Below are 55,586 nucleotides of genomic sequence, written 5' to 3' on the forward strand. Positions count from 1 at the left end.
AACGAGGCGTATGTTGTCGAAGATTACGACGGCGTTTGCCTTGTTGAGAACATCGAACTGTTGCACGTGCAGGCAGGTGGCAATGCCAGCCCGGCGCTGACAACTGAAACCATCCAGGAAATCGTCACGGCAGCGGTGAAAGGCGCGCTTGATGCGCAGGCAGCTGGCGGTGCTGGCGCCGGAGCGTGATAAATGAATCCGTTCCGTGCTCACACTCAGTATGTACAGGCACAGGATGCCGCCCGGCAGGGCGGCAGTAATGCCAGCCTGACGGGCTACAACCAGATGCTCTTACAGCTGACAGAACACCGCAGGCGCCTTAAAACCGTCCAGTCAAATGAGCGCAAGGCTCAGCTCAAACGTGAGTTTCTTCCCGCGTATGCCTCATGGATTGCAGGTTTACTGGATGCTGACGCGCCAGGCCAGGACGACGTGGCGATGTACGTCATGATCTGGCGCATTGATGCCGGAGACTATACCGGCGCGCTGGACATTGCCCGTCATGCCATTAAACACGGCTGGGTCCTGCCGCAGCGCTTCAACCGGACCTGCGGGACCGCTGTTGCGGAAGAGTTTGCCGACGCGGCAATGCGCGCTTTTTCTGCCGGTGAATCATTCAGTGCCGCCATTCTTACCCAGGTGCTCGATATCGTTGAAGGTCAGGATATGCCGGATCAGTCCCGCGCCCGACTTCATAAGGCGATGGGCTACGCGCTGCGGGATAACGATCAGGCAGTGGCGGCACTTAACCATCTGAAGCGTGCCCTACAGCTGGATAACAGTTCTGGCGTCAAAACCGAAATCAACAAGCTTGAAAGCCGATTGCGACAGGCAATGTCGGCTTAACGAATCGTGCCAACGCGCGGGGCGGCACGGGGTGGCGACAGGCTTTATGCCGCGTCAAAACCCCGTCCACCGCCCAACTATTTGGGAGTGCCAGAAATATGCAATTCGTTTCGCCGGAACAGGCCGGGGAAAGTACCCAGGACGTTATTAAAAACACCAGTTTCTGGCCTGATGTCAGGGTTTCAGAGTTCCGCCGTGATATGCGCATGGATGGGAGTGTCACCGATCCACGCCTGCGTCTGGCGTTGCTGACAGCGATTGCTGAAGTTAACGCCGATCTTTATGAGTTCCGCGAGAAACAACGGGCGCAGGGGTATGAGAGCCTGGCCGACGTCCCTGCTGATGTGATCGACGGCGAAAGCCAGCGGCTCATGCTGTATCGCCGTGCGGTGTTTTGCTGGGCAAAAGCAAACCTGGTTGAGCGCTATCGCGATTTTGACGCAACCGGCGACGGAAGCAAGAAAGCCGAAGATATCGAAACAACCTTAGGCGAGCTGTGGCGCGATGTGCGCTGGGCAGAGTCCCGCCTGCGCGATATGCCGCATATGACGGTGGAGCTGATTTGATGAAAGTGCGTGCGCATCAGTATGACACGGTGGACGCACTCTGCTGGCGCCATTACGGACGCACGCAGGGAGTCACTGAACAGGTGCTGCAGGCGAATCCGGGGCTGGCTGAATATGGCCCCTTTTTACCGCACGGGCTGCAGGTGGAGCTGCCGGATATCACGGCGTCAACCACTGCGCAGACTGTCCAGTTATGGGACTGAACTATGACGCTTGAACGAATCAGCGCCTTTATCACTTACTGCGTTGCCCTGCTTCTGGCATGGCTCGGCGATTTGTCTCTTAAAGATGTATCGACCATTACCGGTCTTGCGCTGGGGATTATTACTGCAGCGGTGACCTGTTATTTACGCTGGAAAGCCTACCAGCTGCTGCGGGACGGCAGAATATCCAGGGGGGAATATGAGTCCTTCAATCGTTAAGCGTTGCCTGGTCGGCGCGGTGCTGGCGATTGCCGCCACGCTGCCGGGCTTTCAGTCGCTTCATACCTCCGTCGAGGGGCTGAAACTGATTGCTGATTTTGAAGGGTGCCGCCTGCAGCCATACCAGTGCAGTGCCGGGGTCTGGACTGACGGGATCGGCAATACGTCCGGGGTAGTGCCGGGCAAAACCATAACGGAGCGACAGGCCGCGCAGGGGCTGATTAATAACGTGTTGCTGACGGAAAAAAGGATTGAAGCCTGCCTGCAGGTTAAGCCACCTCAGCATGTTTACGATGCCCTGATCAGTCTCGGCTTTAATGTCGGAACGGGGGCAATCTGCCGGTCAACAATGGTTTCTTACATCAATCGCCAGCAATGGTGGCAGGCGTGCAACCAGCTCCCCCGCTGGATTTATGTAAATGGTCAACGGAATAAAGGGCTGGAAAACAGGCGCGCCCGTGAGCTTGCCTGGTGTCTTAAAGGGGCAGGGGTATGACGCGCGCGCTGGCGGTGATCCTGGCTCTGGTGCTGGCATTGCTGGGCTGGCAGTCATGGCGGCTTAACAATGCCGGTCACACCATCGGGACGCAGGCTAAGGCGCTTAAAAATAACAAGCAGGAGCTGGCGAAGAAAAGCAGCCAGCTCATCAGCCTGTCCATTCTTACTGAAACCAACAGCCGGGCGCAGATGCAACTTTATGCTGCAGCGGAGGAGACTTCCGCGCTGTTGCGGAGCCGCCAGCGCCGGATCGAGGAGCTAAAACGTGAAAACGAGGATTTACGCCGCTGGGCTGACACTCCTTTGCCTGCTGACATTATCCGGCTGCGGGAGCGCCCGGCCCTCGCCGGAGGTGCAGCTTACCGTGAGTGGTTGTCCAAAAGTGACGCAATGCCGCCTGGACAGGTCAGCGCCGCGCAGTAATGGGGATTTGAACCAGGTGCTGGATGAGACTGAGGCCGCCTGGGCAGTATGTGCCGACAAAGTGGACACGATCATAGCGTGTCAGGAGCGAGACAGTGAACAAGCCGCAGTCCTTACGCAACGCCCTGAATAAATCGGTGGCGTATGTTCGTGACAACCCGGACAAACTGCACCTTTTTGTTGATAACGGTTCGCTGGTCGCGACCGGCGCCCGTTCAATGTCATGGGAATACCGCTACACCCTGAGCGTGGTGATTGAAGACTTTAGCGGCGACCAGAATTTAGTGATGGCGCCCGTGCTGCTCTGGTTAATGACCAATCAACCGGACGCTATTAACAACCCGGAGCTGCGCGAAAAACTTTTTACCTTTGACGTCGATATCCTGAGCAACGATCTGTGTGATATCAGCCTCAATCTGCAGCTCACGGAGCGCGTGATTGTAAGCACTGACGGCACCGTATCGAGCGTTGAAGCGGTGCCGGAACCCGACGTACCCGAAGAAATGTGGACGGTGAAACGTGGATGACCTGCAGAGGGTGGATGACTGGCTGGCGGCCCTGCTGGCGAATCTGGAACCGGCAGTCCGCAACCGTATGATGCGACAACTGGCGCAGGAGCTGCGCCGGTCGCAACAGCAAAACATCAGGCTGCAGCGAAATCCAGACGGCACCGCCTTTGAGGCGCGCCGGGTGACGGCCAGAAGTAAAAAGGGGCGTATCAAGCGCCAGATGTTCGCCAAATTGCGCACTACTAAATACCTGAAGACCGCAGCCACTGCGGACTCTGTCAGCGTGCAGTTTGATGGGAAAGTCCAGCGCATCGCCCGTGTTCACCATTATGGTCTGCGTGATCGAGTGAGGCGCAACGGCCCGGAGGCCCGGTACCCGGCACGCCGTCTTTTGGGCGTGAATGATGAGGTGGAAACCATCACCCGTGACACGCTGTTGCGCTGGCTGTCGGAGTGAAATTTGTGTCACGGACGGCACAAAACCCAACGCTGCCTCCCTTTTCCCTCTGATGGCAACCTTTCGTTATGAACGCACAACTAACCGAAATCATGCGCCTTATCACCAACCTGATCCGCACCGGCACCGTAACCGAAGTGGACCGGGAAAACTGGCTGTGCCGGGTGAAAGTGGGCGAGCTTGAAACCAACTGGATTAACTGGCTGACACTGCGCGCAGGCGGTGCCCGTACATGGTGGTGCCCGTCGCCGGATGAGCAGGTGGTGGTGCTGAGTATGGGTGGCAATCTGGAAACCGCTTTTGCCTTACCTGCGATCTATTCCAACCAGTTCGCGCCGCCGTCGGACTCCGTGGACGGCTGCGTAACGGAATACCCGGACGGTGGCTGGTTTGAATATGAACCAGCGACCGGCCGCTGGCATGTGCGGGGCATCAAATCCATGGTGATCGAGGCTGCAGATAACATAACCCTGAAAACGGGGGAGTTTGTGGTGGAAGCAAGCAACACGCGCATTAACAGCGAGATGGTGATCAATGGCGGCGTCACCCAGGGCGGCGGCGCGATGAGTTCCAACGGGATCGTGGTGGATAAACACGGTCACACCGGCGTGAAGTCAGGCGGCGATACGTCAGGAGGCCCGGTATGACGCTGTATATCGGCATGAGCCAGGGCAACGGCAAGGCCATTACTGATACGGACCATCTGCGCCAGTCAGTGCGGGATATTCTGCTGACTCCCCAGGGCAGCCGGATCGCCCGCCGGGAATATGGTTCCCTGCTGTCCGCCCTGATTGACCAGCCGCAGAACCCGGCGCTACGCCTGCAGGTCATGTCTGCAGTCTATGTGGCGCTGAGTCGCTGGGAGCCACGGCTTACGCTGGATTCCATCACCATCAGCAGTAATTTTGACGGCTCCATGGTGGTTGAGCTTACCGGCCAGCGCAACAACGGCGCGCCCGTTTCCCTTTCGGTATCAACAGGAGCAGACAATGGCAGTGATTGACCTTTCCCAGCTGCCCGCGCCGCAGATAGTGGACGTGCCGGATTTTGAGACGCTGTTGGCTGAGCGTAAGGTCGCTTTTGTGGCCCTTTATCCTGCGGATGAGCAGGACGCCGTACGGCGCACGCTGGCGCTGGAATCTGAACCAGTCACCAAGCTGCTACAGGAAAGCACCTACCGCGAAATCCTGCTACGCCAGCGTATTAACGAGGCTGCGCAGGCGGTGATGGTGGCCTATTCGGTGGGAAATGATCTTGAGCAGCTGGCAGCCAACTGCAACGTGAAACGCCTGACGGTAGTGCCTGCTGATAATGATGCAGTACCGCCGGTCGCCGCCGTGATGGAAGATGATGAGGCGATGCGCCAGCGCATCCCTGCTGCGTTTGAGGGGCTGTCGGTTGCTGGCCCGACGGGAGCCTATGAATTTCACGCCAGAAGCGCGGACGGGCGCGTGGCAGATGCCAGCGCAACCAGCCCGGCACCGGCGGAGGTGGTGCTTACCGTACTGAGCCGTGAGGGTGACGGTACGGCAGAGGCTGATCTGCTGGCGGTGGTGGAGCAGGCGCTTAACAGCGAGAACGTGCGTCCGGTGGCAGACCGCCTGACGGTGCGCAGTGCCGAAATAATCCCGTACAGCGTGGATGCGACGATTTTTCTTTACCCGGGGCCGGAAGCTGAGCCGGTGATGGCGGCGGCAAAAGCCAGCCTGCAAAAGTACATCGCCAGTCAGACACGGCTGGGCCGTGATATCCGTCGCAGCGCGATTTATGCCGCGCTGCACGTTGAGGGCGTCCAGCGTGTGGAGCTGGCCTCCCCGCTGGCAGATGTTGTGCTGGATAAGACGCAGGCGGCGTCCTGTACGGAATGGAGCGTGACCAACGGGGGCACGGATGAATAGCCTGCTGCCGCCCGGTTCATCTCCGCTTGAGCGCCGACTGGCGCAGACCTGCAGCGGTATTTCCGATCTGCAGGTGCCGCTGCGCGATTTGTGGAACCCGGCAACGTGTCCGGTCAGCTTTCTGCCGTATCTGGCGTGGGCGTTTTCCGTTGATCGCTGGGACGAAAGCTGGGCGGAAAACGTCAAGCGCCGCGTGGTGCAGGATGCTTTCTACATCCATCAGCACAAGGGGACAACCAGCGCCGTGCGGCGCGTGGTGGAGCCGTTCGGCTTCCTGATCCGCATCATTGAGTGGTGGCAGACCGGCGAGCAACCGGGCACGTTTCGCCTGGACATTGGCGTGCAGGACCAGGGCATCACGGAAGAAACCTATCTGGAACTGGAGCGCCTGATCGGTGACGCCAAGCCGTGTAGCCGCCATCTGATCGGCATGTCCATCAACCTGCAGACCAGCGGTCCCTATTTTGTGGGGGCAGCCACCTACACCGGCGAGGAAATCACGATTTACCCGTATATCAACGAAACCATTATTTCTGGCGGCACCGCTTACGAGGGCGGGGCGGTCCATGTTATTGACACAATGAGAGTGAATCCATGAGCGCAAAATTTTATACCCTGCTGACGGATATCGGCGCGGCGAAACTGGCAAGCGCCGCCGCGCTCGGTGTCCCGTTGAAAATTACCCAGATGGCGGTGGGCGACGGTGGCGGCGTGCTGCCGACTCCAAGCGCGCAGCAGACAGCGCTGGTTGCTGAAAAACGCCGCGCTTCCCTCAATATGCTGTACATCGATCCGCAGAACAGCAGTCAGATTATTGCTGAGCAGGTGATCCCCGAAACTGAGGGCGGTTGGTGGATTCGTGAGGTAGGTCTGTTCGATGACACCGGCGCTCTGATTGCCGTCGGTAACTGCCCTGAGAGCTACAAGCCGCAGCTGGCGGAAGGGAGCGGGCGCACGCAGACCGTGCGAATGGTACTGATTACCAGCAGCACCGATAACATCACCCTGAAAATTGACCCCGCTGTGGTTCTGGCAACCCGCAAATATGTGGATGACAAGGTGCTGGAACTTAAGGTGTATGTGGATGACCTGATGGCAAAGCATCTTGCTGCTGTTGATCCTCATTCGCAGTATGCACCAAAAGACAGTCCGACTCTGACAGGCATGCCTAAAACGCCAACGCCACCGGCAGGAAACAACAGCACCCTGATTGCCAGTACAGCCTTTGTACAGGCCGCTATTCTTGCCCTGATAGGTGGCGCACCGGCAACGCTGGATACGCTGAAAGAAATTGCGGCAGCTATCAATAATGATCCAGATTTCAGTACCACCATTAACAATGCGCTGGCACTGAAAGCACCGCTGGCAAGCCCGGCCCTGACCGGAAAGCCAACGGCTCCTACTGCTGTTCAGTCAACGAATAATACGCAGATTGCCACTACCGCGTTTGTGAAATCTGCCGTTGCGGGGCTGGTCGGTTCGTCGCCGGAGGCGCTGGATACACTGAATGAACTGGCGGCAGCGCTGGGAAATGATCCTAACTTTGCGACAACGGTGATGAACGCGCTGGCGGGGAAACAGCCTCTCGATGCCACTTTGACTAACCTCAGCGGGAAAAGCGTTTCAGCCCTTCTACAATACCTTCAATTGGAAGAAACGGTAAAAAAAGCTGACGGTGCTATTCAGAAGTCCGGTGGCAACATGGAAGGACCGCTTGGTCTGACACGAACATCTTCATTTGGTGTGGCTACCGAGAACACGCTCGGTGGAAATTCCATTGCCATCGGTGACAGCGATTCAGGGTTTAAGTCAAATGGTGACGGTAACATTGCGCTGATGGCAAATAGTGTTCTTGCCGGGTATTTTTCGGAAAATGAATTACAGCATCACGGAAAGGTACTGACAAAAATCTTTCAGGCTATTTCAACCGGAAACGCGACAGAGGGGGCTGGAGGGTTTGATTCTCAACTTACCAGCGGAGCACCATTTTATAGCCCGGCAATAGTGCGTCAAAATAATGATAACAATTACTTTCCTTTATGGAAGCAAATTGTAAGCCTTCAATCGGGTTATCCGGTAGCTGCGTCAATGGGATTACTCACTACAGGTGAGGCGAATTTCCCACAAATTGTGCTCCATGCGAAAACAGATTTTGAGGTTAACGATAAACTTTGGGTTTTTGATGTTGCAACAGGTGAGCTGCGCTCTCCAGCACCAATTAAAGCTGGAGGGGCTGTTTTAAACACAAACGGAGATGTTAGTGGCTCCGCATGGGGTGGGGCGCTAACAAACTGGCTCAATAGTCAACTCGCTACTCGCGACGCAAATATTAATGCGCGTGCCACGGTAGACTGGGTTGACAGTCAACTCGCTACTCGCGACGCAAATATTAATGCGCGTGCCACGGTAGACTGGGTTAACAGTCAACTCGCTACTCGCGACGCAAATATTAATGCGCGTGCCACGGTAGACTGGGTTAACAGCAATTTTAATAAGAAAAACACGGCTACATTAGGTTTCTCAGGCTGGAGTCGTGATGAGTCAACGGGGCTGATTATGCAGTGGGGTAATGTGGATAATGCCAGGGGAACCTACTCGTTCCCACGGGCATTCAATGACACCTGCTTTGCCGTCTTTGCGACGAACAAAGACGGACAGGGCGGCGCTATTGATAACGCCTATGGTTATCCGGTAAGCAAAACGCAATTCTATCTTGCCAGCAAAGCGAACTCTGGCGCTGATACCGCATACGGCATTTCATGGTTCGCACTGGGGTACTGATGATGACTGAACAATATTACTACAGCTATTCGGCTAAGGGCTTTTTCTGGCTGAGTGCAGATGAACTTAAGGGAAACGATATTCCCGCTGACCTGATACCCGTCAGCGAGGAAGAGCACGCCGCACTGTTCCTCGGTCAGGAGCGGGGAAAATACATTAACCATACTCCTGCTGGCCCTGTACTAATAGACCAGCCCGACTATACACCTGAGGAACTCGTTGCGCAGGCGGAAAGCAAAAAGTTACGTCTGATGCAGATGGCTAATGCTGAGATTGCTCCATTGCAGGATGCAGTTGATTTGGGGATTGCGACGACAAAAGAAACTGTCGCACTCACCGAGTGGAAGAAATACCGCGTCCTGCTTAACCGTGTGGATACCAGTAAAGCGCCGGATATTAACTGGCCTGAACCTCCCGAAGATTAATCCTGTCCCCGCACCTGCGGGGATTTTTTTATCCCTTCCATTGTACCTTTCACCACACATAGCCCGGCGCGTGCGCCGCACGCATATCAACCAGAACATAGGCGTACCCCCTGTAAACCGGAGAGACTGCCTTATGGCTCAGGATTACCACCACGGGGTGCGCGTTGTTGAAGTCAACGAGGGCACCCGATCCATTACCACGGTGAGCACCGCCATCGTGGGCATGGTCTGCACCGGCGATGATGCTGATGCGTCCATGTTTCCCCTCAACAAGCCGGTTCTGCTGACCGATGTGCTGACCGCCAGCGGCAAAGCGGGCGAGTCCGGCACACTGGCCCGTTCGCTGGATGCGATTGCAGACCAGGCTAAACCCGTGACCGTCGTTGTGCGCGTGGCGCAGGGCGAAACCGAAGCGGAAACCACCTCCAACATTATCGGCGGCGTGACTGCTGACGGTAAAAAAACGGGCATGAAAGCGCTGCTTTCGGCACAGTCGCAGCTGGGCGTCAAGCCGCGAATTCTCGGCGTGCCGGGGCATGACACGCAGGCGGTTGCCACTGAGCTGCTGAGCGTGGCGCAGAGTCTGCGCGGGTTCGCCTATCTGTCAGCCTACGGCTGCAAAACGGTAGAGGAGGCCATTGCCTACCGCGCTAATTTCAGCCAGCGCGAGGGAATGCTGATCTGGCCTGATTTCATCAGTTTTGACACCGTGCTGAATGCTGACGCAACGGCTTATGCCTCAGCCCGTGCGCTTGGCCTGCGTGCCAAAATTGACGAACAGACCGGCTGGCACAAATCCCTGTCCAACGTGGGCGTGAATGGCGTCACCGGCATTTCTGCTGATGTGTTCTGGGATTTGCAGGACCCGGCAACCGATGCGGGGCTGCTGAACCAGAACGATGTCACCACGCTGATCCGCAAAGACGGCTTCCGCTTCTGGGGTTCCCGTTGCCTCAGTGACGATCCACTGTTTGCCTTTGAAAACTACACCCGCACCGCGCAGGTACTGGCTGACACCATCGCCGAAGCGCATATGTGGGCGGTGGATGGCGTGCTTAACCCGTCACTGGCCCGCGACATTATCGAAGGTATTCGCGCCAAACTGCGTAACCTGAAAACGCAGGGCTACATCATCGGCGCCGACTGCTGGCTGGATGAGTCCGTAAACGATAAAGATTCCCTGAAAGCCGGGAAGCTCACTATCGATTACGACTATACGCCGGTACCGCCTCTGGAAAACCTGATGCTGCGCCAGCGCATCACCGATCAGTATCTGCTGGATTTCTCCAGCCAGGTCAGCGCGTAAGGGGACAATATGGCTTTACCACGCAAGTTAAAACACCTGAACCTGTTTAACGACGGGAATAACTATCAGGGGATTGTTGAGTCCCTGACCCTGCCTAAATTCGGCCGCAAGTTTGAAAAGTATCGCGGCGGCGGTATGCCCGGTTCGGCTGATGTTGATCTGGGGCTGGATGATGGCGCGCTGGACACGGAATTTTCAATCGGTGGCACCGAACTGCTGTTATTCAAACAGATGGGTAAAGCCACCGTTGACGGTATCCAGCTGCGTTTCACCGGCTCCATTCAGCGTGACGATACCGGCGAAGTGCAGGCCGTTGAGCTGGTTGTGCGCGGGCGACATAAAGAAGTCGATTCCGGCGAATGGAAAACCGGGGAGAGCAACACCACAAAAGTCAGCAGCACCAACAGCTACGCGAAGCTGACCATTAACGGCGAGGTGCTCTATGAGGTTGATGTGATCAACATGATTGAAATCGTTGATGGCGTGGACCTGATGGAAGAGCACCGCAACGCCCTGGGCCTCTGATCTACTTTAAAGGCGCGGGCAGCCGCGCCAGTACCTTATTAACAGGAAATGACAATGAGCGAACAACTGACTGAAAAAACCGTACAGCTGGACACCCCAATCAAACGCGGTAAAACCGAAATTGCCGAAATTGTGCTGCGCAAGCCGCAGTCCGGCGCGCTGCGTGGCACTCGTCTGCAGGCGATCATGGATATGGACGTCGGCGCGATGATGACGATTATTCCCCGCATCTCCACGCCCGCGCTGACCGCTCAGGAAATGGCAGAGCTGGACCCTGCCGATCTCACCGCGCTGTCCGTTGAGGTGGTGACTTTTTTGTTGAAGAAGTCGGTGCTTGCCGGTTTACCGACAGCCTGACGGTTGATGATCTGGTGGCAGATATTGCCACCATCTTTCACTGGTCGCCGTCCACCACTGACGTTATGCCGCTGACTGATGTGCTGGAGTGGCGGCATAAAGCGATTCAGAGAAGCGGGGCCAGCGATGAGTGACAATAACCTGCGCCTGCAGGTGATTCTTAATGCGGTTGACAAGCTCACCCGCCCATTCCGATCCGCTCAGGCCAGCTCAAAAGAGCTGGCTACTGCGCTTCAAACTACCCGGAACAGTTTGAAAGAACTGAATAAACAAGCCGGACGTATTGATGAATTCCGTAAAACCCGGTCACAGCTTGCAATCACTGCAACAAATCTCAGTGCTGCACGCGAAGAAGCCGCAAAACTTGCCACGCAGTTTGCTGCAACAAATCGCCCAACTGCTGCTCAGGCTAAATTATTTAGCCAGGCAAAAAACCGTGTGCAGGAACTGCAGCAGACCTACAACGGCCTGCTGGGTTCGGTACAACGGCAGCGGCAAGCACTGAAAGAATCCGGCATTGATACTAAACAGCTGAGTAGCGCCCAGCGGGAACTGCGTAAAAATGCCGATGAAACCCGGCAGGCTCTGGAACGTCAGCAGAAATCCCTGAAACGGTTGGGCGAACAGCAAGCGAAAATGAATGCCGCACGTGAGCAATATTCACGCCGTCTTGAGGTGAGGGATCGCATTGCCGGGGCTGGGGCAACCACCACTGCGGCGGGGCTTGCAATGGGCGCGCCGGTCATGGCTGCTGTGAAAAGTTACTCCAGCATGGAAGATGCCATGAAAGGCGTGGCAAAGCAGGTAAACGGGCTGCGGGACGATAACGGCAACCGCACGACTCAGTTTTATGACATGCAGGATGCCATCAAGGCCGCCAGCGAACAGCTGCCGATGGAGAACGGCGCTATAGACTATGCCGCACTGGTTGAAGGTGGTGCGCGCATGGGCGTGACCAAACAGGACGATCCTTACGAAGACCAGAAGCGTGACCTGCTGGCTTTTGCATCCACGGCGGCAAAAGCCGCAACGGCCTTTGAGCTACCCGCTGACGAGCTGGCGGAAGGGCTGGGTAAAATTGCGCAGCTGTATAAAGTACCAACCCGCAATATTGAACAGCTGGGCGATGCGCTGAACTACCTGGACGATAACGCCATGTCGAAGGGCGCGGATATTATCGACGTGCTGCAGCGCATGGGGGGCGTGGCTGACCGCCTGGACTATCGAAAGGCGGCAGCCCTCGGTTCCACGTTCCTGTCTCTTGGCGCTGCGCCTGAAGTGGCAGCCAGTGCTGCAAATGCGATGGTGCGCGAGCTATCTATTGCTACCCAACAGAGCAAAAGTTTCTACGAAGGAATGGAGCTACTGAAGCTGAACCCAGAGAAGATCCAGAAGGATATGACTCGTGATGCGATAGGGACTATCCAGTATGTGCTTGAGAAAGTTAACAGCCTGCCTAAGGACAAGCGGCTTAGTGCAATGACGTTAGTATTTGGTAAAGAGTTTGGTGATGATGCAGCGAAACTTGCGAACAATCTGCCGGAGCTCCAGCGACAGCTGAAGCTGACTGCTGGGAGCGATGCTAACGGATCAATGCAGAAAGAATCTAATATCAACAAAGACTCTTTATCTGCGCAGTGGTTGTTGGTGAAAACTGGAACGCAAAATGTTTTTAGCAGCCTGGGTGAAACACTGCGTGCTCCGCTGATGGAAATCATGGATGCCGTCAAGCGCGTTACTGGTGTGATGCGCCGTTGGGTAGAAGCCAACCCGGAACTAGCGGGCCGGTTAATGAAGATTGCCGCCGTGGTGGCATCGGTGACGTTGGCACTCGGAACACTGGCTATTGCGATGGCAGCTGTTCTGGGGCCGCTGGCATTATTGCGCTTTGGGATGAAATCGCTGGCTATCACTGGGCTGGGTCGGTTTGGTCCACTTCTTGGACGGTTAAGCCAGGCATTTACATCATTTGCACCCGGTTTATTCCAGTCCGGCGATGCACTGAAAAAATTGCTCGGGCTGTTTTCGGGAAATGAAGCGGGCGAAACGGTTAACTGGATAAGCCGTATCCGAGAGGCTCTCAGCGGCGGCGGGGATGATGACGGTGGCGGTATTCTGGATGCGTTCCGCGACGGGGCACTGGATAAAATCAAAGAGCATGCCCAGCAGGCGGGTGAAAATCTGGTGTCCTCTTTTCGTAACCCCGGCGAAGCGGTCCGCCTGCTCGGTACGAAAATTCGCGGGCTGGCAAGTGCTGCCTTTGCACCGTTGGTTACTTCGGTAAGGGGGGCTGGGGGTGTGATTAGATGGCTCGTCATGTCACCGTTTGCGTTGTTGCGTGCAGCTCTGGTGGGCGTTGGCAGCGTGCTTGGGGTATTGCTCAGTCCGATAGGTCTGGTTGTGGCTGCGCTGGCTGGCGTGGCGCTGGTCGTCTGGAAATACTGGCAGCCGATCAGCGCATTTTTGGGTGGTGTGGTGGAGGGATTCAAAGCCGCTGCTGCACCGATATGTGCTGCCTTTGAGCCATTGCGACCTGTTTTTCAGTGGATTGGCGACAAGGTGCAGGCTTTGTGGGGGTGGTTCACTGATTTGCTTACGCCGGTTAAATCCACTTCCGAAGAACTGAACAGCGCAGCTGCAATGGGCCGCAGGTTTGGTGAGGCACTGGCGGAAGGTCTGAATATGGTGATGCACCCGCTTGAGTCTCTCAAGTCAGGCGTGTCGTGGTTGCTGGAAAAACTCGGCATCGTCAGTAAGGAAGCGGCAAAAGCGAAACTACCTGAACAGGTTACACGACAGCAGCCTGCTACGGTGAACAGTGACGGTAAGGTGGTGTTGCCGCCTGGCGGATTTCCGTCGATGGGGTTTGCAGGCATGTATGACAACGGTGGCACGATCCCGCGTGGTCAGTTTGGCATCGTTGGAGAGAACGGCCCTGAAATTGTGAACGGCCCCGCAAATGTGACCAGCAGGCGGCGCACTGCCGCGCTGGCTTCCGTCGTTGCAGGTGTCATGGGCGTAGCGGCAGCGCCTGCAGAGGCTGCTCCACTACATCCTTACAGTCTGCCTACTGTGGCATATAAACAAAGCCAGCCTGCGAAATCTGCCAGCGCGCCGCCAGTGATGCACTTTGAAACTCACGCGCCGATCACTATCTATGCTCAGCCAGGGCAGAGTGCACATGATATTGCCCGTGAAGTTGCCCGACAGCTTGACGAACGCGAGCGCAAGACCAGGGCTAAAGCACGCAGTAATTTCAGTGATCAAGGGGGATATGAATCATGATGATGGTGCTGGGGTTATATGTCTTTATGCTGCGTACAGTGCCATATCAGGAGCTGCAGTATCAGCGAAGCTGGCGACACGCCGCCAACAGTCGGGTGAACCGGCGACCATCAACGCAGTTCATTGGCCCGGATAATGACTCGCTGACGTTATCTGGCGTACTGCTGCCGGAGGTCACCGGGGGCAGGCTGTCATTGCTCGCGCTGGAGCAAATGGCAGAGCTGGGCAAAGCATGGCCCCTGATTGAGGGAAGCGGGACCATTTACGGCATGTTTGTAATCGAGAGCCTGAGTCAGACAAAAACGGAATTTTTTGAAAGCGGAATGCCTCGCCGTATTGAGTTTACGCTGACCCTGAAAAGGGTTGATGAGTCGCTGTCTGATATGTTCGGCAGTCTCAGCGATCAGCTCAGTAACCTGCAGGACTCTGCAACGTCTGCGATAGGTAATATAAAAAATACTGTTGGAGGGTTGCTGCAGTGAATTTTAGCTCTGATCTTTTTGACCTGAACAGCAAAAGCCCGGCTTTCAGTATCACTATTGAAGGTAAGGACGTGACCACCGCGCTGGATGCGCGCCTGATGAGTCTGACGCTGACCGATAACCGGGGTTTTGAGGCTGACCAGCTTGATCTGGAGCTGGACGACGCCGACGGGCAGATCGTTCTGCCGCGACGTGGTGCTGTTATTCAGTTTGCGCTGGGGTGGAAAGGTCAGCCGCTTTTTCCCAAAGGGGCTTTTACTGTCGATGAGATTGAGCACAGCGGCGCGCCTGACCGTCTCACAATTCGCGCACGTAGTGCAGATTTTCGTGAAACCCTGAACACGCGGCGTGAAAAGTCCTGGCATCAGACAACGGTGGGCGAAGTCGTGAAGGAAATCGCCGCCAGGCATAAATTAAAGATGGCGCTGGGCCAGGACCTGATGGACAAGCCTGTGGATCATCTTGACCAGACCAACGAGAGCGATGCGAGTTTCCTGATGAAGCTGGCGCGGCAGTATGGAGCGATAGCCTCAGTTAAGGACGGCAATCTGTTGTTTATCCGCCAGGGGCAGGGCAGAACGGCAAGCGGTAAGCCGCTGCCGGTTATCACAATCACCCGCCAGGCCGGTGACGGTCATCGTTTTACCCTGGCTGATCGCGATGCCTATACGGGGGTGATTGCCAGCTGGCTCCATACCCGTGAGCCAAAGAAAAAAGAGGCAGCAAAGGTAAAGCGCCGTCGAAAGAAAACCGCCGCGCCAAAGGAGCCGGAAGCAAAACAGGGAGATTACCTGGTGGGAACGGATGAAAACGTGCTGGTACTCAACAGAACTTATGCAAACCGCAGCAATGCAGAGCGAGCGGCAAAGATGCAGTGGGAGCGTCTGCAGCGCGGGGTTGCAACATTCTCCCTGCAGCTCGCAGAGGGAAGGGCTGATTTGTATACCGAAATGCCGGTGAGGGTAAGCGGCTTTAAGCAGCCCATTGATGATGCCGAATGGACCATTACCACGCTGACGCATACTGTCAGCGCAGATAATGGTTTTATTACGACTCTAGAGCTTGAGGTAAAGATTGATGATTTAGAAATGGAATGAGAATGTTCACAAATTGGATGTTCGTGTATCATTATGGGATTGCGGGTAATGACTTGGGGAGAAACGGATATGATGAATTGTCCGAAATGCGGACACGCGGCACATACTCGCAGCAGCTTTCGTGTATCGGATAATACGAAAGAACGTTATTGCCAGTGCCAAAACATTAACTGTGGAACCACTTTTGTTACTCATGAAACCGTAGTGCGCTTTATCGTAACACCAGGACAGGTTGATCATGTGCCTCCGCACCCTTTAAATAGTGGTCAGGGACACATGAATTTTTGACCAACTAACCCGCTTCGGCGGGTTTTTTATTAGTGGCAGCTTATTTCCTGCTGCCATTTTGCTGCCAATGATGAAACCACAAACAAAAAAGCCACTCGCTAGAGTGGCTTAATTATATGAATTTAAAGCTAAAATTTGGTGGCCCCTGCTGGACTTGAACCAGCGACCAAGCGATTATGAGTCGCCTGCTCTAACCACTGAGCTAAGGGGCCGTGGCGGTGAATTATAAAGTAACTCCCCTCAGCAATCCAGCCATTCACACCTGCCTGCTGTTTTTATAAACAACGCATAATCAATCCTTTATACTTATCTTAAGATGCATAGACAGGAGTAGAGATGATCAACGATATTCTGACCCCTGGCCTGCGGGTGGTGTTCTGCGGTATCAATCCGGGTAAGTCATCGGCGCACACCGGTTTTCACTTTGCTCATCCGGGAAATCGCTTCTGGAAGGTGATCCACCAGGCCGGTTTTACCGACAAACAGCTTAAGCCGGAAGAAGAGCAGCAGCTGCTGGATACGCGCTGTGGCATCACCATGCTGGTCGAGCGACCCACGGTACAGGCAAGCGAAGTGAATCTGCATGAGCTGCGCGCTGGCGGACGTGAGCTGATCGCGAAAATTGAAGACTATCAGCCCGCGGCGCTGGCGATCCTCGGCAAGCAGGCCTACGAGCAGGCGTTCAGCCAGCGTGGCGCCAGCTGGGGTAAGCAGAACATTACCATTGGCGTAACGCAGGTGTGGGTGCTGCCGAACCCGAGCGGGCTGAACAGGGCGACGCTGGACAAGCTGGTGGAGGCGTATCGGGAACTGGATGAGGCGCTGGTGGTGAGGGGGCTTTAGCTCCTCTGCGGCTTGATGCCCTCATCCTGACCCTCTCCCACAGGGAGAGGGAATAAACAAAAAAAAAGCTCCCGATTGGGAGCTTTTTCATTTCAGGACCGATTAATCGTCCAGGAAGCTACGCAGCACTTCAGAGCGGCTCGGATGGCGCAGCTTACGCAGCGCCTTCGCTTCGATCTGACGGATACGTTCGCGGGTAACGTCAAACTGTTTACCCACTTCTTCCAGCGTGTGGTCGGTGTTCATGTCGATACCGAAACGCATACGCAGCACTTTGGCTTCACGGGCGGTCAGGCCAGCCAGCACGTCGTGCGTAGCGGCACGCAGGCTCTCGGTGGTGGCAGAGTCCAGCGGCAGCTCGAGGGTGGTATCCTCGATGAAATCACCCAGATGCGAATCTTCATCATCACCGATTGGCGTTTCCATGGAGATTGGCTCTTTAGCGATTTTCAGCACTTTACGGATCTTGTCTTCCGGCATCAGCATGCGTTCAGCCAGCTCTTCCGGCGTCGGCTCGCGGCCCATCTCCTGCAACATCTGGCGAGAGATACGGTTGAGTTTGTTGATGGTCTCAATCATATGCACCGGAATACGGATGGTGCGCGCCTGGTCTGCGATAGAGCGGGTGATCGCCTGACGGATCCACCAGGTAGCATAGGTGGAGAACTTGTAACCACGACGGTATTCAAACTTATCTACCGCTTTCATCAGACCGATGTTGCCTTCCTGAATCAGATCCAGGAATTGCAGGCCACGGTTGGTGTATTTCTTGGCGATAGAGATAACCAGACGTAAGTTCGCTTCAACCATCTCTTTCTTCGCACGGCGGGCTTTCGCTTCACCGATGGACATACGACGGTTGATGTCTTTCACCTGCTCGATGGTCAGGCCGGTCTCTTCTTCAATCTGATGCAGTTTTTGCAGGCCGCGCTGTACGTCTTCTTTCACGTCGTGCAGCTTTTCAGACCACGGCTTGTTCATCGCGATAGCGGCGTTGAACCAGGTTTCGCTGGTTTCATTGCCGGTGAAGAGGGTAATGAAGTTCTTCTTCGGCATTTTGCACTGTTCAACGCACAGCTTCATGATGATACGTTCCTGGGTACGTACGCGATCCATCATCACGCGCATGCTGTTCACCAGGTAGTCGAACTGTTTTGGCACCAGGCGGAACTGTTTGAACACTTCAGACAGCTTCAGGATCTCTTCCTGAGCGGCGGCATGGCTGCGGCCTTTCGCTTTGATGGTGTCACGCGTCACTTCGTACTGGGTACGCAGCTCGGCAAACTTCTCACGCGCCAGTTCAGGGTCGATGCTGTTGTCATCGTCGCTGCTGTCGTCCTCTTCTTCTTCATCTTCGTCTTCATCGTCATCCATCTCTTCCTGAGACAGCTCAGAACCGACGTGAGTGGCGGTTGGCGCCATATCTTCTTCAGCGTTCGGGTCGACAAAGCCAGTGATCAGATCGGACAGACGCGCTTCTTCCGCTTCGACGCGATCGTACTGCTCCAGCAGATAGGTAATCGCTTCCGGGTATTCGGCAACAGAGCACTGAACCTGGTTGATCCCGTCTTCGATGCGTTTTGCGATGTCAATTTCGCCTTCGCGGGTCAACAGTTCAACGGTACCCATTTCGCGCATGTACATACGGACCGGGTCAGTGGTACGCCCGATTTCAGATTCCACGCTGGACAGGACCTGTGCAGCAGCTTCTTCCGCATCTTCGTCAGTGTTGTTGGAGGTTTCAGCCAGCAACAGATCATCGGCATCCGGTGCTTCTTCCATCACCTGAATGCCCATGTCATTGATCATTTGGATGATATCTTCGATCTGATCTGAATCGACGATATCTTCCGGCAGATGGTCATTGACCTCGGCATAGGTCAGATAGCCTTGCTCCTTACCGCGTTGGACAAGAAGTTTCAGCTGTGACTGCGGGTTTTGCTCCATAAGACGGTATCCACACTTAATTCGTTTGATTGGTGTCGGCGATGGGCTGCCAACCTTTAAAGCGAGGGCGTACTTATATTTTTGCCGCTGCCTCTCAGTGCGGCTGCCGGGGGCTTCCCGATCGATATTCGGCACTTAAGCCGTTAAATTTTTTATTTCTTCGCCAGTTCCTGGTTAATCATCCAGAGCTCCCGGCGTTCTTCGCTGCTCAGGCCATGGGTGCGCTCGCGAGCTATCAACTCTTCCTGGCGCAACTCAAGCATCGAATCAAACATATGGTTGAGCGAGTCGGTGAACGTTTTTTCTGCGATATCCTTATCTGCTATATCGTCCCACATCGACAGTTTTTCAAGGGTAGCGGCCTCTTTTGTGCCGCGATAATGCTCTAAAAGTTGTCCGGTGGTCAGACCTGGCTGAGACAAACAAGTGTTGACCAATTCTGAAAATAAGCCAAGCCCGGGCAATTTTTCGTGGTTCAAACCCGCCAGCGACGGCACTTGCGGAGCAAGTTCGGGGTTTTGCACCAGCAACCCTATCAGTATACGCATGGTTGTGCGTTTTAGCTGAGGCGCGGGGCGTACCGTGCCGTTTTCAGCCTGTTTCGGCATTAAACGTTCAAGCTGGCTGTCATCCAGAATGCCGAGCTTGTTGCCTAACTCCTGACGCAGATAGATGCGCAGCGTTTCGCCGGGCACCTGGCTGATTAACGGCAGCGCCAGCGTGCTGAGCTGCGCGCGCCCGTCAGGGGTACTCAAATCAACCTGCGGCATCAGGCTGTTAAACAGAAACGTGGAGAGCGGCTGAGCCTGCTCCATCCGCGCTTCAAACGCCGCTTTGCCCTCTTTACGCACCAGCGTATCCGGGTCTTCACCGTCGGGCAGGAACATAAAGCGTAGCTGACGCCCGTCGGTCATATACGGCAACGCGGTTTCCAGCGCTCGCCAGGCGGCGTCGCGTCCTGCGCGGTCACCGTCGTAACAGCAAATCACGTTGTTGGTGACGCGGAACAGCAGCTGGATATGGTCCGCCGTGGTGGACGTTCCCAGCGACGCAACGGCATAGTTAATGTCGTACTGCGCCAGCGCAACAACATCCATATAGCCTTCGACGACCAGAAGACGCGGAGGTTCCGCATTATCCTGCTGTGCCTCATAAAGACCGTAAAGCTGGCGGCCCTTATGGAAAATATCGGTTTCCGGGGAGTTAAGGTATTTCGGCAGGGCATCACCCAGCACGCGACCACCAAAACCTATCACCCGGCCACGCTTGTCGCGGATCGGGAACATCACCCGCTCACGGAAGCGGTCGTAGCTTCGTCCCTGGTCGTTGGTGACCAGCATGCCTGCGTCGATGAGGGATTTACGATCTTCGCTATTGCCGCCAAAACGCTTTAACACGTTGTCCCAGCCGGGCGGGGCGTAACCAATAGCGAAACGCGCAATCACATCGTCACTCAGTCCGCGCTTGTTCAGATACTGACGCGCAGGCTCAGCCGCAGAGTGCTTAAGAGACTGTTGGTAAAACGAATTCAGGCCATCCATCAGTTGGTACAGCGTTTGCCGCTGATGGCGCTCGATCTGACTTGGCCCACTGCCTGCTTCATACGGCACTTCAAGGTTATGCATCGCCGCCAGCTCTTCGACGGTTTCAACGAACTCGAGCTTGTCGTAGTTCATCAAAAAATCGACGGCATTACCGTGTGCGCCACAGCCGAAGCAATGGTAGAACTGTTTTTCACCGTTTACGGTGAAAGAGGGGGTTTTTTCGTTATGGAACGGACAGCACGCATGGTAGTTCTTGCCCTGCTTTTTTAGCTTCACCCGCGCGTCGATGAGATCGACGATGTCGGTTCTGGCAAGCAGGTCATTGATGAAAACGCGTGGGATTCTTCCGGCCATATGCCCCAAAAATTTAAGCGACTTATAAACGAAAACAAGCCGCGCATTCCTTCCGGAAGCACGGCCTTACGACTACAACTCTGTCTGTCAATTGAGGGCTGTGGCCCTCAACAGATTAGTACAGACGAGTACGGCGTGCGTTTTCGCGAGCCAGTTTCTTCGCGTGACGTTTCACAGCGGAAGCTTTAGCGCGCTTACGTTCGGTCGTTGGTTTTTCATAAAACTCACGACGACGAACTTCAGCCAGAACACCTGCTTTCTCGCATGAACGTTTGAAGCGACGCAGTGCTACGTCGAACGGCTCGTTTTCACGTACTTTAATTACCGGCATGTAACTCTCACCTTTAATAAATTCGGTTTGCCGCTGGCATCAACGCCAGCTTATTTCAAAATGGTGCGGAATTTTACTGCAAATGCTGCTGCTTTGTAAAGCACCGATGCGATTTTGAAAGGGACTTTAATAAGGGTGAGGAGTATACACGAGGCTTCTTCCTGGGGCGAACAAAGTTTTACAACAATCCGCCCAGGCTCTACACTGCGCGGTATTGAAACGAGGTAAAACAAGTCATGCGTGTACTGGGTATTGAAACATCCTGCGATGAAACCGGCATCGCGATTTACGACGACGAAAAAGGGCTTCTGGCCAACCAGCTGTATAGTCAGGTGAAATTGCACGCTGACTACGGCGGCGTCGTGCCTGAACTGGCCTCTCGTGACCACGTGCGTAAAACGGTTCCCCTGATTCAGGCGGCGCTTAAAGAGGCCGGGTTGAGTGCAAAAGATATTGATGCCGTGGCCTATACCGCAGGGCCGGGCCTGGTCGGCGCGCTGCTGGTCGGCGCAACGGTAGGGCGTTCGCTGGCCTTCGCGTGGGATGTTCCGGCCATTCCGGTTCACCATATGGAAGGGCACCTTCTGGCGCCGATGCTGGAAGACAATCCGCCAGAGTTCCCGTTTGTGGCGCTGCTGGTTTCCGGTGGGCATACCCAACTGATTAGCGTAACGGGCATTGGCAAGTACGCGCTGCTGGGCGAGTCGATCGACGATGCTGCCGGTGAAGCCTTCGATAAAACCGCCAAGCTGCTGGGGCTGGATTACCCGGGTGGCCCGATGCTGTCGAAAATGGCGTCGCAGGGAACGGAAGGGCGCTTTGTCTTCCCGCGGCCGATGACCGACCGTCCGGGGCTGGATTTCAGCTTCTCTGGCCTGAAAACTTTCGCGGCCAATACTATCCGCAATAATGACGACAGTGAGCAGACCCGTGCCGATATCGCCCGTGCGTTCGAAGACGCGGTGGTGGATACGCTGATGATCAAGTGCAAGCGCGCGCTGGATCAGACCGGCTTTAAGCGCCTGGTGATGGCCGGTGGTGTCAGCGCTAACCGCACGCTGCGCGCGAAGCTTGCTGAGATGATGCAAAAGCGTCGCGGGGAAGTGTTCTATGCGCGTCCGGAGTTCTGTACCGATAACGGGGCGATGATCGCCTACGCCGGGATGGTGCGTCTGAACGCCGGCGCAACGGCTGACCTGAGCGTGTCCGTGCGTCCGCGCTGGCCGCTGGCGGAACTGCCTGAGGCGTGAACGGCTCTCCCGTCGTCGCGGCGGGGGAGTTTTATATTCTGATGTCGAACATCTGGTTCTTGATGATCAGAGAGTAAAGCTGGCAGTCGTTTTGCACATCCAGCTTTTCCATCGCCCGGATCTTATGCGCACTGACTGTTTTGATGCTCAGGTGCATATGTTGTGCAATCTCCTTCAAATTTAATCCGTTACATATCAGACGCAGCACATCGATTTCCCGCGGCGAGAGTTTCTCTATATCTGTCATCTCATGACGAAAAAGCATATTTACCAGCTGGCTTTCGATATAGATCTCACCTTTAAGAACTGTAGCAATCGCCTGGCTTAAGGTTTTCTCGTTGATATCCCGCGACAAATACGATCTGACGCCTTCCTTTAGCGCCTGACGAATCAACATGGCGTTTGCATAGGGCGAGAGCAGGATAATGCTGAGCGTAGGATAAGTCTGATGGAGCCATCTCAACAGCTTCAGACCGTCCATACCCGTGAGAGGAGAGCGATTAAAGCTGGTTGTCAGTGAATAGCTGAGGATAACGATATCGGGGTTATGCTGGCCAAGAAGCGACAGAAGTTCTGCGGAAGAGGCTGCTTCACCGGTCAAAACACATCTCTTATTCATGCCTGAGGCGGGTAACGAGAGCGCTTGCATCATTGAGGATAAGCCGCGGCGAATCAACGAGGATTCTTCAGCGATAACGATTTTAATGTCCATAATGATGCGTCGTATTAACCCTTACATGATAATGGCGGGGTTGGAATCCCTCGCAAGATATATCGTTATTAAAATCCAGGCTGCGGTAAAATAGCAGTAACAATGAGAGTATTTTTAACGGCGGCGGATATTGATTATTTCATTATGCTTAATCTTTACGGCTTTTGTATCCAGGTGTATCCTCGTGTTGCCAAATATAAAGAAATGAGATATGGATTTTTCTTATTCAATTATAGAAAGATCGTTCCCCCAGATTAGGAAGTTCTTATTCATCACGGTGCATGTATCACAGATACTGAAAAAGGAGAAATGTCGATTCACAAAGGAACCGTGATTACCATGAAAAAAAGTACCTTGTCCCTTTTTATTTGTGCAGCAATTTCATTTTCCGCTGCGGCAGAAAATCAGGTGCAAAATGAGTTTGCACATGACAATGCGACCTACACAGCAATTGTACTCAAGCTAAAACCCACTACAGGTTTGCTAAAAGCGACAAACAATAAAATTACCCTGAATGATCCTTCCCTTATCACCACAAATATGTTTTGGCCGACGAATTTGCGGAGTTCAAATCAGTCATCCGAGTTAACGGAACTCAATAAACGCTATGGCTTTGACCGTTATCTGCGTATCGCGTTACCGCAAGATAAACGTCAGGATAAAACCTACATTAACCATATTATTACTGAGCTGGAGCAGAATCAGAACGTTGAGTTTGTTTACCCGGAGGCCGAACCGGTGTCGCTGGATGAAAACGCCCTTACGCCGCAGGTTAAACCTTCGGTAAATAATAATTTAACGTCTGCTGCCGTTCCGGATTTTCGCAATAAGCAGGATTATCTCAAAGCTCCTGATGTTAAGCGCGCCGGTTATTATATGGGGGGCGTAAACCGCGAAAGCGTTGATCACTATGCAGGCAGTGCGGGTGAAGGGGTGACGATTATTTCAACGGAGATTTATCCCTGGAATACCCACCACCTCAACTTACCGCCAATGAGTCTCAGCTCTGGAAAGACAACCTATGTTGAAAAGCAAGATCATGACACTGCTTCCGTCGGGATTATGACAGCGAAAGATATTGGCACCGGTATTCGAGGGATAAGCTGGAAAAGCCGACTGGGGTACGCGGCCTCAGCACATAATAACCTCTATAATTTAATTCCGTTGCTAAAAGCTGGCGATGTGGTGCAGATCGGGGTACACGTAGCGGGCGGTTATCCAGCGGGTTGTCAGAAGGATTGCTGGGTGGCAATGGAGTCCGAGCCCGCCTATTACGATGTGATTAAGGCGCTGACGGATAAAGGCGTTCACGTTATTGAGGCGGCAGGTAACGGGAACGTCAACCTGGATAGCCCTGGCTTCCAGGGTGAGTTTGACGTGAACGTGCGGGACTCCGGGGCTATCCTGGCGGGTGCGTTTTGTGCAAAGGACGGTAAAAAAGCGTCGTTCAGCACCTATGGTTCGCGCGTCACCAGCTCTGCATGGGGCTGCTGGGACGTAGTGAGCACAGGTTATGGCGATCTCTATAAAAATGGCGGCGTTAACGATTCTTATACCGCGACGTTTGCCGGAACTTCTTCCTCGAACCCGATTATTGCGGGTGTGGTAGCCAGCCTGTCAGGCATCGCCAAAGCCAACGGTATTACCGTGACACCGCGGCAGATGCGTCAGATTCTGGCTGAGACCGGAACGCCACTGGCCAACGGAGATTCGGCAAAAGTGGGTACTCAACCTGACATGGAGCGTGCGGTGGCCCGTATTATGGCGCTCAAAGACGGTAGCACGCCTGTCGCGCCGGCTCCAACGGCTGTGGCAGGCGCAGATTACGCTCTGGTTTCTCCGACCACGGGGGTGATCACCTACGCGCTGGACGGCAGTAAGAGCCTGAATGCCAAATCGTATAACTGGCGTGTGACGAAAGGGGCAGAAACCTTCTCGCTGGAGGCGACACTGAACGGCACGCTGGTGAAGAGCGTGGACAGCGCGCATGCCTATGCCGTCATTCCTGCCAACAGCGAGGGTGAAGCGACCTTTACGCTGACGACGACCGGCGCGGATGGGCGAACCGCGACGGACAGCATGACCATCACCGTCAGTAAACCGGCGGTACCGGCTAAGGATGACACCCCGGCAAAAGATGACACACCGGTAAATCCTGCGGCACCGGCCTATAACGCCAAAATTGCCTATCCAACCCGATGCACCAAAGTGTCTTACAACGGTAAAGTTTGGCTCAACCAGTGGTATGTCAACCCGGGGCAAGAAACGCCGGGAACTGGCGGCCAGTGGGGCGCATGGCGCGAACAAGGGTCTTCCAATAACAGCTGCAAATAACAATCACGGCCTGGCGTTATGCCAGGCCTTTTTTCAGATCCGCAGCATTCCTTTCTCTTCCAGAAACGCAATAATCGTCGCTAAACCGTCGCCCGCCTTCAGGTTGGTAAACGTCCACGGGCGCTCGCCGCGCATGCGATTAGTGTCGCGCTCCATTACCTCCAGCGACGCACCGACGTACGGCGCGAGGTCGGTTTTGTTGATCACCAGAAAATCGGATTTGGTGATCCCCGGCCCGCCCTTGCGCGGGATTTTTTCCCCTTCGGCCACGTCGATGACGTAGATGGTGAGGTCCGCCAGCTCCGGGCTGAAGGTCGCGCTCAGGTTATCCCCGCCGCTTTCCACGAAGATCAGATCCAGATTGCCGAACTTCTCGCTCAACGCTTCCACCGCCGCCAGGTTCATTGAGGCATCTTCGCGGATGGCGGTATGCGGGCAGCCGCCCGTTTCCACGCCCACGATGCGCTCTGGCTCCAGCGCACCCGCCTCGGTCAGGATGCGCTGATCCTCTTTGGTATAGATATCGTTGGTCACCACCGCAAGATGATAGGTGTCGCGCATCGCCTTGCAGAGCGCTTCCAGCAGGGCGGTTTTGCCCGACCCTACCGGGCCGCCCACGCCCACGCGCAGGGGATGTTTGTAATCAGCCATGTTGACTCCTCAGGAACGGAATAGTCGTGAATATTGGGTTTCATGGCGCGCGGAGGCGATGGCCGACAGCGGCGTAGCGGCCCCCAGCGCGTCGTCGCCACGTAAAAATGCCTGTTCAAACCCGGCGGCAAAATGGTCGCTCAGGTCGATAATCAGCTGTTGTGCTGCCTGCTGCCCAAACGGTACCAGCTTGACGCCCGCCATCACCGCGCTCTCTATCCAGCTGTAGCCGAGGCTCAGCGCCAGCTCGCGCGCGCTAATGCCCCAGCGCACGCCGAGCCACGCCATGCCGCCGAGCTGGCTTCGCATCAACAGCGGCAGCCATTCTGGTGGGCAGGCGGGTTCCCAGCTTTTAATCAGGCGCGTAAAGGCCGCCCCACGGTTGCGTTCTTCATCGCGCAGCTCGCGCGTTTCCCGGCAGGCGAGCAGGTATGCCGTCCAGCGTTTTGCTGTCGCGACGTCCTGCTTCTCGCAGGCACGATACAGGCGGATAAACAGCGGCAGGTCGACGCAGAAAAAGCTCTGCTCCATCTGCTGGATCTGCCAGCGCCTGAAGGCCTCAGCGTCCGTGACCCACCCGGCCTCAACGGCCCACTCCAGCCCCTGCGACCAGGTAAACGATCCGACCGGCAGGCTACTGCTGGAGAGCTGCATCAGGCGCAGCCGCTGGCGGGCGTGCTCCATCAGCTCATCAGCGCCAGCAGGGCGGAGACGATCAGCCCGCCGCCGAAGGTTTTACGCAGGCCGTTGTGACGGCGCAGCAGCAGCCCTGCCGCGAAGCTGGCACACAGCACCGTGGCGCTGGCTAACATAAACCCGCTGGTGAAGAGCCAGAAGCTGTGGCCGGACATCTCCACGCCGTGCGCCCAGCCGTGGAACATCGCCAGGGCTGGCACCGCCAGCAGCAGGCGATTTTCAGTCTTAAACATCATCACGCCGCAGACCGCCAGCGAGGCGATAATCAGCATCTCCATACCGCTAAAGCCGCCGAGCAGGCTGCCCGCAACGGCACCAGCAAGCATCATGCCGAGCGTCGCTAACGGCAACAGCAGCTTGCGGCCGCTCAGGGCGGAGAGCACGCCAGCCCCCGTCAGCATCAGCAGGTGATCCAGCCCGGTCAGCGGATGGAGAAATCCGGCCTGGAAGCTGTCGGTCCCGTGGCCGGGATGCGCGAGCGCGGGAACGGAAAAAGCCAGCAGTAACAGCGGTAAGTACTTGCGCATGATGAGTCCTTAATGTGAATGAGCGTGAGAGTGGCTATGGCTGTGGGCATCGCTGGTGTAAGCGCCCGCTTCCGGTTCAAATGGCAGGCTGGCGAAGGTCACCTCCAGCCCGAACTGACGCAGCATATCGTCGAGGACGTGGTCGTGGTGGTAGCGCAGTTCGCCAGGCATTATTTGCAGCGGTACGTGACGATTGCCCAGGTGATAACAGGCGCGGGCGAGCAGGAACGGGTCGGCGCAGCGCACCACGGAAACCGACTCCGGGGCGGCGATCACTTCGATCACCTCGCTGCCATCGTCGGTAGTCAGCAGGTCGCCCCCGCGCAGCAGCAGGCCGCGCGGCAGCATTAGCCCGGCTTCGCGGCCGTCGTTCAGCGCCACGCGGGCGCGGCTTTTTACCCGCACATCAATCGGTAGCGTGACGCTGGCGGTAATCGGATGCGCATGGTCCAGGCGTTGGGTTAAATAGATCATCATGACTCCTCAAAACAGAAAATAGCGTTGCGCCATCGGCAAAACCTCTGCCGGTTCGCTGGTGATCAATTCGGCGTCGACGCGTACCTCATAGGTTTGCGCGTCAACGGTGATATTCGGCTGTAAATCGTTGTGGATCATGTCGGCCTTTTTCACCGACCGGCAGCCTCTCACCACCGCGGTGGCGCTTTGCAGTCCGAGCCGTTGCGGAATGCCGCTGGCATCAGCAGCCTGAGAGACAAACGTCAGCCGCGTGGCGTGGCGTGCGGCACCAAGGGCACCAAACATCGGGCGGTAATGTACCGGCTGCGGCGTGGGGATCGAGGCGTTGATGTCGCCCATCGGCGCGCAGGCGATCATCCCGCCTTTGACGATGGTGGCGGGTTTGACGCCAAAAAAGGCGGGGGACCAGACCACCAGATCCGCCAGCTTGCCCGCCTCAATAGAACCGACCTCATGGGCGATGCCGTGGGTCAGCGCCGGGTTGATGGTGTATTTGGCGACATAGCGCTTCACGCGGAAGTTATCGTTATCGCCGGTCTCTTCCGGCAGTGCGCCGCGCTGCACCTTCATGCGGTGCGCCACCTGCCAGGTGCGGATAATCACTTCCCCCACGCGGCCCATGGCCTGTGAATCTGACGAGGTGAGCGAGAACGCGCCGATATCGTGCAGCACGTCTTCGGCGGCGATGGTCTCCCGGCGAATGCGGGATTCGGCAAACGCCACGTCCTCGGCGATATCCGGGTCGAGGTGATGGCAAACCATCAGCATGTCCAGGTGCTCGTCGATGGTGTTGACCGTGTAGGGCAGCGTCGGGTTGGTGGAGGAGGGCAGAATATTCGGGTGCGCGCAGGCGGTGATGATATCCGGCGCATGGCCGCCGCCCGCCCCTTCGGTGTGGAAGGTGTGGATGGTGCGCCCGGCGATGGCGGCCAGCGTGTCTTCGACAAAACCGGACTCGTTCAGCGTGTCGCTGTGCAGCGCCACCTGAATATCCATCTCTTCAGCGACCTCCAGCGAGCAGTTGATGGTCGCAGGCGTCGCGCCCCAGTCTTCGTGGATCTTAAGCCCGATGGCACCTGCGGCGATCTGCTCGCGCAGCGCGTCCGGGTTGGAGCCGTTCCCTTTACCCAGCAGGCCAATATTCACCGGTAGCGTATCGGCTGCCTGCAACATGCGGGCGATATACCACGGCCCCGGTGTGCAGGTGGTGGCGTTTGTGCCTGCCGCAGGCCCGGTGCCGCCGCCGATCATGGTGGTGACGCCAGACACCAGCGCCTCTTCCGCCTGCTGCGGACAGATCCAGTGGATGTGGGTGTCGATCCCGCCTGCGGTGACGATCTTCCCTTCGGCGGCGATCACCTCCGTTGCCGCGCCAATCGGGATCGTCACGCCGGGCTGAATGTCCGGGTTCCCGGCTTTGCCGATGGCGAAGATCCGCCCATCTTTTACGCCGATATCCGCTTTCACGATCCCCCAGTGATCGACGATCAGCGCGTTGGTGAGCACCAGATCCACGCAGTCGTCGGCGGTCATCTGCCCCTGTCCCATGCCGTCGCGGATCACTTTTCCGCCGCCGAATTTAACCTCTTCGCCGTAGATCGTGAGATCGTCTTCCACTTCGATCCACAGCTCGCTGTCGGCCAGCCGCACTTTATCCCCGGTAGTGGGGCCGAACATATCGGCATACGCCTGGCGTGAAATCTCAGCCATGTTTCACCTCGCCCATGACCTCGCCGCGAAAGCCGAAAATGCGCTGTGCGCCCGTCACCTGCACCAGCGTCACTTCCCGCTTCTGGCCGGGCTCGAAGCGCACGGCAGTGCCGGCCGGGATGTTCAGCCGGTAACCTCGGGTGGCTTCGCGATCGAACTTCAGCGCCGGGTTGACCTCGTAAAAGTGGTAGTGCGATCCGACCTGGATCGGCCTGTCGCCGTGGTTTTCCACGATCACACTTCGGGTTTCGCGCCCGACGTTGAGAGCAATGTTTCCGGACTGGATCCGGTATTCGCCTGGGATCATCACGCGCTCCTTACACGATCGGGTTGTGGACGGTGACGAGCTTGGATCCGTCCGGAAAGGTGGCTTCCACCTGGATATCCGGGATCATCTCCGGCACGCCTTCCATCACCTGATCGCGCGTCAGGACGTGGCGGCCGGCTTCCATCAGCGAGGCGACGGTTTCGCCATCGCGCGCGCCTTCCATAATAAAGGCGCTGATCAGCGCGACCGATTCCGGGTAATTGAGCTTTACCCCGCGCGCGAGGCGGCGTTCGGCAACCAGCGCGGCGGTGAACAGCAACAGCTTGTCTTTTTCTCTGGGAGTCAGTTCCATAGCGTTTCTCTTATGTTTGCCAGATGCGCGGCGAACAGGCGGTTTTGGAAGTTAAAAGCGGGCGAAGCGACTGCCAGATATCGCGCATCACCCGCTGACAAATCAGGTTGTCGTGGGAGAGAAAACGCACCGACAGCAGATCGTCGGTGAGCGTCGCCCCGCCAACGTTTTCCAGCGGGGCGAGAAGCGCACGCACCGCGTCGAGAAGTGCTTCCCGGGCCGGATAGAACAGCAGCGTGCCGACCCACGGATGGTCCGCGACGGACGTCAGATCGCCACCGCTGAGATGCAGTCGCTCAATCAGACGCGGCTCGCCATCCACCCACACCTCAAGGCGGTTCTCCAGCGTGCCGTGGCTGAAGGTTTCGTTTATCACCGGACGGCCCAGACAGTACAGCTCCCACGCCAGCAGCGTGCTGGTGGCGTGCAGGTGAAAGACGGAACGCAGCGCGGCGTTAGCGCCGGGGAAAATAATGGTGTCCTGCGGCAGCCACTCCAGCGTGGCCTCTTCGTCGAGGTAAAAATGCTGACTGAGGCAGGCCAGCGGGCCGCTGCTGCGATAGAACTTGCTGGCGCCGGGCATGGTAATGAGGGCATGGCTTTTGGCGTCGAGCCGCACGGAAATATCCAGCGTATCTCCGCCCACAATTCCGCCTGGCGGGTGCAGCAGGTAAAGGTGGCAGGTTTCCCCTTCGGGATAAAACGGACGCTGAACGGTGAGCGGCCCGCTGTGACGCGCGGAATGGAGGAGGGTTTTCTCAGGGGTATGACAAAACTGGAGGGCAAGCGAGGCCTGCCAGCCTTTGTATGAATTATCAGTGACCTGAGTTGCTAACATGGTGCTTCCATTTCCACACTATCGGGGTACGTTTCAGTATGCCCTGGCGGAAATGAAGGCTGTCATATGAGTCGCTTATGGATAAAAAAACCGGCTCATGTGAGCCGGTTTCAGTAATGTAGGCCGGGTAAGCGCAGCGCCACCCGGCAAGAAAGGCTAGCGATAATCCTCTGCATCCACATCATACCCCGACGGCTCCCAGCGGATCGCCAGCAGCGACGCCAGACCGATAAACGGCGCCAGCGCAATCACCCAGAACACGGCGGTATCCAGCGAGGCGACCAGCAGCGGGAACAAAAACAGTGACAGCGTTGAACTGCTGCGCATCAGCGTCTGGTTAAGCCCCACACCCACGCCGCGCAGCGAGGTCGGGTAGCTCAGGGAGGCAAACGTCATGGTATGCGCACCTGGACCAAAACCCTGACCAAACAGGAACAGCGCCAGCATCGCGACGGCGAACACGCCTTCCGTGGCCCCGTCAGGCCGGCCAATCAACGCCAGGCCGAGCAGTGCCGCAAGCTGGCACGCATAACCCGCCAGAGACATCCGCCATGCGCCGAAGCGCGGAACATAGCGCACCGCCAGCAGCCCGCCGACAAAGGCGAACAGCAGGTTAAGCGCCAGCGAGATCAGAATGGTGGTCAGCATCGACTGCACAAAGAAGCTGGAGATGATCACCGGCAGGCCAAAGGCTACGGCGTTATAGGCGAACGAGGAGACCACTGACAGCAGCGTGGCGAGCGTGGTACGCCGCAGATAGATACCGCGGAACAGGTTCAGGTAGTTCGACCATTTTGCCTTGTTCACGACAGGCGCGGGCTGGTCGAGCGCATCCTGCGGTACGTGGGCATTAATATTGTAAGACTGCCGCAGGATGGACGCCGCCTCCTTCAGATTGCCCTGATTCGCCGCCCAGACCGGGGATTCGCTCATATAGCGGCTGCGGATGGCGATAATCACCAGCGCGGGCACCGCGCCAAAGCCAAGGATCAGACGCCAGAGCCAGTCGCTGTGGCTTTCCGGCAGCACGGCGTAAAAGAAGAGCACCAGAAGATAAGAGATGCTGATGGCCGCGTACCAGGTGGGGCACCACATTGCGACGCTGGAGGCTTTATTCCCCGGGCCTTTCAGCCTGGCGAACTCGCTGAGAAACGCCATCGCGACGGGAAGGTCGATCCCAACGCCAAGACCCATCACAAAGCGCGCGCCCGCCAGCACATATTCGTTCGGGGCCAGCGCACAGGCGATAGCGGCAACGACAAAGAACACCATGTCGGCCATAAAGACGCGGTAGCGCCCGATTTTATCCGTAAGATAGCCGCCGAGCAGCGCCCCGACAATCGCGCCAAAGGTAATCGCCGAGGCCACCATGCCGGTACCGGCGGGCGTCAGGTTAAATTCGCGGGTGATGTCTTTGATGCCGAATGCCAGCGCGCCGAGATCGTAGGCATCGAGGAAAATTCCCCCGAGTGCGATACCGACCACGATGCGGGCATTGGCCCGGCCCTGAGAACCGTCATTAACGAGACGTGAAACGTCCGATGCGCTGCGCACCCACTTGATGTCGCCATCCGGGGTATTTCCTGCCGTTGGAAGGGGAGTTGAATCTGTGATTTCTGCCATTTTCTTTTTGTGTGGTTGTGTTGTGTCTCTAACAGTTACCACAGGCAGAAGGTGACAAAAATCACATTTGGTTATAAGGCATAACGAACGGTTTACTAAGCGTCTTTCTTTTTACGCCTGAGCTTCGTCCAGATCTTGGTTTCCTTACGCCGCCACAGGCGCTGAATGTTGTCGTGGTGGCGCAACAGGATCAGACACGAGAGCATCGACACCGGGAAGGTAAACTGCGGTTTAAACCACCAGACATAAAACGGGGCGATCAGTGCGCTGACGATGGCGCCCAGCGACGAATAACCGCTCAGCAGAATGGTCAGCAGCCAGGTGCCCGCCATCACGCCGGTGAGATCCCAGCCGATCGGCGCAATCGCGCCAAACGCGGTGGCAACGCCTTTACCGCCTTTAAAACCAAAGAAAACGGGCCAGATGTGGCCGACGCAGGCGGCGATGGCAATCAGCCCCAGCCAGAAGGGTGTGACGCCGAGCGCATACGCGCCCCAGACGGGAAGCATTCCTTTCAGAACATCAAAAATCAAAACCGCTACGGCTGCTCCCTTGCCGCCAATTCGTAGTACATTGGTCGCCCCCGGATTCCCGGAACCACTTTCACGCGGGTCAGGCAACCCGGCGATGCGGCAGACCAGAATGGCGCTGGAGATTGAGCCGCAAAGGTAGGCGAGGATAATCATTCCAGGCGCGATTGCACTCATAACGCTGTTCCGTTTTGAAAATGTATCTGTATTCTCAGCATCTGTGGATAATACGCATAATTCGCCGGAAGTGGTATCCGGTTTAGCCAAAAAGCAGGCAGGTCGTGATGGATATTGTATTTATAGAGCAACTTTCGGTAATCACCACAATTGGTGTTTACGACTGGGAACAGACCATCGAGCAGAAACTGGTGTTCGATATCGAAATGGGCTGGGACAACCGCAAGTCAGCAAAAAGCGATGATGTGAATGACTGTCTGAGCTACGCCGACATCAGTGAAACGGTCATCGCCCATGTGGAAGGGCAACGTTTTGCGCTGGTAGAACGCGTGGCGGAAGAGGTAGCAGACCTGCTGCTGAGCAGATTTAACTCCCCATGGGTGCGCATTAAGCTAAGCAAGCCGGGAGCGGTGGCGCGCGCCGCCAATGTAGGCGTGATCATCGAGCGTGGCACAAATCTGAAAGGAAAGATTTAACGTCATAATAGCTAAACCATTTTAGGTTATATCGGTCTTAAAGCTGTATCTTTCACGGTTGTCCGCGTGGGACACCGTTTTTTTATATCTTTTTAGGGGTTTATAGATGAGCGATATGCACTCGCTGCTGGTGGCGGCAATACTGGGTGTGGTCGAAGGATTGACGGAGTTTTTGCCGGTGTCCAGTACGGGCCATATGATTATCGTTGGCCATCTCCTGGGCTTTGAAGGCGATACCGCAAAGACGTTTGAGGTGGTTATTCAGCTGGGCTCTATCCTGGCGGTGGTCGTGATGTTCTGGCGACGTCTGTTTGGTCTGATCGGTATCCACTTCGGGCGTTTGCCGCAGCGTGAAGGAGAGGGCAAAGGGCGCCTGACGCTGATTCATATTCTGCTCGGGATGATCCCGGCGGTGGTGCTGGGGCTGGTGTTCCACGACACCATTAAATCGCTCTTCAACCCGATTAACGTGATGTACGCGCTGGTTGTCGGCGGCTTCCTGCTGATTGCCGCCGAAGTGCTGAAGCCAAAAACCCCGCGTGCGGAAGGTCTGGACGATATGACGTATCGCCAGGCGTTTATGATTGGCTGCTTCCAGTGTCTGGCGCTGTGGCCGGGCTTCTCCCGTTCAGGGGCAACCATTTCCGGCGGGATGCTGATGGGCGTGAGCCGTTACGCGGCGTCTGAGTTCTCGTTCCTGCTGGCGGTGCCGATGATGATGGGTGCCACCGCGCTGGATCTCTACAAAAGCATCGGCTTCCTGACCGTGGGCGACATTCCGATGTTCGCCGTGGGCTTTATCACCGCCTTTATTGTGGCGTTGATCGCCATCAAAACCTTCCTGCAACTGATTAAGCGTATTTCGTTTATTCCGTTCGCGATCTACCGCTTTATCGTCGCGGCTGCCGTGTACGTGGTCTTCTTCTGATGACCGACCGCCCTCAGTCTTTCGGCTGAGGGCAACGTTTTTCCTTCCACGCTGCAACTGCATCAATCCGCCGCTTCGTCAGCTCTTCGCGGATCGCCGGGCCTTTAAACCCTGCCTCCACCACCTCTTTTGTTGGCACCGCTTTCGCTACGTCCCACGCCTCACGCAGCAAACGACCCTGCGGATAATCGGACGCTTCAAACCCGGTGCGGCCGCGCACGTCGGCTTCGCTGGTCAGCGCAATTTGCTCCACGCGCTGCGGTTTGCGCCAGGCGTCGATGTTATCAAACAGCCTGACGATGGTGGCGGGTTTCAGGATCGGGAAGGTGTGGATCAGGTCGTGAAACTCGGCCACCAGTTTTGCCAGATCGCGAATGTCATTCGGCACGCGCAGGCGCTGGCAAAGCCCTTCAACCAGCTTCACGCCAGCCGGACCGTGCCCGTGGTGGCGTGGCCACAACTCCTTTGGCGTTAACCCTTTGCCGAGGTCATGGCAGAGGGTGGAAAAGCGCACGTCCACCTCCGGGCTGAGCATGGCGGCCATGCTCAGCGTCATCAGGGTGTGAATGCCGGTATCAATTTCCGGGTGCCATTTCGCCGGGGCGGGCACGCCAAACAGCGCGTCTATTTCCGGGAACAGCACTTTCAGCGCCCCGCAGTCGCGCAGAACCTGGAAAAAGACCTGCGGATTACGGGTAGTCAGGGCGTTTTCGGTCTCTTTCCAGACGCGTTCTGGCGTCAGGTGTTCCAGCTCGCCCGCGTCGGTCATAGCCGTCATCAGCGCCATCGTCTCGTCGGCGATGCGGAAGCTGAGATGGGCATAACGGGCGGCAAAACGCGCCACGCGCAGTACGCGAAGCGGATCTTCAGAAAAGGCGGGGGAGATATGGCGTAAAAGACGGTCACGCAGATCGTTCTGGCCGCCGTAGACATCGATAATATGGCCGTTTTCGTCCTGCGCCAGGGCATTAATGGTGAGATCGCGGCGCAGTAAGTCCTGCTCCAGCGTCACATCCGGCGCGGCATAGCAGGTGAAGCCGGTATAACCGGAACCGGATTTCCGTTCGGTACGCGCCAGGGCGTACTCTTCCCGGCTTTTCGGATGGAGGAACACAGGAAAATCGCGGCCTACCTGCTGGTAGCCCGCGTCAATCATCGCTTCGGGCGTGGCACCGACCACGACCCAGTCTTTATCTTTGACCGGCAGACCTAATAACGCATCACGTACCGCACCACCGACCAGATAACTCTTCACGCCAACACTCCCGTTTTCTCTTTTCGCAAGATGATACGTAAGTGTGGCAGAGAAGACGAGTTAGTTCATCCAGCGGTCTTTACGTTTACGGCTTGGAATAAGGTGAGGAAGCACCAGACCCAGCACCAGACCGACGCCCAGCACCCCGCCGCCATACATAAACCACTGCATGATGATGGTGCGTTGTTTGTCATCCAGCTGTAGATTCGCGGCGTTCACTTTCTTCTGCGCGACGATGAGCTCATTTTTCAGCTTCTGATTTTCATCTTTCAGACCGGCGATCACGCTGTCGCTTTGCGCCACTTTCTGCTGCATCTCTGCGGTGCGCTGGTTCCAGGTGCCGTCAATGTTGTTCAGCTTATCGGTCAGGGTTTTCACCTGATTTTCCAGATCCGGCACGCGGGTGCGCAGGCTCGGCACCGTGCTCAGCTCTTTCAGCGGGATCCATGAGGTGCGGCCAGAGCTGTCACGAACCTGACCGTAATTGGTGTCTGCATTGGTTTGCAGCAGAGTCACTTCCTCGCCGGCATTTACCGTACCCACGAGGCGATAATTGTCTCCAGGGCCGCTGCGTACCCAGGTATTCAGTTCATCAGAAACGTAACGTTTCTCTTCAGCGTGGACCGCGGTTGCGGCGCTAAAAGCGAGTAAAGTAAGTCCAATCAGGCGTAATTTAAGCATATCAGTCGTTATTTTCATAAAAAGTGGAACGATAGTAGTGGTATCAGTGTCGCTACGCAAAGGATTCATCATCAATCGGAATCATCTGTGTCATGATTTCCACCGCTTTAAACTTTTACGCCCGTCAAATTGCTCATTGCGTGGCAATTTGGCGCAAAATACTATGTACTGACAAACAAATGGCGAGGAAGTTCGCCTTCATCGACGCGTCTGTGACGCACGCAAAAGTACAAGGCTATGGCACAAGAGATCGAATTAAAGTTTATCGTCGAAAAAGACAGCGCTGACGCGCTCCGCCAGCATCTGAATACGCTGTCCGGCGAGCACCATGAACCCGTACAGCTGCTCAACATCTATTACGAAACGCCGGACAACTGGCTGCGCAACCACGATATGGGCCTGCGCATCCGGGGTGCGAACGGGCGCTACGAGATGACGATGAAAATCGCCGGTCGCGTGGTGGGCGGTTTGCACCAGCGTCCGGAATACAATATCGACATCAGTAAGCCAGAACTTGAGCTGGATCGTTTTCCGGCGGAAGTGTGGCCGGAAGGGACGCTGCCCGCAACGCTGTCGGCAGAGGCGCAACCGCTGTTCAGCACCGATTTCTGGCGCGAAAAATGGCTGGCGACGGAAGGCAAGAGCCGCATTGAGATCGCGTTCGATCGGGGTGAAATTAAGGCGGGTGAAGAGCAGGAGCCGATCTGCGAATTGGAACTCGAACTGCTGGAAGGCGAGGCGAGCGACGTGCTGAAGCTGGCGCACAAGCTGGTGAACCAGCCTGGCCTGCGTCAGGGCAGCCTGAGTAAAGCGGCACGCGGCTATCACCTGGCCGCCGGGAATGCGCCGCGCGTGCTGCGAGAAACCCCGATTCTGCGCGTTGTGCCGAAAGCCTCCGTTGAGCAGGGCATGGAAGCGGCGCTGGAGCTGGCGCTCTCTCAGTGGCAGTACCACGAGGAGCTGTGGGCGCGTAACGTGAAAAATGCCAAAAAACAGGTGCTGGCCGCTATGGGGCTGGTGCGTCATACCCTGACGCTCTTTGGCGGCATTGTACCGCGTAAAGCCAGCACTCACTTACGTGATTTGCTCACTCAAACCGAAACGCTGATGCTTTCCGACGTGTCGGCACAAACGGCGATCTACAGCCCGCAAAACGCCGGCGCGAAACTGGCGCTGACCGAGTTTCTGGTGACGCGCGGCTGGCGCACGTTCCTCGATGCGAAAGGGCAGACCAAAATCGCGGAAAACTTCAAACGTTTTGCGGATATCCACCTCTCCCGTCACGCGGCCGAGCTGAGAACCACCTTTGCGCATCCGCTGGGCGACCAGTATGGCGATCAGCTTCCCCGCCTGGCGCGTAACATCGACAGCATGTTGCTGCTGTCAGGTGCGTATGAGGGCGTGAAGGCGCAGGCCTGGCTGGAGAACTGGCAGGGGCTGAAGCATGCCATCGAGACCCGTCAGCAGATCGAGATCGAGCATTTCCGCAACGAGGCCATTTCGCAGGATCCGTACTGGCTGCACAGCGGAAAACGTTAATTCTGGCAAGGAACCCCTGATATGCCGCTTTCTTCGCAGTTACAGCAGCACTGGCAGACCGTTTGCGAACGCCTGCCTGAGTCGTTACCCGCGTCATCGTTAAGCGAGCAGGCGAAAAGCGTGCTCACGTTCAGTGATTTTGTGCAGGAGAGCGTCAGCGCCAACCCGGACTGGCTGGCAGAGCTGGAAAGCGCGCCGCCGCAGGCTGACGAGTGGCGGCATTATGCTGGCTGGCTGCAAACCGCGCTGGCAGAGGTGGCAGACGAAGCCACGCTGATGCGCGTACTGCGTCAGTTCCGCCGCCGGGTGATGGTACGCATTGCCTGGGCGCAGGCGCTGGAGCTGGTGAGCGAAGAGAGTACCTTGCAGCAGTTGAGCGAGCTGGCGCAGACGTTGATTGTCGCCGCGCGGGACTGGCTCTACGCCGCCTGCTGTAAAGAGTGGGGCACGCCGTGCAGCGAAGCCGGGGTTCCGCAACCGCTGTTGATTCTGGGGATGGGCAAGCTGGGCGGCTGCGAGCTTAATTTCTCCTCAGACATCGACCTGATTTTTGCCTGGCCGGAGAACGGCTCCACGCGCGGCGGTCGTCGCGAGCTGGACAACGCCCAGTTCTTTACTCGCCTGGGGCAGCGGCTGATTAAGGCACTGGATCAGCCCACCCAGGATGGTTTTGTCTACCGCGTGGATATGCGTTTGCGTCCGTTTGGCGACAGCGGTCCGCTGGTGCTGAGCTTTGCCGCGCTGGAAGATTATTACCAGGAGCAGGGTCGCGACTGGGAGCGTTACGCGATGGTCAAAGCGCGGATCATGGGTGACAGCGACGATGCCTGGGCCAACGAGCTGCGCGCCATGCTGCGCCCGTTTGTGTTCCGCCGCTACATCGACTTCAGCGTGATCCAGTCCCTGCGAAATATGAAAGGGATGATTGCCCGCGAGGTGCGTCGCCGTGGCCTGAAGGACAACATCAAGCTCGGCGCGGGCGGTATTCGTGAGATCGAATTTATCGTCCAGGTCTTCCAGCTGATACGCGGCGGGCGTGAACCTTCTCTGCAATCCCGCTCGCTGCTGCCGACCCTGAGCGCTATCGAGCAGCTGCATCTGCTGCCGGAAGGCGATGCGCAAACGCTGCGTGACTCTTATCTCTTCCTGCGTCGTCTGGAAAATTTGCTGCAAAGTATCAACGACGAACAGACCCAGACGTTACCGGGCGACGAGCTGAACCGGGCGCGTCTGGCCTGGGGGATGCGGGTGGATGACTGGGCGGCGCTGGCGCAACGGCTGGAAGCGCATATGGCGGGCGTGCGCCGCATCTTTAACGATCTGATCGGCGACGACGAAAGCGAATCGCAGGACGATGCGCTCTCCGAGCACTGGCGCGAGCTGTGGCAGGACGCGCTCCAGGAAGATGACACCACGCCGGTGCTGGCGCACTTAAGCGACGATGCCCGCCATCGCGTGGTGGCGCTGATTGCCGATTTCCGCTTCGAACTGAACAAACGCGCCATTGGCCCACGCGGTCGTCAGGTGCTGGATCATCTGATGCCGCATCTGCTGAGCGATGTCTGCTCCCGCGAGGATGCGCCGGTGCCGCTGTCGCGCATGATGCCGCTGCTGAGCGGGATCGTCACGCGTACCACTTACCTTGAACTGTTAAGCGAGTTTCCCGGCGCGCTGAAGCACCTGATTTCTCTCTGCGCCGCCTCGCCGATGGTGGCGAACAAGCTGGCGCGTTATCCGCTGCTGCTGGACGAACTGCTCGACCCGAATACGCTGTATCAGCCGACGGCGACGGACGCCTACCGCGACGAGCTGCGTCAGTATCTGCTGCGCGTACCGGAAGAGGACGAAGAGCAACAGCTTGAGGCGCTGCGTCAGTTTAAGCAGGCGCAGATGCTGCGCGTGGCGGCGGCAGATATCGCCGGCACCCTGCCGGTAATGAAAGTGAGCGATCACTTAACGTGGCTGGCGGAAGCGATCATCGACGCGGTTGTCCATCAGGCGTGGGTGCAGATGGTGGCCCGCTACGGGCAGCCGAAACACCTTGCAGAGCGCGAAGGCCGCGGTTTTGCGGTGGTGGGTTACGGCAAGCTGGGCGGCTGGGAGCTGGGCTACAGCTCCGATCTGGATCTGATTTTCCTCCACGACTGTCCGGCAGACGTCATGACCGACGGCGAACGTGAGATTGACGGGCGGCAGTTCTACCTGCGTCTGGCCCAGCGCATTATGCACCTGTTCAGCACCCGCACCTCATCCGGCATTCTGTATGAAGTGGATGCGCGTCTGCGCCCGTCCGGCGCGGCAGGCATGCTGGTCACCTCGACGGAGGCTTTCGCCGACTATCAGAAGAACGAAGCCTGGACGTGGGAGCATCAGGCGCTGGTGCGCGCCCGCGTGGTATACGGCGATCCGCAGCTCAAAACGCAGTTTGATGCGATCCGCAAGGCGGTCATGACGACCCCGCGCGAGGGCAGTACGCTGCAAACCGAAGTGCGGGAAATGCGGGAGAAGATGCGCGCGCACCTTGGCAACAAACATCGCGATCGCTTTGATATTAAAGCCGATGAAGGCGGCATTACCGATATCGAGTTTATCACTCAGTACCTGGTGCTGCTGCACGCGCACGATAAGCCGAAGCTGACCCGCTGGTCGGATAACGTGCGCATACTGGAACTGCTGGCGCAGAACGACATTATGGATGAGCAGGAGGCGCAGGCATTAACCCGCGCCTACACCACGCTGCGTGATGAGTTGCACCATCTGGCCTTACAGGAACAGCCGGGCCATGTGGCGCTGGACTGTTTCACCGATGAACGCGCGCAGGTGACCACAAGCTGGCAGAAGTGGCTGGTGGAACCGTGCGTAACAAAACAAGTGTGATATTATCGCGCGCAAATTGTGAATCTTTCTGGAGTCAGGAATGAAAGTAACACTGCCAGAGTTTGAACGTGCTGGAGTTATGGTTGTCGGTGATGTGATGCTGGATCGCTACTGGTATGGGCCGACCAGCCGTATCTCTCCGGAAGCGCCGGTGCCGGTAGTTAAGGTCGACACCATTGAAGAGCGTCCAGGCGGCGCGGCAAACGTGGCGATGAACATAGCCTCGCTGGGCGCGCATTCGCGTCTGGTGGGCCTGACCGGCATTGACGATGCGGCGCGTGCCCTGAGTCAGTCGCTGGCGGACGTGAACGTGAAGTGCGACTTCGTTTCTGTTCCGACCCACCCAACCATCACCAAGCTTCGCGTCCTGTCGCGTAACCAGCAGCTGATCCGCCTCGATTTCGAAGAAGGATTCGAAGGCGTTGATCCTGAGCCGCTACACGAGCGTATTAGCCAGGCGCTGGGTAATATCGGCGCGCTGGTGCTGTCTGATTATGCCAAAGGCGCGCTGGCGAGCGTGCAGACCATGATCCAGCTGGCGCGTAAAGCCAGCGTACCGGTGCTGATCGATCCGAAAGGCACCGATTTCGAGCGCTATCGCGGCGCAACCCTGCTGACGCCAAACCTCTCTGAGTTCGAAGCGGTGGCGGGCAAGTGCAAAACTGAAGAAGAGCTGGTTGAGCGCGGCATGAAAATCATCGCTGATTTCGAGCTGTCTGCGCTGCTGGTGACCCGTTCCGAGCAGGGCATGACGCTGCTGCAACCGGGCAAGGCGCCGCTGCATATGCCAACCCAGGCGCAGGAAGTGTACGACGTGACCGGTGCCGGTGATACGGTGATTGGCGTGCTGGCGGCGACGCTGGCGGCGGGTAACTCCCTGGAAGAAGCGTGCTACTTCGCGAACGCCGCGGCGGGCGTGGTCGTTGGTAAACTCGGGACCTCCACCGTTTCGCCAATCGAGCTGGAAAACGCGGTGCGTGGGCGCGCGGATACCGGCTTTGGCGTCATGACCGAAGAGGAGCTGAAAGTGGCCGTTGCTGCCGCGCGCAAACGCGGTGAAAAAGTAGTGATGACTAACGGCGTGTTCGACATCCTGCATGCGGGTCATGTCTCGTATCTGGCGAATGCGCGTAAGCTGGGCGATCGCCTGATTGTGGCGGTCAACAGCGATGCCTCAACCAAACGTCTGAAGGGTGAAACGCGTCCGGTGAACCCGCTGGAGCAGCGCATGATCGTGCTCGGCGCGCTGGAAGCGGTGGACTGGGTGGTCTCATTTGAAGAAGACACCCCGCAGCGCCTGATTGCCGGGATCCTGCCTGACCTGCTGGTGAAGGGCGGCGATTACAAACCAGAGCAAATCGCAGGTAGCGAAGAGGTCTGGGCGAATGGCGGTGAAGTGATGGTGCTCAACTTTGAGGACGGGTGTTCAACCACCAACATCATTAAGAAGATCCAGAAAGACAGTCAGTAAAAAACGGGCCAACAGGCCCGTTCGTTTTTCACCCTCTCCCTGTGGGAGAGGGCTGGGGTGAGGGCATCAGGCCGCACTTATGCCTGGTCATCCACCGGTGGAATAGCTGGCGCTGGCTTCACTTCTTCCGGCGCATTGCGGCTCTCCAGCTCGCTCAGACGCTGTTCCAGCAGCGCCAGTTTCTCGCGGGTGCGCAGCAGCACCTGAGTCTGCACATCAAACTCTTCGCGGCTGACTAAATCAAGGCGAACCAACTGTGCCTGCAACGTCTGGCGGATTTTCTTCTCAACGTCATCACCAAACTCACGAATACCTTTCGGCATGGACTCATGAACCTGACGCGCGATCTGCTCAATTTTCTTTGGGTCAATCATTGTCGTTTCCCTTGATAAAAAGGTGTTAGTGCCTATTGTAGCGCGTCATGCCGTGGGTTAAACAAAATTGTTTGAAGCTTATGCATTGCCCAGGGTAATCAATAGCGTTATAGTTATCTCGCTTATTCTCAGGGCGGGGCGAAATTCCCCACCGGCGGTAAATCAGCTTAACGCTGAAAGCCCGCGAGCGCTTTGGGTGAATTCTCAAAGGTCAGCAGATCCGGTGTAATTCCGGGGCCGACGGTTAGAGTCCGGATGGGAGAGAGTAACGATCCAGTCGGGCATGGCCCGCTCACGTTATTTTTTTGCCGCTAGTACGGCGCTCCTAAGACTGCCCTGATTCTGGTAACCATAAAGTTAATGAGGTTTTTTTACCATGAATCAGACGCTACTTTCCTCTTTTGGCACTTCAACTCAACGTGTTGAACATGCACTGGATGCACTGCGCGAAGGCCGCGGTGTGATGGTGCTTGACGATGAAAACCGTGAAAACGAAGGCGACATGATTTTTGCCGCCGAGAACATGACCGTTGAGCAGATGGCGCTGACCATCCGTCACGGTAGCGGCATCGTATGCCTGTGCATCACCGAAGACCGTCGCAAGCAGCTTGATCTGCCGATGATGGTTGAAAACAACACCAGCGCCTTTGGTACCGGCTTCACCGTGACCATTGAAGCAGCGCATGGCGTAACCACCGGTGTGTCGGCGGCTGACCGCCTGACTACCGTGCGTGCAGCGATTGCTGATGGTGCGAAACCATCCGATCTGCACCGCCCTGGTCACGTCTTCCCGCTGCGCGCGCAGCCGGGCGGCGTGCTGACCCGTGGTGGTCATACCGAAGCGACCATCGATCTGGTGACGCTGGCTGGCTTCAAACCCGCAGGCGTGCTGTGCGAACTGACCAACGATGATGGCACCATGGCGCGCGCGCCGGAGTGCATCACCTTTGCGCGACTGCACAATATGCCAGTGGTGACGATTGAAGATCTGGTTGAGTACCGCCGGGCGCACGAGCGCAAAGCCAGCTGAACATGCTGATGTGAAAAAGCCGGGGAAACCCGGCTTTTTTGTTTCTAGTGGTAGTTAATTTTGAACAATACTACGGTTTCGAACGGCCCGGACTGAATCGCTTTCCCTTCTTCCCGTGAAAGTTCAGCCGTGTAGTTTTGCTCAACATTCATAGTATCGCCTGTAAAATCGGCGTACTCCTTATACTGGTTGAAGGTGTGAGGCTCCGTTCCGTTAAGAATACGCAGCTTTAATCCATTCCCTATCAGTACCGCGGTGTCGTCTGCGCTAAGCGTTTCGGTTGTGTAAAACGACGAGTCCATCTTAAATCCGTCCGAGCACTGGGCATCCTGCACTTTGGTGGTTCGTATTGAAAACGTGCGCATACGCGTCTGCTGATTCACAATGTCGCGCGCGCTGAAGGCGCCGAAGTCGATCTCCTGATTTTCAGGGAAAATGCTAAACGTCGCTCCACAATCAAGCACCGTAATGTTTTGCAGTCCGTTGATGTGATACTTGAGGTTCTTCGCGTCGGCCATCTGATTAACGCCACCCTTACCGTCAAACTGCACAACGATGTAATCGCTGAGCGAACTGACATAACCATGTGGCGGCATAGTCTTAATTCTCACGAAAAGTCGTAATCGGGTGACGAACGTGCGTGAAATATGGATATCATCCGGATTGCCGGAGCAGATGCGATCCTCCCAACCCATCTGGCGGATTTGATCCGAGGTGTAAATGGTGATGTTATTGTTGTCCAGGCACTGGCGGGTATCCACGCCGTTGGGCTGGCCTGTAGCATCGTAATCTATGCCTTCATAGGTTACGCCCAGTTCATAATAGGGATCGGTTGCGGCAGGATAAGGGTTCACCCATGCAAAGACATCTTCCGGCTCAAAACTGCTCGTGACGTTGTTGTCACACGTCACCGGAATTCTAATGTCGTCAGACTCCCATATTTTTTGGCCAACCTGAGCGTTGCTGGGGATCGCAAAAGGGGTGATCGTTTTTGTCTCCTCGACGGGGCCGCCAGATCCACCCAGATAGCAGTTAAGCGCCAGCGCGTCTTTCAAAGGCAGCGCTGAAAGCAGCAGTGTAAACAGCAAACTAGCGAGCTTTTGCATCTTTATCGATTTTCCGTTCGGTAAGTTTACATTGCGCCATTCCGGTGCACTGCACGTCGACTTTTTTTAGGGCGCCGTAATCGTCGATATAGCCGATGCTGTAATAACTACCGTGGTAATTACCGGTAGAGGCGGTTGCCGTGGCGAAAGGCGCAATCATCAGACTGTCAAAACCCGGCAGCATGGTTTTGGCATTTTTGCTCAGCCACGCCAGCGTGATGTAATACGGCGTAGGGTTGTGGACCGTGAGCCCTTTCGCGTTGGCGGTAATTTCCATTCGCATTTCAGCCAGTTCGCCGGATTTTTTGCTAATCGCTTCCGGACGCCAGAACAGCTTAATTCGGCTTTGCATGGCAACCTGCATCACGCTGCGCTCCTCGCTGGCGCTGATGCTTTTTGGCGGTACTTCACGCAGGTTGAAATAAAACAGCGATTCCCTGTCTTTTGGCAACTGGCGGGTGGCGGCTTGTTTAACAATTCTTACCTGCGACGAGGTGCCCGCTTCGATACGTTGAATGGGGGGAAGAGCCATAAAGTGCGTATCTTCTTTTTGCCCCTTTTCGTCTTCAATCCAGGAGAGGGCCAGATAAGGTAAAGCCTTGCTCTGGTTGTCCACTTTCAGGCTGCTGGCCTTGTCGCTTTCTGGAAAAACAATGCGCGTGCGGTCCAGATTAATGGCCGCATGGGTGGTAAATGCTGTGCTGATTAGCATCAGGCACAGGCTTTTAATCGGCGTTAATTTCATGATGATTTCTTACTGACACGGCAGTATCAACTGCATACTGTTTTCTAAGTGAGAAGGTAACGAGAAGCGACACTGTTGGTTGTCGCCCCATGTCACGCGAAACTGCTGTTCTGGCTCAACGGCGCCGAGCCAGACGTGGCCTTCATCGGCCACCATCCCAACCTGCAAATCGTTTGCTTCCAGGCGAACAATCGCCCCGAGCGGTGGCGTTCCTGATGACATCCGCAGAACACCTGCCACGTCCCGACCTGCACGCGTGGCAATCTGACGAAAACCAATGGCCCCCTCAGTCCAGGTTGAGGTCACGACGCGGTTGTCCACGTCCACGCCATCCGGAAGGTTGTTCATATTGATCTGCACGCTGGAGGGGGAATAGCTGGAGAATGACGGTAAAACGCCGATGCCAAAACGGTTGGTCTCATCTCGCGACATGTTCAGCGGGATATTGCCTACCCCGTCGGTGCTGACCATTACGCGGGGTTCATTACCGTAGCTGCGCCGGTGCAGCGCGGCGCCTTTCACCGTTGAGGTGAAGGAACCGCTCCAGCTTGCGCTGAGGGAGTTATATTCGTCAGCTTTATAGCTGCCGGAGAGATTAAGATCGCCGTACGCAGAATAATGCTGATAATTCCCGCTGAACTGCGCCCCGGAGTCTGGCTTCCCGCTCTCCGCGCCCGCGGAAACGCCCCAGGTGTTATTGCGATCCGACGTGTCGTACCACGACACGTTATGGCTCAGCGTGTCGCGGTTACGCAGGTCATAGTTAAGTCTATGATCGGGATCGAGCAGTACGCTGAGCGAGAGATAGAACTGAGTATCGTCACTTTCGTCTTTCTCATCGTAATGCGTTTTACTCCAGGACAGGGTTACGCCAAGGTTCTTCCAGCGGCCCATATCAAAGTTGTAGCCCGCCGTGATACTGCCGGTCGTGGAGGGTGAATCATTCCACCATGTCTGACGCAGCATATTGACGTACAGGTTCAGGGATAACGCCGAAATGTACTGGCTTGCCGTCACGCTCAGGGTTTGTTTTTCCGACTGGCGGTCACCGTCGTCATAATCAAGGTAGCGGGCGTAGCTCAAAAACTGTGGATCTGAGTAGCGGTAGCTGGCGAGCGTAAGCTGACTGCCGGTGGTATCGAAACGCTTGCTGTAGTTAATGCGATAGCTGTAACCCGTCTGGCTGCGCTGGTGTGGCAGCTGGCTGGTGGCCTGCGTGACGTCAAAAGAGAGCGCCCCCAGCCAGGCCATATTCTGGCCGATCCCGGCAGCGACGGAACGATAGCGGTCGCCATCGGCCAGCGTACCGCCATACAGGGAGGTGTGCGACAGCATGCCCCAGGAAAATTCGCCGCTCATGAAGGCGTTATCTTCAACGTCATGGGAGGCACCCTGGCGCGCTTTACCCGCCGCGAGCTTGTAGCGCACCTGACCCTTGCGCGTTAAAAATGGTACGGATTCGGCCGAGACCTGGAAGGTGCTGACGCGTCCATCCTCTTCCGTGACTTTGACGTCCAGCGTGCCCTGAACCGACTGGTTAAGATCCTGAATAACAAAAGGACCTGGCGGCACTTTACTCTGGTAAATCACGCGATCGGCAAGGCTTACGGTTACCGTGGCGTTGGTTTGCGCTATCCCGGTAATCTGCGGGGCATAGCCGCGCAGCGACCATGGCAGCATACGTTCATCGCTGATTAGCGATGCGCCGGTGTAGGTAAAGGCGTCAAAAATTGCGGACTGGAAATCCGTTTCACCCAACGTCAGTTTCGCACCGATCGAGGGCAGAGGTCGGAACATATACACGCGTGAAAAACGTCCATTATGCTCCGAGCCTGCGTCAGTATGACTTTGCGTGTACTGGTAATCGCTGCGTAGCCGCCACGCGCCCATGTTCGCACCGGCGGTGCCATAGGTATTGGCGTTGTCATTGTTGCTGCCGCTATTGGGCTGATAATGGCTGGCAAAAAGATTGTAATCCAGCAGTACGCCCGGCACGCCGTTGTCCCAGGTGGATGGCGGCATCCAGTCAACCGCACGGTATTGCAGCCACGCCTGGGGGATGGTCACTTTCAGGGTCTGGCTGCCTTGCTCAAAAGTAAATTTGATGTCTGGTCTGGCGGCGAAATCAACGCATCCCTCTTTCTCCGGCAAAGCGTGACGAATGTCATCCTGCAACGCAAAGGTATCGGTCAGCTCGGGGGGAATACAGACCTGAACGGCGTTATTTATTTCTCGCCAGCGAAGCTGCCAGCCATTTGCCAGCGGAATATCATTGACGGCAACCGTAACGAAATAGCTTCCCGGCGTAACCGATATTTGATCTTTAAACAGTGATAAATCGACGCTGCCGCGCTGATCTTTATCGATGGCGTTTATATTAAACTCGGTGGCAGAGGCAACTTTCGTCATTAACAGGGACGCAATGATGATTATCCATTGTAATTTGTATGTCATCATCCTGTTACTCGAGTAAATAGAGAGTGCCGACCGGTATGAATTACCAGTCGGCTGGTGCCGTGACGTAACAGAATTATTTGTACATCAGGACGTAGTTAGCCGTGGCTTCAACCTGGCCTGCCGTCGCAGTTTTACCTGTAGGGACTTCCATAACCGCTTTGAAATGCAGCGTCTGGGTGGTTGAACCCGCCAGCAACTCAACCTCGTTGGCCTCTCCCAGCGTGATAGCAGACTCCGCGTTATCCAGCAGACGCACCCCCACGTTCTGCGCACCGCTTGCATAGGTGTTGCTCATCAGGCTGGTATCCGCCGCGTCTGTCGCTGCGCTGGTAAAGGTCACATCCACTTTGGTAATTGGCGTGTCGGTCTCGTCTGCCGGATCGTCAAGCTGGCAGTTTTCCAGATTGATATCGACCGGAACCGGGGTAGATTTTTTGTTGGCGTTGATAACGGCCGTGGTCACTTCACCCAGATCGACTTCTTTATCAACGCTGTCTGGTGCGATACTGCACGGTGCGTCAATAACAATACCTTTGAATGTGATTTTTCCTGAGCCTTGATCATCTGCAAAAGCAGCACCCGATACAATGACTGCCATAGCCGTCGCTAACAGTAGTTTTTTACCCATATACATGAAAATATCCTTTTTCAGAGTGATTCATAATGTGAATATTAATTTCAGAATACTCGCGAAGTATACGAATTGGGGTGGGGAGACGCGATTAACATGACTTAAATTTATTTTTAGATGGTTTTAATTAATATTTGCAGGCTATTTTAAGAGGCGTGGTTTTTCAGGGTTTTAACAGGTTTATATTTGCGGGTTATTATAGGTGAAATATATAGGATTGTTTTTTTGAATAATATAAAGCCTCCGTATAAAACGGAGGCATAAATTCTTAGCCAATACCGGCCGTTTGCAGCATTACCAGACTCATCCCCATCACTGACATTCCACACAGTACGCCGTAGCTGGGGTTATTGTTGGGATCGATCTCTTTCGCCAGCGGCATCAGCTCATCGACAGAGAGCGCGACCATAATCCCGGCCACGGCAGCCATAATCGCAGCCATCACAATCGGGGAGACGAGGCTACCGAGGATCAGCCACGCCAGCACGCCGCCGAGAATTTCAGCCATCCCGGAGATACCCGCCCAAAAGACAGCCGCACGTTTTGAACCCGTGGCGGCATAAACGGGCCCGGCAACGGCAAGTCCTTCAGGAATATTGTGCAAAGCCACGGCCAGCGCCACACCAAAACCCATTTCCAGGTTGCTGCTGGCCGTGACATAGGTGGCGATACCTTCCGGAAAGTTATGCAGGCTGATACCCAGCGTCAGCAGAATGGCCGTGCGTTTGATATTGCCCGGGATGGGGGTAACGCTTTTTTGCATTAAATCCTGCGGGTGCGCGTGAGGAAGAATACGGTCGAGCGCAAAATAACCCAGCAGTCCAATGATAAACATGCCATAGCCCAGAACAGGCGACATACCTTCGGTGTGAAGCGCGGCGGGCAGCATCTCCATCAGCGAGATAAGCAGCATGATCCCGGCGGCGAAACCCAGCGAGAAGGCCAGAAGGCGATTAGAGGGTTTTTGCCCGAGTACCCCGAGGAACGCACCGATAAAGGTTGCGGCGCCCGCGAGTAAGGTCAAAATCAACGGTACTGACATGCATTCTCCTTAAGCGATATCTGACATTCAAATTTCCTGATGATGATCTTCACGGTTATCTGCGTTCATCTTCACCTGAATGCGCGTAATGTAGGCCCATCACATTGACACCTCCTCTAAGGATATCACCATGTCTTCTTCTCGTATGCCAGCACTGTTTTTAGGCCATGGCAGCCCAATGAACGTCCTGGAAGATAACGTCTATACCCGTGCCTGGCGTCAGCTGGGTGAGACGTTACCGCGTCCGAAGGCAATTGTGGTGGTCTCTGCGCACTGGTTTACCCGGGGTACCGGTGTGACGGCCATGGAAGCGCCAAAAACGATTCATGATTTTGGCGGCTTTCCGCAGGCGCTGTATGACACGCATTATCCTGCTCCGGGCTCCCCCGAGCTGGCGCAGCGGCTGGTTGATCTGCTCGCCCCTGTTCCGGTTGCGCTGGACAAAGAAGCCTGGGGCTTTGACCACGGCTCATGGGGGGTGTTGATCAAAATGTATCCGGATGCCGATATCCCGATGGTGCAACTGAGTATCGACAGCACCAAACCGGCTGCCTGGCACATGGAGATGGGGCGTAAGCTGGCTTCGCTTCGTGATGAGGGCATCATGCTGATTGCCAGTGGCAACGTGGTACACAATCTGCGTACGGTACGCTGGCACGGTGAAAATACGCCGTACCCCTGGGCAACAGCCTTTAATGACTATGTAAAAGACAACCTGACCTGGCAAGGGCCGGCCGAACGACACCCTTTGGTGAACTATCTGGATCACGACGGCGGTTCGCTCTCTAACCCGACGCCGGAACACTTCTTGCCATTGCTGTATGTATTAGGCGCGTGGGATGGTCAGGAGTTTATTACAATCCCGGTCGACGGTATTGAGATGGGGAGCTTGAGTATGCTGTCGGTGCAGGTGGGGTAAAAACATGTCGGGTGGCGGCTTCGCCTTACCCGACCTACATATTGAGCGTAGGCCCGGTAAGCGTAGCGCCACCGGGCAAGTCTTACTCGACGAAAATATGCGGGTAGAAACGCGACAGATCCTGCGTAATCAGCGCGCGATCTTCGCGAATGCCAATCCCGGCAGGCTGATCGTTAATAAGCCAGCTGCCGATCAACGTATAGCTGTCGCCAAACTTCGGCAGTTGATAAAACGCCTGGACGATCATCCCTTCTTCACCGTATGGCCCTTCAACCGCTTCCAGCGTTTTACCGTTTTCGATAATCGAGACGTTTGCCCCTTCTCGGGAGAAGATTGGCTTAACGACGTATTTCTCCATCGGTGGGAAATCATCTTCAGCAAAGTAAGCAGGCAGCAGGTTCGGGTGATTCGGGAACATCTCCCACAGCATCGGCAGCAGGGCTTTATTGGAGATAATGCTCTTCCAGGCCGGTTCCAGCCAGCGCACGCCGGCGTCTTCCAGTTTGGTAGAGAACATTTCCCGCAGCATGTATTCCCACGGATAGAGCTTGAACAGGTTGCTGATGACCTGATCCTGCATGTCCGTAAACTGACCTTTTTCACCTAAACCGATATCTTCGATATAGAGGAATTCCGTCGCCACTTCCGCTTCGGCTGCGCAGTCCTGCAAATACTGAACCGTACCGCGATCTTCTTCGGTATCGCGGCAGCAGGCGAGGTGCAACAGGTTGAAACCGTGCTGTTCACGCAGTTCGACGAAACGCTCAATCAGCTTTTCCTGAAGGCTGTTGAACTGGTCGCTGCCTTCGGGCAAGTTTCCGGCATTCGCCTGATCTTCCAGCCAGATCCACTGGAAGAACGCGGCTTCGTACAGGGAGGTTGGCGTATCCGCGTTGTTTTCTAAAAGCTTCGGTTCACCCACGCCATCCCATGCCAGATCGAGGCGAGAGTAGAGCGAAGGCTGGTTCGTTTTCCAGGACTGACGAACAAAACTCCAGGTGTGCTTCGGAATGCGGAATTTGGTCATCAGCTCATCGCTGTCGATGACTTTTTCTACTACCTTCAGGCACATCTGGTGCAGCTCTGCGGTTACCTCTTCAAGCTTTTCGACCTGAGCGAGCGTGAGCTTATAGTAAGCATCTTCACACCAGTACGGCTCGCCGTACATGGTGTGAAAGTTGAAACCGTATTCGGTGGCTTTTTCGCGCCAGTCCGGGCGCTCAACAATACTGACTCGTTCCATGATCACCCGCCCATTGAGCGAGTTGAGGAGCCGGTCGCACTACGCTGCATGGTGGTTTGTTTGGCAACAGACTCACCAAAGCCGCCACGGGTAATGGTGCTGGTGGTGGCTGGTTTCGGCGCCATTGCGGTTTTCGGTACGGTCATCGTACGGCCTGGCGTTGCAGCACCGTAACCCTTGCCGGTGGCATCGGTGTATTTACCGTAGGCCGGGCTGTTCGGGTTTTTGGAGCTAAACAGCGGCTGCTGCTGGTAGCCCGCACCGCCGCTCATCAAACGGCCCATCATATAACCCGCCATCAGCGGCATCCAGAAGCTGCCGCTGGACTGTGCCTGCGCCTGGTTTTCCGGTGCCATACCCGCCTGAGCAGGTGCCTGCTGGCACTGGCCTTCACCGAATTCGGCTACACAGTCTTCGCGAGAGGCATATTTCGGCGCGGTACGTTCCGCTTCTTTGAGGGCGTTGTTATAGGCCGTCGTACACTCAGCGGCTTTACCGGTTGCGCTCGCGCAGTCGTCGGCGTTTTGATACAGCGAAACCGTTTCGTCGTTTTGCTCACAGCCTGCCAGCATAAAGACGGCGGTGACCGCCAGCGCGACAGGTGTCAGGTGGCGTGCGTTCCAGCTTTTGCGGAACGACGCGTGATTCATCGTTTTTGTCCGTTTCATATTTGTCTTCCAGGACCCAGTGGTAATAACGCTCAGGATAGAGGATGAGTGGTTGAAAATGAAGCGAAGAGGGGCGAAATGCGGGGGATCTTTACGTTGGCTTACGTTCAGGTGTGATTTTGCGCCGGGTGGCGCTGTGCTTACCCGGCCTACGGTTAAGTAGGCCCGATAAGCTCAGCGCCATCGGGCAAGGCTTAATGACGGAACGGATTCGTACCGCTGCTGGCAGGTGCGGTGCTACGCGCTGCCGCTGGCTGCGCAAGCGGGGCGCTGCTGTTAGGGGTGAAATTATCAACGGCGGCATCCTGCTGTGGATTTTCCGGCGCGACGCTGTCAGGCGACGTAGGGACCGGTTTGCCTAGCGTGCTGTTCAGCATTTGCAGATCCTGCTCGTTCAGCGTACCCAGCGCCTGCTTGATGTTCAGCTGGTTAATCAGATACTGATAACGTGCGCTGGAGAGCTGCTGTTTCGCGTTATACAGCGTGGTCGTTGCGTCTAACACGTCCACGATGGTACGCGTACCTACGGAGTAACCCGCTTCGTTCGCATCCAGTGAGCTCTGGGCAGAGACGACGGCCTGTTTATAGGCGTTGATGCTGCTGATAGAGGCATTTACGTTGTTGTAGGAAGAACGCACGGTCTGCACCACGTTGCGGTGTGCGCTTTCCAGCTGCTCACTGGCGCCCACAAAGTTGTACTGCGCCTGTTTCACCTGAGAGTTAACCATCCCGCCCTGGTACAGCGGCAGAGAGAAGCTGAGACCCACTTTGTTCTGGCCAACGTTGCTGTCGTCATAGGCCTGAGAGGTCGTTTTAGACCCGCTGTAGCTGGTGTCCGATACGCCGGTAGAGGCGCTCAGGCTCAGAGTTGGCAGGTGACCATCCTGTGCAAGACGGATCTGCTCGCGCGCCAGATCCTGGCTCAGGCGTGCCTGCAACAAGGTCAGGTTGCGGTTTTCCGCTTCTTTCAGCAGGGCGTTAACCGCCTGCGGTTTGTCCGTTTTGAAACTGTCCACGTTCAGAGAGGCCAGCTCAGGATAGTAGTTACCGGTGACCTGACGCAGTGCTTCCAGGGCGTTGTCGAGGTTGTTACGTGCGGTCACTTCGTTAGCCAGTACGGTATCGTACTGTGAACGGGCATTCTGCACGTCAGTAATGGCGACCAGGCCCACGTTAAAACGCTGGGTGGTTTGATCTAACTGACGGTAAACCGCCTGTTTCTGCGCTTCGGTGTAGGAGAGGGCGTCAATCGCGCTCAGAACCTGGAAATAGGCGGTCGCGGTATTCAGGATCAGCGTCTGCTGATCGGTCTGATAGGTGACATCCTGAATGCCGGCGCTCTTTTCCTGCAAGCTCAGTTCACGCCATTTGGACATGTCGAACAGGGTTTGTGTAAGCTGTAAAGAGGCGCTGGTGGCATTCGAATCGATGCCATTGTTATCGCGAAAACCGTTAGTGTAGGTATAATCTGCACCTAAGCCTAACTGCGGCAGCAGTGGACTACGTGCTTCGTTAATCTTTTCAAACGCAGCATCACGATCGGCCGCTGATTTACGTAAATCAGGGTTGCCCAGACGTGCCTGCTGGTAGACCTGTAACAGGTTTTCTGCCTGGCTCATTGCACTGAAGCCCGTCAGGCTCAGGCCGATAAGGATGGGGAGCAATTTCTTCATTTGCATTCCTTGTTGTGAAGCAGTATTAGCGCTGATCTAATTAAAAATAATTGCCGATTCTAACAGAATCATCCACACCAAAAGGTTGGCGTAACGTGCCATCTGGCGGTAATTTGCTCCAATCTACCATATAGCCATACAAACGGCAGCCAAACAGCCTTGAAATTCACAATTTCATCACCATTGCTACCAGGACTCGACCGATGCAAAAACCAGAAAACGTGCCTGTCACCTTCGCCAAAAACGATGTAGAAATTATTGCACGAGAAACGCTTTATAGCGGTTTTTTTTCAATGGAACTTTACCGTTTCAGGCATCGTCTGTTTAACGGTGAGATGAGCGGTGAAATCAAACGCGAAATTTTTGAGCGCGGGCATGCGGCTGTGTTGCTACCCTATGACCCAGTGCGTGATGAAGTGGTGCTGGTCGAACAGGTGCGTATTGCGGCTTATGATACCAGCGATACGCCGTGGTTGCTGGAGATGGTGGCCGGGATGATCGAAGAAGGTGAGTCGGTCGAAGACGTCGCTCGCCGTGAGGCGCTGGAAGAGGCGGGCCTGGCGATCGGCCGGACGAAACCGGTGTTGAGCTACCTGGCAAGCCCGGGTGGGACAACGGAACGTTCATCTATTATGGTGGGCGAAGTGGACGCCAGGACAGCGGAAGGGATCCACGGTCTGGCAGATGAAAACGAAGATATTCGGGTTCATGTGGTGAGTCGGGAGCAGGCTTACCAGTGGGTAGAAGAGGGGAAAATCGACAACGCAGCGTCTGTCATCGCCCTGCAATGGCTACAGCTGCATTATCAGACATTACGACACGAGTGGAAAAAATGAAGCGTTATACACCTGACTTCCCAGAAATGATGCGCCTGTGCGAAACCAATTTCGCCCAGCTGCGCCGCCTGCTGCCGCGAAACGACGCGCCCGGCGAAACGGTGAGCTATCAGGTGAGCAACGCGCAGTATCGGTTAACGATAACAGAATCAACGCGCTACACTACGCTGGTGGAGATTGAGCAAACGGCGCCGAGCATCAGCTACTGGAGCCTGCCGTCGATGACGGTACGTCTTTATCATGACGCGATGGTCGCTGAAGTGTGTTCAAGCCAGCAGATCTTTCGCTTTAAAGCGCGGTATGATT

Annotated in this window: 61 protein-coding genes, 1 tRNA gene, 1 pseudogene and 1 riboswitch (2 of these 64 cut by a window edge); of the genes and pseudogenes, 37 read left to right on the forward strand and 26 right to left on the reverse strand. The window is 56.0% G+C overall.

Going from position 1 to position 55,586, the window contains the following annotated elements; translation table 11 throughout:
* The 25 genes and pseudogenes from H2Z33_RS11635 to H2Z33_RS11745 form a co-directional block, all read left to right on the forward strand.
* Positions 1–189, forward strand: the 3' portion of a protein-coding gene (locus H2Z33_RS11635; RefSeq protein WP_063135361.1) for a phage major capsid protein, P2 family. 960 nt of this gene lie to the left of the window's left edge; 189 of the gene's 1,149 nt are visible here — the last part of the coding sequence; the start codon falls outside the window, past its left edge; it ends in the stop codon at positions 187–189.
* A 3-nt stretch (positions 190–192) separates the two neighbouring features.
* Complete coding sequence (gene gpM / locus H2Z33_RS11640; RefSeq protein ID WP_047746801.1) at positions 193–846, forward strand: phage terminase small subunit; 654 nt, start codon at positions 193–195, stop codon at positions 844–846.
* A 98-nt stretch (positions 847–944) separates the two neighbouring features.
* Positions 945–1,412 (forward strand): head completion/stabilization protein, encoded by a 468-nt coding sequence (locus tag H2Z33_RS11645; RefSeq protein WP_047746799.1) that lies wholly within the window; start codon positions 945–947, stop codon positions 1,410–1,412.
* A complete protein-coding gene (locus tag H2Z33_RS11650; protein WP_000868184.1) occupies positions 1,412–1,615 on the forward strand; it encodes a tail protein X in 204 nt (67 codons plus the stop codon). The genes H2Z33_RS11645 and H2Z33_RS11650 overlap by 1 nt, the downstream gene beginning before the upstream one ends.
* Positions 1,616–1,618: 3 nt before the next feature.
* Positions 1,619–1,834 carry a hypothetical protein gene (locus H2Z33_RS11655; protein ID WP_014884902.1) on the forward strand — a complete coding sequence of 72 codons (216 nt, stop codon included), beginning with the start codon at positions 1,619–1,621 and terminating at the stop codon, positions 1,832–1,834.
* Entirely contained in the window at positions 1,815–2,330 is a 516-nt protein-coding gene (locus H2Z33_RS11660; RefSeq protein ID WP_047746796.1) for a lysozyme, read from the forward strand. Before H2Z33_RS11655 ends, H2Z33_RS11660 begins: the two co-directional genes overlap by 20 nt.
* Positions 2,327–2,755, forward strand: a complete 429-nt coding sequence (gene lysB / locus H2Z33_RS11665) for an Rz-like lysis system protein LysB (RefSeq protein ID WP_047746794.1) — start codon at positions 2,327–2,329, stop codon at positions 2,753–2,755. Before H2Z33_RS11660 ends, lysB begins: the two co-directional genes overlap by 4 nt.
* Positions 2,640–2,888, forward strand: a complete 249-nt coding sequence (lysC, locus tag H2Z33_RS23410; protein WP_223195361.1) for an Rz1-like lysis system protein LysC — start codon at positions 2,640–2,642, stop codon at positions 2,886–2,888. The genes lysB and lysC overlap by 116 nt, the downstream gene beginning before the upstream one ends.
* Complete coding sequence (locus H2Z33_RS11670) at positions 2,851–3,282, forward strand: phage tail protein (RefSeq protein ID WP_047746790.1); 432 nt, start codon at positions 2,851–2,853, stop codon at positions 3,280–3,282. The genes lysC and H2Z33_RS11670 overlap by 38 nt, the downstream gene beginning before the upstream one ends.
* The gene (locus H2Z33_RS11675) at positions 3,275–3,721 is read left to right on the forward strand and encodes a phage virion morphogenesis protein (protein ID WP_045261382.1); all 447 of its coding nucleotides are present in this window, start codon (positions 3,275–3,277) and stop codon (positions 3,719–3,721) included. The genes H2Z33_RS11670 and H2Z33_RS11675 overlap by 8 nt, the downstream gene beginning before the upstream one ends.
* Positions 3,722–3,789: 68 nt before the next feature.
* The gene (locus H2Z33_RS11680; protein WP_045261381.1) at positions 3,790–4,368 is read left to right on the forward strand and encodes a phage baseplate assembly protein V; all 579 of its coding nucleotides are present in this window, start codon (positions 3,790–3,792) and stop codon (positions 4,366–4,368) included.
* Positions 4,365–4,724, forward strand: coding sequence for a GPW/gp25 family protein (locus H2Z33_RS11685; RefSeq protein ID WP_023306992.1), 360 nt, complete (start codon positions 4,365–4,367; stop codon positions 4,722–4,724). The genes H2Z33_RS11680 and H2Z33_RS11685 overlap by 4 nt, the downstream gene beginning before the upstream one ends.
* Positions 4,711–5,619 carry a baseplate assembly protein gene (locus H2Z33_RS11690; RefSeq protein WP_063135362.1) on the forward strand — a complete coding sequence of 303 codons (909 nt, stop codon included), beginning with the start codon at positions 4,711–4,713 and terminating at the stop codon, positions 5,617–5,619. Before H2Z33_RS11685 ends, H2Z33_RS11690 begins: the two co-directional genes overlap by 14 nt.
* A complete protein-coding gene (locus tag H2Z33_RS11695) occupies positions 5,612–6,217 on the forward strand; it encodes a phage tail protein I (protein WP_023306990.1) in 606 nt (201 codons plus the stop codon). Before H2Z33_RS11690 ends, H2Z33_RS11695 begins: the two co-directional genes overlap by 8 nt.
* Positions 6,214–7,296, forward strand: a pseudogene (locus H2Z33_RS11700) (phage tail protein); the annotation flags it as partial. The gene H2Z33_RS11695 and the pseudogene H2Z33_RS11700, both read left to right, overlap by 4 nt.
* A gap of 879 nt (positions 7,297–8,175) precedes the next feature.
* Complete coding sequence (locus H2Z33_RS23590) at positions 8,176–8,400, forward strand: gp53-like domain-containing protein (RefSeq protein ID WP_063861693.1); 225 nt, start codon at positions 8,176–8,178, stop codon at positions 8,398–8,400.
* The gene (locus H2Z33_RS11705; protein ID WP_407057426.1) at positions 8,367–8,825 is read left to right on the forward strand and encodes a tail fiber assembly protein; all 459 of its coding nucleotides are present in this window, start codon (positions 8,367–8,369) and stop codon (positions 8,823–8,825) included. Before H2Z33_RS23590 ends, H2Z33_RS11705 begins: the two co-directional genes overlap by 34 nt.
* A 133-nt stretch (positions 8,826–8,958) precedes the next feature.
* The gene (locus H2Z33_RS11710) at positions 8,959–10,131 is read left to right on the forward strand and encodes a phage tail sheath protein (protein WP_013098782.1); all 1,173 of its coding nucleotides are present in this window, start codon (positions 8,959–8,961) and stop codon (positions 10,129–10,131) included.
* Positions 10,132–10,140: 9 nt separating this feature from the next.
* A complete protein-coding gene (locus tag H2Z33_RS11715) occupies positions 10,141–10,656 on the forward strand; it encodes a phage major tail tube protein (protein ID WP_007848874.1) in 516 nt (171 codons plus the stop codon).
* A gap of 54 nt (positions 10,657–10,710) precedes the next feature.
* Positions 10,711–11,013: a phage tail assembly protein gene (locus H2Z33_RS11720; protein ID WP_063135363.1), complete on the forward strand. Its 303-nt coding sequence runs from the start codon at positions 10,711–10,713 to the stop codon at positions 11,011–11,013.
* Between the two features lie 14 nt (positions 11,014–11,027).
* On the forward strand, positions 11,028–11,147 hold the full coding sequence (locus tag H2Z33_RS11725) for a GpE family phage tail protein (protein ID WP_023206368.1): 120 nt from the start codon (positions 11,028–11,030) through the stop codon (positions 11,145–11,147).
* Positions 11,140–14,298: a phage tail tape measure protein gene (locus H2Z33_RS11730; protein WP_063135364.1), complete on the forward strand. Its 3,159-nt coding sequence runs from the start codon at positions 11,140–11,142 to the stop codon at positions 14,296–14,298. Before H2Z33_RS11725 ends, H2Z33_RS11730 begins: the two co-directional genes overlap by 8 nt.
* The gene (locus H2Z33_RS11735; protein ID WP_025711954.1) at positions 14,295–14,780 is read left to right on the forward strand and encodes a phage tail protein; all 486 of its coding nucleotides are present in this window, start codon (positions 14,295–14,297) and stop codon (positions 14,778–14,780) included. Before H2Z33_RS11730 ends, H2Z33_RS11735 begins: the two co-directional genes overlap by 4 nt.
* Positions 14,777–15,877, forward strand: a complete 1,101-nt coding sequence (locus H2Z33_RS11740; protein ID WP_063135365.1) for a phage late control D family protein — start codon at positions 14,777–14,779, stop codon at positions 15,875–15,877. Before H2Z33_RS11735 ends, H2Z33_RS11740 begins: the two co-directional genes overlap by 4 nt.
* Positions 15,878–15,946: 69 nt before the next feature.
* Entirely contained in the window at positions 15,947–16,165 is a 219-nt protein-coding gene (locus H2Z33_RS11745) for a DNA-binding transcriptional regulator (RefSeq protein ID WP_015386379.1), read from the forward strand.
* Positions 16,166–16,301: 136 nt separating this feature from the next.
* Here H2Z33_RS11745 and H2Z33_RS11750 read toward each other — a convergent pair.
* A tRNA-Ile gene (locus H2Z33_RS11750) sits at positions 16,302–16,377 on the reverse strand.
* A 124-nt stretch (positions 16,378–16,501) separates the two neighbouring features.
* Here H2Z33_RS11750 and mug point away from each other — a divergent pair.
* Positions 16,502–17,008: a G/U mismatch-specific DNA glycosylase gene (gene mug / locus H2Z33_RS11755; protein WP_063135366.1), complete on the forward strand. Its 507-nt coding sequence runs from the start codon at positions 16,502–16,504 to the stop codon at positions 17,006–17,008.
* A 102-nt stretch (positions 17,009–17,110) separates the two neighbouring features.
* Here the strand turns inward: mug and rpoD are convergent, their stop codons facing one another.
* From rpoD to rpsU, 3 genes are all read right to left on the reverse strand, one after another.
* Entirely contained in the window at positions 17,111–18,955 is a 1,845-nt protein-coding gene (gene rpoD, locus H2Z33_RS11760) for an RNA polymerase sigma factor RpoD (protein WP_015571912.1), read from the reverse strand.
* A 152-nt stretch (positions 18,956–19,107) separates the two neighbouring features.
* A complete protein-coding gene (gene dnaG / locus H2Z33_RS11765) occupies positions 19,108–20,853 on the reverse strand; it encodes a DNA primase (protein ID WP_003862574.1) in 1,746 nt (581 codons plus the stop codon).
* Between the two features lie 115 nt (positions 20,854–20,968).
* The gene (rpsU, locus tag H2Z33_RS11770; RefSeq protein ID WP_001144069.1) at positions 20,969–21,184 is read right to left on the reverse strand and encodes a 30S ribosomal protein S21; all 216 of its coding nucleotides are present in this window, start codon (positions 21,182–21,184) and stop codon (positions 20,969–20,971) included.
* Between the two features lie 236 nt (positions 21,185–21,420).
* On the opposite strand from rpsU, the gene tsaD reads away from it, so the two are divergent.
* Complete coding sequence (gene tsaD / locus H2Z33_RS11775; protein ID WP_015571911.1) at positions 21,421–22,434, forward strand: tRNA (adenosine(37)-N6)-threonylcarbamoyltransferase complex transferase subunit TsaD; 1,014 nt, start codon at positions 21,421–21,423, stop codon at positions 22,432–22,434.
* 31 nt (positions 22,435–22,465) lie between these two features.
* Here tsaD and H2Z33_RS11780 read toward each other — a convergent pair whose 3' ends face one another.
* Entirely contained in the window at positions 22,466–23,146 is a 681-nt protein-coding gene (locus H2Z33_RS11780) for a LuxR C-terminal-related transcriptional regulator (RefSeq protein WP_062938074.1), read from the reverse strand.
* A 558-nt stretch (positions 23,147–23,704) separates the two neighbouring features.
* On the opposite strand from H2Z33_RS11780, the gene H2Z33_RS11785 reads away from it, so the two are divergent.
* Complete coding sequence (locus H2Z33_RS11785; protein ID WP_225561435.1) at positions 23,705–25,480, forward strand: S8 family peptidase; 1,776 nt, start codon at positions 23,705–23,707, stop codon at positions 25,478–25,480.
* 33 nt (positions 25,481–25,513) lie between these two features.
* On the opposite strand, the gene ureG is transcribed toward H2Z33_RS11785, so the two are convergent.
* The 10 genes from ureG to plsY all read right to left on the reverse strand — a co-directional run bounded on the left by ureG (position 25,514) and on the right by plsY (position 33,329).
* The gene (gene ureG, locus H2Z33_RS11790) at positions 25,514–26,131 is read right to left on the reverse strand and encodes an urease accessory protein UreG (RefSeq protein ID WP_003862566.1); all 618 of its coding nucleotides are present in this window, start codon (positions 26,129–26,131) and stop codon (positions 25,514–25,516) included.
* Between the two features lie 9 nt (positions 26,132–26,140).
* On the reverse strand, positions 26,141–26,815 hold the full coding sequence (locus tag H2Z33_RS11795) for an urease accessory protein UreF (protein ID WP_017692647.1): 675 nt from the start codon (positions 26,813–26,815) through the stop codon (positions 26,141–26,143).
* Positions 26,815–27,354: a HupE/UreJ family protein gene (locus H2Z33_RS11800; RefSeq protein WP_063135367.1), complete on the reverse strand. Its 540-nt coding sequence runs from the start codon at positions 27,352–27,354 to the stop codon at positions 26,815–26,817. Before H2Z33_RS11800 ends, H2Z33_RS11795 begins: the two co-directional genes overlap by 1 nt.
* Positions 27,355–27,363: 9 nt before the next feature.
* Positions 27,364–27,828: an urease accessory protein UreE gene (gene ureE / locus H2Z33_RS11805; RefSeq protein ID WP_017384028.1), complete on the reverse strand. Its 465-nt coding sequence runs from the start codon at positions 27,826–27,828 to the stop codon at positions 27,364–27,366.
* 9 nt (positions 27,829–27,837) lie between these two features.
* Entirely contained in the window at positions 27,838–29,541 is a 1,704-nt protein-coding gene (gene ureC / locus H2Z33_RS11810; protein WP_063135368.1) for an urease subunit alpha, read from the reverse strand.
* Positions 29,534–29,848, reverse strand: coding sequence for an urease subunit beta (locus tag H2Z33_RS11815; protein WP_015571906.1), 315 nt, complete (start codon positions 29,846–29,848; stop codon positions 29,534–29,536). Before H2Z33_RS11815 ends, ureC begins: the two co-directional genes overlap by 8 nt.
* A gap of 10 nt (positions 29,849–29,858) precedes the next feature.
* Positions 29,859–30,161, reverse strand: coding sequence for an urease subunit gamma (locus H2Z33_RS11820; protein ID WP_003862556.1), 303 nt, complete (start codon positions 30,159–30,161; stop codon positions 29,859–29,861).
* A 10-nt stretch (positions 30,162–30,171) separates the two neighbouring features.
* Entirely contained in the window at positions 30,172–30,999 is an 828-nt protein-coding gene (locus H2Z33_RS11825; protein ID WP_045906831.1) for an urease accessory protein UreD, read from the reverse strand.
* A 156-nt stretch (positions 31,000–31,155) separates the two neighbouring features.
* Positions 31,156–32,622, reverse strand: coding sequence for an MFS transporter (locus tag H2Z33_RS11830; RefSeq protein ID WP_032619001.1), 1,467 nt, complete (start codon positions 32,620–32,622; stop codon positions 31,156–31,158).
* Positions 32,623–32,717: 95 nt separating this feature from the next.
* Positions 32,718–33,329, reverse strand: coding sequence for a glycerol-3-phosphate 1-O-acyltransferase PlsY (gene plsY, locus H2Z33_RS11835; protein WP_063135369.1), 612 nt, complete (start codon positions 33,327–33,329; stop codon positions 32,718–32,720).
* Between the two features lie 107 nt (positions 33,330–33,436).
* Here plsY and folB point away from each other — a divergent pair, with 107 nt between their 5' ends.
* Together folB and bacA are read left to right on the forward strand one after the other, a co-directional pair.
* On the forward strand, positions 33,437–33,805 hold the full coding sequence (gene folB, locus H2Z33_RS11840; protein WP_017384032.1) for a bifunctional dihydroneopterin aldolase/7,8-dihydroneopterin epimerase: 369 nt from the start codon (positions 33,437–33,439) through the stop codon (positions 33,803–33,805).
* Positions 33,806–33,911: 106 nt separating this feature from the next.
* On the forward strand, positions 33,912–34,733 hold the full coding sequence (bacA, locus tag H2Z33_RS11845) for an undecaprenyl-diphosphate phosphatase (RefSeq protein WP_003862545.1): 822 nt from the start codon (positions 33,912–33,914) through the stop codon (positions 34,731–34,733).
* 13 nt (positions 34,734–34,746) lie between these two features.
* Here the strand turns inward: bacA and H2Z33_RS11850 are convergent, their stop codons facing one another.
* Together H2Z33_RS11850 and H2Z33_RS11855 are read right to left on the reverse strand one after the other, a co-directional pair.
* Positions 34,747–35,988 (reverse strand): multifunctional CCA addition/repair protein, encoded by a 1,242-nt coding sequence (locus tag H2Z33_RS11850; protein WP_023304444.1) that lies wholly within the window; start codon positions 35,986–35,988, stop codon positions 34,747–34,749.
* 60 nt (positions 35,989–36,048) lie between these two features.
* Entirely contained in the window at positions 36,049–36,669 is a 621-nt protein-coding gene (locus tag H2Z33_RS11855; RefSeq protein ID WP_001303390.1) for a TIGR04211 family SH3 domain-containing protein, read from the reverse strand.
* 237 nt (positions 36,670–36,906) lie between these two features.
* Between H2Z33_RS11855 and H2Z33_RS11860 the strand changes: the two genes are divergently transcribed.
* Genes H2Z33_RS11860 through hldE form a run of 3 tightly spaced genes read left to right on the forward strand, consistent with a single transcriptional unit; the run spans position 36,907 to position 42,556 of the window.
* Positions 36,907–38,208, forward strand: a complete 1,302-nt coding sequence (locus tag H2Z33_RS11860; protein ID WP_032669211.1) for an inorganic triphosphatase — start codon at positions 36,907–36,909, stop codon at positions 38,206–38,208.
* A gap of 21 nt (positions 38,209–38,229) precedes the next feature.
* Positions 38,230–41,085, forward strand: a complete 2,856-nt coding sequence (gene glnE / locus H2Z33_RS11865) for a bifunctional [glutamate--ammonia ligase]-adenylyl-L-tyrosine phosphorylase/[glutamate--ammonia-ligase] adenylyltransferase (protein ID WP_063136158.1) — start codon at positions 38,230–38,232, stop codon at positions 41,083–41,085.
* A gap of 40 nt (positions 41,086–41,125) precedes the next feature.
* Positions 41,126–42,556, forward strand: a complete 1,431-nt coding sequence (gene hldE / locus H2Z33_RS11870) for a bifunctional D-glycero-beta-D-manno-heptose-7-phosphate kinase/D-glycero-beta-D-manno-heptose 1-phosphate adenylyltransferase HldE (protein ID WP_032672014.1) — start codon at positions 41,126–41,128, stop codon at positions 42,554–42,556.
* A gap of 77 nt (positions 42,557–42,633) precedes the next feature.
* Here hldE and ubiK read toward each other — a convergent pair whose 3' ends face one another.
* The gene (ubiK, locus tag H2Z33_RS11875) at positions 42,634–42,930 is read right to left on the reverse strand and encodes a ubiquinone biosynthesis accessory factor UbiK (RefSeq protein ID WP_000566823.1); all 297 of its coding nucleotides are present in this window, start codon (positions 42,928–42,930) and stop codon (positions 42,634–42,636) included.
* Between the two features lie 120 nt (positions 42,931–43,050).
* Positions 43,051–43,201: riboswitch (FMN riboswitch) on the forward strand.
* Between the two features lie 105 nt (positions 43,202–43,306).
* On the opposite strand from ubiK, the gene ribB reads away from it, so the two are divergent.
* The gene (ribB, locus tag H2Z33_RS11880) at positions 43,307–43,960 is read left to right on the forward strand and encodes a 3,4-dihydroxy-2-butanone-4-phosphate synthase (protein ID WP_015571897.1); all 654 of its coding nucleotides are present in this window, start codon (positions 43,307–43,309) and stop codon (positions 43,958–43,960) included.
* A 44-nt stretch (positions 43,961–44,004) separates the two neighbouring features.
* Here the strand turns inward: ribB and H2Z33_RS11885 are convergent, their stop codons facing one another.
* The 5 genes from H2Z33_RS11885 to zupT all read right to left on the reverse strand — a co-directional run bounded on the left by H2Z33_RS11885 (position 44,005) and on the right by zupT (position 49,941).
* Positions 44,005–45,066 carry a fimbrial protein gene (locus tag H2Z33_RS11885; RefSeq protein WP_047741505.1) on the reverse strand — a complete coding sequence of 354 codons (1,062 nt, stop codon included), beginning with the start codon at positions 45,064–45,066 and terminating at the stop codon, positions 44,005–44,007.
* Positions 45,050–45,811: a molecular chaperone gene (locus H2Z33_RS11890; protein WP_032672012.1), complete on the reverse strand. Its 762-nt coding sequence runs from the start codon at positions 45,809–45,811 to the stop codon at positions 45,050–45,052. The genes H2Z33_RS11885 and H2Z33_RS11890 overlap by 17 nt, the downstream gene beginning before the upstream one ends.
* Positions 45,812–45,820: 9 nt before the next feature.
* Entirely contained in the window at positions 45,821–48,265 is a 2,445-nt protein-coding gene (locus tag H2Z33_RS11895; RefSeq protein WP_063136160.1) for a fimbria/pilus outer membrane usher protein, read from the reverse strand.
* Positions 48,266–48,341: 76 nt separating this feature from the next.
* The gene (locus H2Z33_RS11900) at positions 48,342–48,902 is read right to left on the reverse strand and encodes a fimbrial protein (RefSeq protein WP_015571893.1); all 561 of its coding nucleotides are present in this window, start codon (positions 48,900–48,902) and stop codon (positions 48,342–48,344) included.
* 265 nt (positions 48,903–49,167) lie between these two features.
* Positions 49,168–49,941 carry a zinc transporter ZupT gene (gene zupT / locus H2Z33_RS11905; protein WP_063135372.1) on the reverse strand — a complete coding sequence of 258 codons (774 nt, stop codon included), beginning with the start codon at positions 49,939–49,941 and terminating at the stop codon, positions 49,168–49,170.
* 130 nt (positions 49,942–50,071) lie between these two features.
* On the opposite strand from zupT, the gene ygiD reads away from it, so the two are divergent.
* On the forward strand, positions 50,072–50,860 hold the full coding sequence (gene ygiD, locus H2Z33_RS11910; RefSeq protein WP_063135373.1) for a 4,5-DOPA dioxygenase extradiol: 789 nt from the start codon (positions 50,072–50,074) through the stop codon (positions 50,858–50,860).
* Between the two features lie 82 nt (positions 50,861–50,942).
* Here the strand turns inward: ygiD and H2Z33_RS11915 are convergent, their stop codons facing one another.
* The 3 genes from H2Z33_RS11915 to tolC form a co-directional block, all read right to left on the reverse strand.
* The gene (locus tag H2Z33_RS11915) at positions 50,943–52,103 is read right to left on the reverse strand and encodes a glutathionylspermidine synthase family protein (protein WP_017384039.1); all 1,161 of its coding nucleotides are present in this window, start codon (positions 52,101–52,103) and stop codon (positions 50,943–50,945) included.
* 2 nt (positions 52,104–52,105) lie between these two features.
* The gene (locus H2Z33_RS11920; RefSeq protein ID WP_003862522.1) at positions 52,106–52,771 is read right to left on the reverse strand and encodes a DUF1190 family protein; all 666 of its coding nucleotides are present in this window, start codon (positions 52,769–52,771) and stop codon (positions 52,106–52,108) included.
* 194 nt (positions 52,772–52,965) lie between these two features.
* Entirely contained in the window at positions 52,966–54,444 is a 1,479-nt protein-coding gene (tolC, locus tag H2Z33_RS11925) for an outer membrane channel protein TolC (RefSeq protein WP_017384041.1), read from the reverse strand.
* 203 nt (positions 54,445–54,647) lie between these two features.
* Here tolC and nudF point away from each other — a divergent pair, with 203 nt between their 5' ends.
* Together nudF and H2Z33_RS11935 are read left to right on the forward strand one after the other, a co-directional pair.
* Positions 54,648–55,280: an ADP-ribose diphosphatase gene (gene nudF / locus H2Z33_RS11930; RefSeq protein WP_045141813.1), complete on the forward strand. Its 633-nt coding sequence runs from the start codon at positions 54,648–54,650 to the stop codon at positions 55,278–55,280.
* Positions 55,277–55,586 carry the 5' portion of a DUF1249 family protein gene (locus H2Z33_RS11935; protein WP_003862516.1) on the forward strand. It continues 113 nt past the right edge of the window, so the window shows 310 of its 423 coding nt (coding positions 1–310); the start codon lies at positions 55,277–55,279; the stop codon falls past the right edge of the window. Before nudF ends, H2Z33_RS11935 begins: the two co-directional genes overlap by 4 nt.

Source organism: Enterobacter sp. YSU (assembly GCF_016082135.1).
Taxonomy (GTDB): domain Bacteria; phylum Pseudomonadota; class Gammaproteobacteria; order Enterobacterales; family Enterobacteriaceae; genus Enterobacter; species Enterobacter hormaechei_C.

Coding starts and splice junctions, on each gene's coding strand:
- gpM (WP_047746801.1), top strand. CDS start 193: ATGAATCCGTTCCGTGCTCACACTCAGTATGTACAGGCACAGGATGCC.
- H2Z33_RS11645 (WP_047746799.1), top strand. CDS start 945: ATGCAATTCGTTTCGCCGGAACAGGCCGGGGAAAGTACCCAGGACGTT.
- H2Z33_RS11650 (WP_000868184.1), top strand. CDS start 1,412: ATGAAAGTGCGTGCGCATCAGTATGACACGGTGGACGCACTCTGCTGG.
- H2Z33_RS11655 (WP_014884902.1), top strand. CDS start 1,619: ATGACGCTTGAACGAATCAGCGCCTTTATCACTTACTGCGTTGCCCTG.
- H2Z33_RS11660 (WP_047746796.1), top strand. CDS start 1,815: ATGAGTCCTTCAATCGTTAAGCGTTGCCTGGTCGGCGCGGTGCTGGCG.
- lysB (WP_047746794.1), top strand. CDS start 2,327: ATGACGCGCGCGCTGGCGGTGATCCTGGCTCTGGTGCTGGCATTGCTG.
- H2Z33_RS11680 (WP_045261381.1), top strand. CDS start 3,790: ATGAACGCACAACTAACCGAAATCATGCGCCTTATCACCAACCTGATC.
- H2Z33_RS11685 (WP_023306992.1), top strand. CDS start 4,365: ATGACGCTGTATATCGGCATGAGCCAGGGCAACGGCAAGGCCATTACT.
- H2Z33_RS11690 (WP_063135362.1), top strand. CDS start 4,711: ATGGCAGTGATTGACCTTTCCCAGCTGCCCGCGCCGCAGATAGTGGAC.
- H2Z33_RS11695 (WP_023306990.1), top strand. CDS start 5,612: ATGAATAGCCTGCTGCCGCCCGGTTCATCTCCGCTTGAGCGCCGACTG.
- H2Z33_RS23590 (WP_063861693.1), top strand. CDS start 8,176: ATGCAGTGGGGTAATGTGGATAATGCCAGGGGAACCTACTCGTTCCCA.
- H2Z33_RS11710 (WP_013098782.1), top strand. CDS start 8,959: ATGGCTCAGGATTACCACCACGGGGTGCGCGTTGTTGAAGTCAACGAG.
- H2Z33_RS11715 (WP_007848874.1), top strand. CDS start 10,141: ATGGCTTTACCACGCAAGTTAAAACACCTGAACCTGTTTAACGACGGG.
- H2Z33_RS11720 (WP_063135363.1), top strand. CDS start 10,711: ATGAGCGAACAACTGACTGAAAAAACCGTACAGCTGGACACCCCAATC.
- H2Z33_RS11730 (WP_063135364.1), top strand. CDS start 11,140: ATGAGTGACAATAACCTGCGCCTGCAGGTGATTCTTAATGCGGTTGAC.
- H2Z33_RS11735 (WP_025711954.1), top strand. CDS start 14,295: ATGATGATGGTGCTGGGGTTATATGTCTTTATGCTGCGTACAGTGCCA.
- H2Z33_RS11745 (WP_015386379.1), top strand. CDS start 15,947: ATGATGAATTGTCCGAAATGCGGACACGCGGCACATACTCGCAGCAGC.
- mug (WP_063135366.1), top strand. CDS start 16,502: ATGATCAACGATATTCTGACCCCTGGCCTGCGGGTGGTGTTCTGCGGT.
- rpoD (WP_015571912.1), bottom strand. CDS start 18,955: ATGGAGCAAAACCCGCAGTCACAGCTGAAACTTCTTGTCCAACGCGGT.
- dnaG (WP_003862574.1), bottom strand. CDS start 20,853: ATGGCCGGAAGAATCCCACGCGTTTTCATCAATGACCTGCTTGCCAGA.
- rpsU (WP_001144069.1), bottom strand. CDS start 21,184: ATGCCGGTAATTAAAGTACGTGAAAACGAGCCGTTCGACGTAGCACTG.
- tsaD (WP_015571911.1), top strand. CDS start 21,421: ATGCGTGTACTGGGTATTGAAACATCCTGCGATGAAACCGGCATCGCG.
- H2Z33_RS11780 (WP_062938074.1), bottom strand. CDS start 23,146: ATGGACATTAAAATCGTTATCGCTGAAGAATCCTCGTTGATTCGCCGC.
- ureG (WP_003862566.1), bottom strand. CDS start 26,131: ATGGCTGATTACAAACATCCCCTGCGCGTGGGCGTGGGCGGCCCGGTA.
- H2Z33_RS11795 (WP_017692647.1), bottom strand. CDS start 26,815: ATGGAGCACGCCCGCCAGCGGCTGCGCCTGATGCAGCTCTCCAGCAGT.
- H2Z33_RS11800 (WP_063135367.1), bottom strand. CDS start 27,354: ATGCGCAAGTACTTACCGCTGTTACTGCTGGCTTTTTCCGTTCCCGCG.
- ureE (WP_017384028.1), bottom strand. CDS start 27,828: ATGATCTATTTAACCCAACGCCTGGACCATGCGCATCCGATTACCGCC.
- ureC (WP_063135368.1), bottom strand. CDS start 29,541: ATGGCTGAGATTTCACGCCAGGCGTATGCCGATATGTTCGGCCCCACT.
- H2Z33_RS11815 (WP_015571906.1), bottom strand. CDS start 29,848: ATGATCCCAGGCGAATACCGGATCCAGTCCGGAAACATTGCTCTCAAC.
- H2Z33_RS11820 (WP_003862556.1), bottom strand. CDS start 30,161: ATGGAACTGACTCCCAGAGAAAAAGACAAGCTGTTGCTGTTCACCGCC.
- H2Z33_RS11825 (WP_045906831.1), bottom strand. CDS start 30,999: ATGTTAGCAACTCAGGTCACTGATAATTCATACAAAGGCTGGCAGGCC.
- H2Z33_RS11830 (WP_032619001.1), bottom strand. CDS start 32,622: ATGGCAGAAATCACAGATTCAACTCCCCTTCCAACGGCAGGAAATACC.
- plsY (WP_063135369.1), bottom strand. CDS start 33,329: ATGAGTGCAATCGCGCCTGGAATGATTATCCTCGCCTACCTTTGCGGC.
- folB (WP_017384032.1), top strand. CDS start 33,437: ATGGATATTGTATTTATAGAGCAACTTTCGGTAATCACCACAATTGGT.
- bacA (WP_003862545.1), top strand. CDS start 33,912: ATGAGCGATATGCACTCGCTGCTGGTGGCGGCAATACTGGGTGTGGTC.
- H2Z33_RS11855 (WP_001303390.1), bottom strand. CDS start 36,669: ATGCTTAAATTACGCCTGATTGGACTTACTTTACTCGCTTTTAGCGCC.
- H2Z33_RS11860 (WP_032669211.1), top strand. CDS start 36,907: ATGGCACAAGAGATCGAATTAAAGTTTATCGTCGAAAAAGACAGCGCT.
- glnE (WP_063136158.1), top strand. CDS start 38,230: ATGCCGCTTTCTTCGCAGTTACAGCAGCACTGGCAGACCGTTTGCGAA.
- hldE (WP_032672014.1), top strand. CDS start 41,126: ATGAAAGTAACACTGCCAGAGTTTGAACGTGCTGGAGTTATGGTTGTC.
- ubiK (WP_000566823.1), bottom strand. CDS start 42,930: ATGATTGACCCAAAGAAAATTGAGCAGATCGCGCGTCAGGTTCATGAG.
- ribB (WP_015571897.1), top strand. CDS start 43,307: ATGAATCAGACGCTACTTTCCTCTTTTGGCACTTCAACTCAACGTGTT.
- H2Z33_RS11885 (WP_047741505.1), bottom strand. CDS start 45,066: ATGCAAAAGCTCGCTAGTTTGCTGTTTACACTGCTGCTTTCAGCGCTG.
- H2Z33_RS11890 (WP_032672012.1), bottom strand. CDS start 45,811: ATGAAATTAACGCCGATTAAAAGCCTGTGCCTGATGCTAATCAGCACA.
- H2Z33_RS11895 (WP_063136160.1), bottom strand. CDS start 48,265: ATGACATACAAATTACAATGGATAATCATCATTGCGTCCCTGTTAATG.
- H2Z33_RS11900 (WP_015571893.1), bottom strand. CDS start 48,902: ATGTATATGGGTAAAAAACTACTGTTAGCGACGGCTATGGCAGTCATT.
- zupT (WP_063135372.1), bottom strand. CDS start 49,941: ATGTCAGTACCGTTGATTTTGACCTTACTCGCGGGCGCCGCAACCTTT.
- ygiD (WP_063135373.1), top strand. CDS start 50,072: ATGTCTTCTTCTCGTATGCCAGCACTGTTTTTAGGCCATGGCAGCCCA.
- H2Z33_RS11915 (WP_017384039.1), bottom strand. CDS start 52,103: ATGGAACGAGTCAGTATTGTTGAGCGCCCGGACTGGCGCGAAAAAGCC.
- H2Z33_RS11920 (WP_003862522.1), bottom strand. CDS start 52,771: ATGAAACGGACAAAAACGATGAATCACGCGTCGTTCCGCAAAAGCTGG.
- tolC (WP_017384041.1), bottom strand. CDS start 54,444: ATGAAGAAATTGCTCCCCATCCTTATCGGCCTGAGCCTGACGGGCTTC.
- nudF (WP_045141813.1), top strand. CDS start 54,648: ATGCAAAAACCAGAAAACGTGCCTGTCACCTTCGCCAAAAACGATGTA.